We start from the raw sequence: 57,671 nt of genomic DNA, 5'->3' as shown, positions 1-57,671 counted from the left end.
ACTGAGATTTTATTAAAATTAAATCAGGCTGTTGCATTTGAAAATTATCTTCATACAAAATTTGTCGGACAAAAAAGATTTTCTCTTGAAGGTGGTGAAACATTGATTCCTGCATTGGATCAGTTAATTTCAAGATCTTCACAGTTGGGCGTTGATGAGGTTGTTTTAGGAATGGCGCACAGAGGAAGGCTGAATGTTCTTACCAATATTTTCGGAAAGTCTTACAAGCAAATCTTCTCGGAGTTTGAAGGAAAAGAATTTGAAGAAGACGTATTCTCGGGAGATGTAAAATACCATTTAGGTTCATCTAAAAAAATTAAAACAGCTTCAGGAGAGGAAGTTTCCATCAATCTTACCCCGAATCCGTCTCACCTTGAAACGGTTGCTGCTCTTGTAGAAGGAATCTGCCGTGCAAAAGTAGATGATAAGTACAAAGGTGATTATTCTAAAATTTTACCGATCGTAATCCATGGTGACGGCGCTATTGCCGGACAGGGTATTGCTTACGAAGTTGCCCAGATGATGACACTGGAAGGTTACAGAACAGGTGGTACGGTTCATATCGTAGTTAATAATCAGGTTTCCTTCACAACGAATTACATGGATGCAAGATCTTCAACATATTGTACAGATATTGCAAAAGTTACGGAATCTCCTGTAATGCACGTAAATGCTGATGATGCAGAAGCTGTTGTTCATGCCATCCACTTTGCTGCTGATTTCAGAGCGAAATTCGGTAAAGATGTGTACATTGATTTGTTAGGATACAGAAAATACGGACACAACGAAGGGGATGAGCCAAGATTTACGCAGCCGAATCTTTATAAAATCATTTCAAAACATCCGAACCCAAGAGAGATCTATAAAGATAAATTGTTGAAAGACAGCGTAACCTCAAATGATGTTATTGCTAAAATGGAAACGGAATTCAAAGCGCTTTTAGATGAAAATTTCGATGCATCCAAAGAAATAGAAAAAAACGTGATGGATGTATTCATGGCAGATGACTGGACCAATTATCCAATCGCCAAAAGAGGCGCAGTTCAGGATTCTGTTGATACAAAATATGACCTTGAAAAGCTGAAAGAACTGGCCGTTAAAATGTCTACGCTTCCTGCTGATAAAAAGTTCCTAAACAAAATTACAAGACTTTTTGAAAACAGGATTAAAGCAATCGAAGCCGATTCTTTAGACTGGGCTTTAGGAGAATGGCTGGCTTATGCAACCCTTTTAGTGGAAGGCCATAACATAAGAATTTCCGGGGAAGATGTAGAAAGAGGAACCTTCTCACACAGACATGCTGTGGTAAAGACTGAAGATACGGAAGAAGAATATATCCCGCTAAGACACGTTTCAGAAAGCAGATTTGATGTGTATAACTCTCATCTTTCAGAATATGGGGTTTTAGGTTTCGATTACGGTTATGCAATGGCTTCACCTAATACTTTAACCATTTGGGAAGCTCAGTTCGGAGATTTCGTAAACGGTGCCCAGATTATTGTTGATCAGTATCTGGCTGCTGCAGAAGAAAAGTGGAAAATTCAGGATGGTTTGGTAATGCTATTGCCACACGGTTCGGAAGGTCAGGGAGCGGAACACTCTTCTGCAAGACTGGAAAGATTCCTTACCTTATGTGCCAATGAAAATATGGTGGTTGCCAATATCACTTCTCCTGCAAACTATTTCCATTTATTAAGAAGACAGCTGAAATGGTCATTCAGAAAGCCGTTAATCGTAATGAGTCCTAAATCATTGCTAAGACATCCGAAAGTAGTTTCTCCACTTGAAGATTTTGCAAACGGAGGTTTCCAGCCAATTCTTGATGATCCTTCTGCAGATCCTAAAAAAGTTGAAAAATTAGTGCTTTGTTCAGGAAAATTATACTTTGAATTACTAGCTAAAAAAGAAGAGCTGAATGCTGAAAATATTGCATTGGTAAGGTTCGAGCAGTTATACCCTTTACAGAATAACGCTATTGAAGCCATCTTCGAAAAATATTCAAACAGAAAAGAAATTGTTTGGGCTCAGGAAGAACCTGAAAATATGGGAGCATGGTCTTATATCCTGAGAAACTTCAGAGATACAGGAATCCAGGTAATCGCTCCGGTTCCAAGCGGTGCTCCGGCTCCCGGAAGTCACAAAATGTTTGAGAAAAATCAGAATGCAGTGATCAACAGAGTATTCGACAGAAATGATGCTCCGGTAAAAAGACCTGTAACCGCTTAATTTTAATAAAGTGAGAGGTGAGATGTTATAAGTAATATGTACAAGAATAAAGCTAAGATTCTAAAATCTATCATCTATTCTCATAAAGTCAAAAAAATAATAAATAAAAAAATAAAAAATACGATATGTCAGTTTTAGAAATGAAAGTTCCTTCACCGGGCGAATCAATTACAGAAGTTGAAATTGCAACCTGGCTTGTAAAAGATGGTGATTATGTAGAGAAAGATCAACCCATCGCGGAGGTAGATTCAGACAAAGCAACGCTGGAATTGCCTGCTGAAGAAAGCGGTGTAATTACTTTAAAAGCTGAAGAAGGGGATGTGGTACAGGTAGGACAAGTGGTTTGCTTAATCGATATGGATGCTGCAAAACCTTCAGGAAGTGCTGCTCCTGCTGCTGAAGCTCCAAAACAGGAAGAAGCTCCAAAAGCTGCTGAGCCTGCTAAACAGGAAGCACCGGTTCAACAACCTGTTGCTCAACCTGCTGCTGCAACACAAACCTATGCAACGGGCGCTCCGTCTCCTGCAGCTAAAAAAATCCTTGATGAAAAAGGAATGGACGCTGCACAGGTTTCAGGAAGCGGAAGAGATGGAAGAATCACAAAATCAGATGCTGAACTTGCTGCTGTTCCTGCATTGGGAGGAAACCCGGTTACCGCTACAGGTTCAAGATCTACCACTACTACAAAACTTTCAGTTCTTAGAAGAAAAATAGCACAGAGATTAGTTTCTGTGAAGAACGAGACGGCGATGCTAACAACATTCAATGAAGTTGACATGTCCGAAATCTTTAGATTAAGAAAATTATATAAAGAAGAATTTGCTCAGAGACACGGTGTTGGACTTGGTTTCATGTCTTTCTTCACAAAAGCGGTTACAAGAGCATTGCAAATGTACCCGGACGTTAATGCATCCATCGACGGAGATTTCAAAGTAAATTATGATTTCTGCGATATTTCAATTGCCGTTTCAGGTCCTAAAGGATTAATGGTTCCTGTATTGAGAAATGCGGAAAACATGTCTTTTGCCAGTGTTGAGGCGAACATCAAAGATCTTGCTACAAAAGTAAGAGATGGGAAAATTACAGTTGACGAAATGACAGGGGGTACTTTTACCATTACCAATGGTGGTACATTCGGTTCAATGATGTCAACACCGATTATTAATCCTCCGCAATCTGCAATTCTTGGAATGCACAATATCATTCAAAGACCAGTAGCTGTTGACGGGCAGGTGGTTATCCGCCCAATGATGTATGTAGCAATGTCTTACGACCACAGAATTATCGATGGAAAAGAGTCTGTTGGATTCCTGGTTGCGGTAAAAGAAGCCATTGACAATCCGGTAGGAATTTTAATGAACGGGGACGAAAGAAAAGGCCTGGGCTTATAAGTATAAAAACAAATTATAAGATATAAATTTCAATCTCGCCCAAAAAGGGCGAGATTTTTGTATATTTTAAGAAAATACCAAGATGATGTTCTCCAAAATGACCTCCAATATCAAAGTTTCAGTAATACCTGAATATGATAGCAAAAACAGTTATCCATCTGAAAACAGATATGTTTTCAAGTATAACATTACGATCGAAAATGACGGAAGCTTTCCGATAAAGATTTTAAAGCGAAAATGGCTGATTTTCGATGTGGGATTCGGCTATACGGAAATCATCGGAGACGGTGTTATAGGCTTAACACCCGAAATTGCTGTCAGTGAAAATTTTGCCTATTTTTCCAATGTAATGCTTCGTTCCGGAGTCGGAAATATGAGTGGAAAATACCTCGTAAGAAATATGGAAACCCAGGAAAATTTTGAAATTGATATTCCGAAATTTAATTTGCTATCAGAAGTTTTAAGCAATTAAAATTCCCAAATACGGAATTATTCTTTATTCTGGAATTTGCATGTTGCCGATAGAAATTAAAAAATTAAAGTTTTTTTATTTTTAATTTCATAACATCACTTATTTCCTCATTACTGCTTAGAAACAGCTTTTCAAAAGCCAGTAAAGATATTTTTGCACACACCTCTGCATCATCGCCCGCTCTATGATGGTTAAAGCTTAACTGATGATATTCTGCCAAATGTTTCAGTCCGTACCTCGGTAAATAATTCCATGATTTTTTGGCCAGCTGAATGCTGCATAAATAATTCAGCTTTGGAGTAAATATTCCGTAATGATTCAGGCAACCGCGTAATACACCGGCGTCAAAACCTGCGTTGTGTGCAATCATTAAAGTTCCGTACATCATTTCTTCCACTTCATACCAGATTTCATCGAAAGTAGGAGCGTCTTTTACGTCGTCTGCCACAATTCCGTGTACGTCAACATTAAAAGGATTAAAATAAGGGAAACTCGGCGGTTTAATGAGCCATGTCCTGGTTTCGATAATTTTTGAATCCTGTACGATACAAACTCCCAGTTCACATGCAGAATTTCTCTCGTGCGTAGCGGTCTCAAAATCTATTGCACAAAAATCCATAATTTCTAAGTTGTTATTTTAAAAAAGAGTGTGCTTTTGTTCGTGGCAACTTTGGTGATATCACTAATAATATTGCTGTATTTTTGTTTTAAACTATTAATATCAACGCCATCATTATCACTTACCGTAATAATAAATCCCGTAGTCATATTTTTACTTTCCGGTGTATCAATGGTCTCTTTTAAAATGCTTCCGTGCGTAATTTTTTCGGTGAGGTGTTGATTTAAATTTTCTACCGCTTTTTTGTCAGCATTTTTATTGATGGTAATCCGGAACCTTCCACCATTAAGGCCTTCTTTAAGCCTTACCATATAAACAGAATTTCTTTTGAAATTAACTTTACCTTTTTTATCAACTTTATCACGGATATCTTTAAAAGACAAATTCTTCTCGGATGCCGGTTTTTCTTTTTCAGGATCGAGATTATCAACAATATCACGAAATGAAAATATCTTAACATTTACAGGATCTGTATCTTTCAAAATTTCCGTACTTTTTTCTGATATTGTTTTAATGCTGTAACTTTTATCAATAGCAGACCATGCATTTTTCTGCGAAAATGACTGCTGAAAGAAAAGTAAAAATAATAGGACTAATGGAGTTGTTTTCATTTCAAAAAATGTTTAAAAATCAACCATTTGGATTGATAAAATTGATGTTTCTGATTCTTCTTCCGCCTTTTCCATGTTCCGGGAATATAAGTATAAAAAGCAAAATGCGCTCTTCCTACTGCCCAAAAATGAGAGATTCCGTATTTGTAACCAAAATATAAAGCAGCGAATCCGTCAAGACAAAGCCTTGAAAATATTACGGCAATTAACTGTGGAAACGGTAAATTTTTCAAAAGCATTAAAAGGTTATTCCTCATATTAAGGAACGTTTTTTTTGCACTTTGCTTATTCAATGTTCCGCCACCAACGTGAAAAACTTCAGATTTTCCGGTATAAAAAATCTTTTTTCCTGAATTAATTAATCTCCAGCAGAGATCAATTTCTTCCTGATGGGCAAAAAAGCGTTCATCAAAACCGTTTTGTTCCCAAAAATCTTTTGAACGGATAAATAAGCAGCATCCCGAAGCCCAGAAAATTTCAGCTTCATCATTATATTGTCCGTGATCTTCCTCAATGTCATCAAAAACTCTTCCTCTGCAATATGGATATCCCAAATTATCAATCAGTCCACCTGCGGCACCTGCAAATTCAAAATAATTTTTTCTGTCGTATGACAAGATTTTCGGCTGTACCGCTGCTATATCGGGATTTTTTTCCAGCAATTCAATCGCAGGACCTGTCCAGTTTTCAGTCACTTCAACATCAGAATTGAGAAGACAGTATATTTCGTTGTCGACATGCTTCAAACCTTCATTATATCCGCCTGCGAAACCGTAATTTTTATCGTTTTTAATAACTTTTACTTCTGGAAAATGGTTCAGTAAAAAAGCAATAGAATTATCTGTTGAAAGATTGTCGATCACATAAATATCAGATTGAGGAGAGAAACGAACTACGTCCGGAAGAAATTTTTCCAGCCATGATTTTCCGTTCCAGTTTAATATGACAACCGCTAATTTTTTTGACATTCGTTACTAAATTTTTTCAGAATCAAAATTTTTAATAGAATCCTGATATTTCCACTTTCTATGAGACCAGAGATAATTGTCGGGACGTTTATTAATTGTATTTTCCAGTAATTTATGGAATTTTTTTACTACTTCATGTTCAACAAATTTTTCTCCATCCGGATAGATTCTGTGGTAATTGACCTGATAGAACCCGCGTTTCACCTTCTTCATCTCGCAATAAATGAAGGCAAGATCCATTTTCGTTGCCAGTCTGTCGTAGCCTGTAAAAACAGGAGTTCTCTGATTAAGAAATTCCAAGCCATAGGTGATATGGGCAAAATGCGGAGTCTGGTCCGCCACAAACATGTAGGCCGAGCTTCCGTCGTTCCTGGACCGTACAATATTAAGGATTACTTCTTTTGCTTCAAGCGCTTCATTGCCGAATTTATTTCGGACATTTTTCATCTGATTTTCCCAGAAATCACTGTTTACTTTTCTATACACGGGATGGCAGTGGTCCTGCGGAATTATTTTCGCCAAAGCATTAATCCATTCCCAATTGAATACATGCCCTGCCAATAAGATGATGTTTTTCCCTTCTTGTTTTGCTTCATGGAAAACTTCCTGGTTAATATGCTGCATCCTTACTCTTGATTCCGTTTCTGAAATACCAAAAGATTTAATGGTTTCTACCAGATAATCAGAAAAATTACGGTAGAATTTTTTTCTTATTTCTTTTATTTCCTGTTCAGATTTTTCGGGGAAGGAGTTTTTAAGATTTTTAGTAATTACATTTTTCCGATAGCCTACCAAATAATAATTCAGAAAGAACATAATATCTGAAAAAACATATAATATTTTCAGAGGAAGCTTGGAAATCAAGTTTAATATTTTTATCAGAAAATTCATAAAACAGGCAAATTTACGGATAATAAAAATATGGTTGTATTTTTGCATGCAAATACTCATAATTTTTTAATTTTACAATATGAAAAAATTATCACTAATAGGTTTTTTGGGATTAAGTTTTTTTGCCTTTTCTCAAAATATTAAGCCGGCAGACGAAAGAAAAAATGATGAAAAGTCATTGTTGGTAAAGCCAGATCATTCTGAACTGGATGCTAAAAAGAAAGCTGCGGAAGAAAAGGCTAAATTACCAAAGCCATATGATCCGAAAGCTGATGCTGAAAAAGATATTCAGAACCTTATTGCTAAAGCAAAAAAAGAGAAAAAGAATATAATGATCCAGGCTGGCGGAAACTGGTGTATCTGGTGTCTTAGATTCAACCAGTTTGTACAAACAACACCGGAGCTGAAATCAATTGTTGATAAGAACTACGAATACTATCACCTCAATTATTCCCCTGACAACAAAAATGAAAAAGTTTTTGAAGCCTATGGAAATCCCGGCGAAAAATTCGGTTATCCTGTGTTCATTATTCTGGATAAAAACGGCAAAATGATCCATGTTCAGCAGAGTGACGTGTTGGAAGAAGGTAAAGGGTACAGCCTTGAAAAAGTAAAAGAGTTTTTTAAGCAATGGGCTCCAAAGTCATAAACTTAACTCGCGAATTTATTTATTAAGCAAAACAAAAAACCACTTCAATTTGAAGTGGTTTTGTATTATACAAGTCTTGTAGATTAAGCTTCTTCAGATTTTGCTTCTTCTTTTTTAGCAGGAGCAGCTTCTACCGGAGCATCAGATACGATATCGAATTCGAAATTGTATTCTACATTTCTGTGTAGTCTGATGTTAGCCGTTACTTTACCAGTTCTCTTGATTGTATTTCCTGGGATTTTGATGTATTTCTTCTCTACAGAAACTCCTGCTTTTCCAAGAGCTGCAGAAAGATCTGCATTGTTGATAGATCCGAATAATTTATCACCAGAACCTACTTTTGCAGGAATAGTAATAGAAGTTTTTTTCAATTGTTCAACTACAGCGTTTGCAGCAGCGATTAACTTAGCTTCTTCTTCTTTTCTTGCTTCCAAAGTAGCTTCAAGAGCTGCTTTATTTTTAGGAGTTGCTAAAAGTGCGTATCCCTGAGGAATTAAGAAGTTTCTAGCATAACCTGGCTTTACGCTTACAGTGTCGAATTCAAGACCTAAATTTTCTACGTCTTTTTTTAGGATAATGTCCATTGTTGTTGTCCTTTTTTAGATGTTAGAATTTAGAAATCAGATGTTAGACATTTTGTCTCAAACCTTAAATCTATTATCTAAAATCAAGTTAGAATTAATTATTTATTCAGCAACAAAAAGCCAAAAGCTAACGCTAATGGCTAATTGCAATTTTTTTTATTTCAATAAGTCAGCTACGTATGGTAGTAACGCAAGGTGTCTTGCTCTTTTGATTGCAGCAGAAACTTTTCTTTGGTATTTTAAAGAAGTTCCAGTGTATCTTCTTGGTAAGATTTTACCTTGTTCGTTTACGAACTGTAATAAGAAATCAGCATCTTTGTAATCAACGTGCTTAATTCCGTATTTTTTGAATCTACAATATTTCTTTTCAGATTTTGTATTGATATCAAGCGGAGTAAGGAATTTTACTTCAGATTCTCCTCCAGCTGAGGCTTGTTTAGCCATTTCGTCTATTGCCATGTCTTGTCTTTTTAAAAAATAGGGTTAATAATTAAGCTTTAGCTGCTTTTACTTTTGCTCTTCTAGTTACAGCGTAGTCAACAGCATGTTTGTCTAGTTTTGTAGTAAGGTAACGGATTACTCTCTCGTCACGCTTGAATGCTAATTCTAGATCAGCTACTACAGAACCTTCACCTTTAAATTCAATTAAAGTGTAAAATCCGTTCTTTTTCAATTGGATCGGGTAAGCTAATTTTTTTAATCCCCAGTTTTCTTTAGCAACGATTTCGCAGTTCTTTTCTTTGATAAGATCTACATACTTGTTCACTGCTTCCTCCACCTGAGCTTCAGATAGAACGGGAGTTAAAATGAAAACAGTTTCGTAATTGTTCATAATGTTAAAAAATTTGTTAATTATTTCGAGGTGCAAAAGTAGGGAATATATTTGTAATAAACAATAAAGCCGAGGAATTTTGTTAAAATATTGGTAAGGCAAACCATAAGGTTTACCTGGCAAAAATATATTCCTTTGTATAAGGAGCTTTTTCCCGCTCTCTCTACTCGCTTTTCCAATGGTTTCGGCGGCGGCGAAGCCGCAGCCGAAACCATTGGAAAGAGCTCAGACATGCCGTCGATCGGGGCTAGGAAATGACAGCGTTTAAATATTTGCGACAACATTTTTCAAATTTTCAAGACCATCTGGCAGATTTCATTCCGGAAATTTTAGCACTATTATTTAGATTAAAATAAACAATTAATTTTTCTCTTTCCGTATTTCTTCCAAAAAACCAACTTTAATAAGATCATACAGAGAATGCCTGCTGACAAGAATTGAGGCAATGGAAGAAATCATTCCGGCAAGCATCAGATGAAATATTAACGAATGTCTGTCGGTCATTTCCAGAACAATAATGGCTGATGTAAACGGAGCTCTTGTAATCCCTGTTAAAAAGGCGACCATCCCTCCGAGAACCACGACATTAGTTTCATTCGGGCTCAGATCAATAAATCCTGAAATTACGGAGCCAACCGTAGCTCCGGCCGTTAAGGCAGGCGCAAAAATTCCTCCCGCACCGCCGGAAGTAAAAGATAGTGCCGGACCGAACATCCGTAAAACAGGAACATACCAGTCTTCGTGTTTTTCATCGGTATATAGAATACGTTCCATGATTTCTTTTCCGGAACCCAGAATTTCGCGGTTGATAAAGTAGGCGACGGATGCTATAAGCAATGCCGAGATCACAAGAAAGACAACATTTGCTCTGTCGGTTTTCAGTTTTCTCTTTTTCCAGTCCGTAATTTTAAGCATGATTACCGAAAGCTGACTTGCGAGAATTCCGGCAACTCCGGCAACAAGCATGATCGGGAACATGACCATTAATGAAACATCATTAGTCTTCGGATAGCCTAAATATAAATAAGATCCGGCCAGTGTCTGTGCCGTAAGACCTGCAATGATCACCGCTGTAAATAAAGCAGTTTTAAAGTAGTTGATGTGGGTTTTCGAAAGTTCTTCCACCGCAAAAACAATTCCGCCGAGAGGGGTGTTGAAAGCTGCGGCAAGTCCGGCGGCAGCACCTGTCATGATCATATTTTTCTTGGAAATCTTAGGCCACCAATCCGGAAGATATTCGTTCACTTTTCTGAAAACAGAACCTGCAACCTGAATGGTGGGGCCTTCCCGGCCAACTGCACCGCCCCCGATCACCAGAACTACGGATGAAAGTATTTTAAAGACAATGATCTTTAAGCTTAATAAACTTCTTATTTTTTTGTGCTCTTTCGGATTGGCAAGCTCTACCGCGGCCATTACCTGAGGGATTCCGCTGCCTTTTGCATACGGAGCGAATTCTTTCACCAGCCACCACGACAATACAAAACCGATGGGAGCAATAATGAAAATCATCCACAAATGCCAGTTCAGGATATAATTCAGAAGATGTTCTCCCCATGCAAAGATTTTAGCATACATAACAGCTACAAAGCCTGTGATCACGGAACCTATCCAAAATGGTATGGCCTGCAAAAGATTATGCTTTAGCTGTTCGTTGTGAATATTGTCGAAGGACTTTTTTAATGATCTTCGGATTAGGGATAAAATTTTCAGCATTCTCTACATTTGGATGATCAGTATAAAAGTACAGAAATTATATTTGGTTTAAAAATTCTGCAATAATTATACTTTTTTCAACAGAAAGATTTTTAGGAAGTCCGAAACATAAAATATTGTTTTTAATTTCCAGCTTAAAATCTTCATCAGGAAAAGATTTTATTATTTCCTTTCTTTTTGCGTCCAAAAAAGCCATGGCTTTATATTTATCACTTCCTAAAACATAAAAGTTACTGAATGAATTATCTTTAAAGTTGATATTAAAGCTGCTGAACATTCCCGCGATTCTGTCTGCCCACTTCTTTTTATTGATTGAAATATAGCCCAAATTACCTTCTAGTGATTTCATTCCCCAAATTTGTAAAGTTTCTGTCTGAGCAGGTAAACGACGGCCTTGTACTGATTTTTCGATTTTGTTAACAATTAAAAGATAAAAAGAATGCTCTTTATTTTTATCCGTAATAAAGTAGCATATTCTGGGTATGAAAATCGGTATTTCCTTACCGGAATCAAATTCATGAAATGGTGAGTCTTTGATATCAATAACAGCTATATCATAGATCTCGAATAGTTGATCATATACTTGAAAAATCAAGTTTTCTTCTTCTTTTGAAAAATCAAAAAGTTTTTTGACATCAAGTTTTCTAAAATCAATTTCCATTGCAATGAATTTCTTTTAAAGATATAATTTATTCGAGATAGTAAAAAAACCTTCGGAAAAGTCCGAAGGTTTGTATGGTAAAGATGTTTCGATAAGCTCAACAAGACAATTACATCATTTAGAACTTATCATCTTAATTAATTTAATGAATATTAAGTTTAATTATTAATTACCAATTACTCATTACTTATATTTCTGTGTTCAGATCCCAGTTTTCAAGGTAGTCATGAACATGCTTCAGCATCATTCCTCCAAGAGAACCGTCTACCACTCTGTGATCGTAAGAGTGAGACATGAACATTAAGTTTCTGATTGCAATCACGTCTCCGTCAGGCGTTTCAAGAACAGCCGGTTTTTTAACGATTGCCCCGATTGCTAAAATAGCTACCTGCGGCTGAGGGATAATTGGAGTTCCCATAAGGTTTCCGAAACTTCCTACGTTGGAGATAGTATATGTTGCGCCCTGAGTATCTTCAGGTCTTAATTTTTTATTTCTTGCTCTGTACGCCAGATCATTAATTGCTTTTGCCAGTCCTGAAAGAGATAACTGGTCTGCATTTTTAATTACCGGAACAATAAGGTTTCCGTCCGGTAAAGCGGTTGCCATACCAATATTGATATTTTTCTTTTTAATGATGTTTTCACCATTAATAGAAACGTTGATCATCGGGAAATCCTGAATGGCTTTTACCACCGCTCTTACGAAAATCGGCATGAAAGTAAGCTTTTCACCTTCACGTTTTTCAAAGAGGGATTTATTTTTATTTCTCCATTTTACAACGTTGGTTACGTCTGTTTCGATGAAAGAAGTTACGTGTGGAGCAATTTGTTTGGCTTTCACCATGTTTTCGGCAATGATCTTTCTCATTCTGTCCATCGGAATGATTTCGTCACCGGCAGCAGCCGTGATTGTGGAAGCAGGAGCAGATGTCGCCACAGGTTTTGCAGCCGGAGCGGTCTGTTGTGCCGGTGCAGCTTGTGGAACAGGCTGATTGCCTCTGTTTTTAACGTATGCTAAAATATCTTCTTTGGTAATTCTTCCTTCCAGACCACTTCCATTGATGGATTTCAGTTCGGCTTCAGAAATATTTTCCTGTTGTGCAATTGATTTTACAAGTGGGGAAAGATAAAGGTCTCCCGAAAATTCTGTGGAAGCAGATACTTTTAACGGTTCTTCTATCGTTTTTAAAGTTTCGGCATCCGGAGCAGAAGCCTGAGTTTCTGCAGTTGTTTCTTCAGAAGCAGGAGCACTTCCTTCTCCTTCAATTTCTAAAATAGCAATAGCTTCGCCTACTTTTGCAACCTCGTCTTTCTGTTTTAAAATCTTAACGATTTTCCCCGAAACTGGTGTCGGAACGTCTGAATCTACTTTGTCAGTTGCAATCTCCACTACGGAATCATCTTCTTTCACATGATCTCCTTCGTTGAATAACCAGGTGATAATGGTGGCTTCCATCACACCTTCTCCCATGGAAGGAAGCAATAATTTGTACTCTGCCATTTTTAATTTTTAGATTTTGACAAATATATAAAAAAAATCGATTTTTTTATGAAATATTAAATTTTAGAAAAATTCAATGTAAATATTCTCTCCTACATTTAGTCCGAACAAAGACTTGGCGCCGTTTTTCTTGCTTCCTTTGTAGATGGTTAACTCCAAAAGCTGGCTGTCATTGAAAATTGCTGCAGATTGCCCGTGAAATTCTGTCTCTCTTTCCCAATCCGAAACCACCTCCGTATGACTTAAAAATATACGTGAAAGACTTAAATTTCTGAATTTTATCGTGAAATTTTCATATCCTTTTCCTGAACTTTCAAAAAAATCTTTGCTAATATTTGATATTATATTTCCGAAATTATCAATATAGGTAACTTCCCCGATAATCATTTTTTCAGATTCATTGAAAACAGGTTTCGGAAAAAGAAGCTGTTTGGCAGAATCAATCTTTCTACCGATGACTTCCGGCAGTCCGCCATTGGCAAGATGTACTGCTGCAGGAACAAAAACATCAGTTGATGTAAAGTTAACAATATCATCAAATCTGTTATTTAAAGTGATTTCATAAATTGCTTCAGGTTTGATATCAAAAAAAACAAGACTTAAAAGCCCGTTGTCAGCAGCAATAAAATAATGTCCGTCTGATTTATAAAGTATATTTTTTCTCGATTTGTTGTGAAAACTGTCTACAGAAATGATGTGGACCGTGTTTTTCGGAAAGTGTTTGTATGCATTTCTCACGATGTACGATGTCTGTACAAGGTTGAAAGCCTGGATATCATGGGTAATATCAATAATATTAACTTTCTGATTCAGAGAAAGTATACTGCCTTTTACAGCGGCAACTCTGTAATCCAAATTTCCGAAATCTGAAGTAAGTGTAATAATTGACATTGATTGTTTATAGAATAGTAGAAATGCAAATTTATTTAAAATAAAAAGAATGCCCGAATGATTGTGGAAAAGAATTTGATATAAATTTCCGAAAAAAGCTTTACATTTAAAATCTAAAATTAATAAAGATACTGCATGTTTGAATTAACATATGATTTGGAGGATATCGATGCGAAAATCTTCTATGGAGTTAATAACCAATATTTCAATTTAATAAAATCAACATTTCCGAACCTTAAAATCACCGGGAGAGATCACTTTATCTTCGCCATGGGAAATCAGGAAGCGCTTGATATTTTTAAGCAGAAACTGGATGACATAGTAAATTATATTTCAAAAAATAATTCTATAACCCTGAAAGATGTTGAAAATATTCTCAATATAAAAGATGAAAACGAAAAACAGCTTGTTTTCGATCAGGATATCATCGTAAAAGGGGTAAACGGAAAAATCATTAAGGCCAAAACCACCAATCTTAAAAAACTGGTGAAAGAAACCGAAAAAAAAGATATGGTTTTTGCAATCGGACCGGCGGGAACAGGTAAAACGTATACCAGTGTTGCATTGGCTGCAAAAGCGTTGAGAGATAAGACCGTTAAAAGAATTGTTCTTACAAGGCCTGCAGTGGAAGCGGGGGAGAGCCTTGGTTTCCTGCCGGGAGATCTTAAGGAAAAGCTGGATCCGTATTTACAGCCTTTATATGATGCACTCCGGGATATGATTCCTCACGAAAAACTGGAAGGATTTATTGAGAAAAAAGTAATTGAGGTTGCTCCTTTGGCATTTATGAGAGGGAGAACGCTTGACGATGCGTTTGTGATTCTGGATGAAGCTCAGAATACCACGCATTCTCAGATGAAAATGTTTTTAACCAGAATGGGAATGAATGCAAAATTCATCATTACGGGAGATCCAAGCCAGGTTGACCTTCCGCCAAAGCAACAGTCTGGCCTAAAAGAAGCAATGCGTATTCTGAAAGGAGTAAAAGAAATAGGATTTGTGCATCTTACGGAAGAAGATGTGGTAAGGCATCCGGTGGTTAAAAAGATTATTTTAGCCTACAATGATGAAGAAAAAAGACAGAGAAACGACTAAGTAACTGGAAAATTATTTAATCAAAATATTATAATACAGGAAGTTATATTTCCTGTATTTTTTTTGATTTAAAATAAAATTCACAAATGTTGGAATTTTAAAAAAAAAGAGTATTTTTGCCCCGAATTACTTTAAAAACTATTAACGAAATGAAGAAATTTTTACTTCTGACAGCAGTTGCTGTTATCGGGATGAGCGCAAAAGCTCAGGAATTCAGGTTTGGTCCTAAAGCCGGTTTTGCAATGTCTACACTTAAAATTGATCAGAATCAGGATGATTTAGGAAAAAGAAACATGGATCCTAAATACACTTTTTACATTGGTGGTATGGCAGAATATAAGATCAATGATAACTTCGGTTTTCAAGCAGAAGTTTTATACTCACCACTAGGAGGTAAGGAAAAGATTGACGGTGTAAATGTTGGTATTATGTATGTTGGAGAAAAAACAGAGGTTAATCTGGGAACTCTTTTGGTACCTGTTTCAGCAAAATATTTCATAACAGAAGGATTTTCAGTTGCAGCTGGTGCAAACTTCGGAGTTATTTTTAGCGCTAAACAGAAAACAGTAATCGGGTCTGACTTCATGAATGTAGAAGTGGAAGGAGATAGCGGTGAAGTAGACATTAAAGACGATATCAAAAAATTAAATATTGCTCCGTTCGTAGGTGTAGAATACATGTTGGAAAACGGATTATTCTTTGATGCAAGATACAGCCTTGGTGTTTCAAATTTATCTAATGACGGAAGCGGAGGTAAAGTTACCAATAGCTTTGCACAAATAGGTGTAGGTTTCAAATTCGGAGGTAACTAAGAAAAATTATTTACTTAAAAATATAAAGCGGTACAAAATTTGTTCCGCTTTTTTATGGTTTTAACATACCACATTTTTCAGTGAATAATTATTCAAATATTAAATATTTAAACTTATTAAAATGAAAAAACTATTATTACTGGGTGCTTTTGCACTTTTAGGTGGTGTTGCGCAGGCGCAGGAAGGTTTCAGACTTGGGGGACATATTGGTGCTCCGCTTGGTGACGCTGCAGATGCGGCAAGTGTAACAATCGGTATAGACGCAGCGTACATGTGGAATATTACGAAAGGTCTGGATATTGGTGCTACTACAGGATATTCTCATTTTTTCGGGAAAGACAATGTTGATGATTTCGGTTTTATCCCGATTGCAGCTTCCGGAAAATATACCTTTAATAAAATTCCTCTTTTTGTAGGATTGGATCTAGGAGCAGCGATCTCTACAAAGAATTATATCAATAGTGGATTGTATGTAGCACCGAGAGTAGGATATCAAATGAAAAATACAGAATTGTATCTTGGATTCCAGAATATCGGTAGCAAATATAAAGATCCTTACTGGAGGGGGAATGACAGATTCAACTTCGGAGCTATTAACTTCGGAGCGAATTTTTTCCTGAGATAAATTTTTTTTAAATCAATCATATTTAACTCCAATTGAAAAATTGGAGTTTTTTTATTCATATAATTGTGAAAACTTCAACTCCATTCTTTTAATACGATTTATAGCTGTAAAAAGCCAAAAACAAGCAATGATATTAATCACATTAACAAATTTTAATATTAGCGTGTACCACTGTAAATTTGCCGTCAGAAAGTATTAAATTTTTAAAAAAAATGAAAAAAGTATTATTAGCAGGTGCTATTGCACTTTTCGGTTTATCTAATGCTCAGATCGCTAAAGGAACTACATACTTATCAGGACAGGTAGGTTATTCTTCAACTCAGGATAACAATACAGATTCTAAAGTAGAAGATTTCACTATTGTACCTACTGTTGGATATTTCGTTGGAAATAATGTTGCTGTTGGTTTAGGTGTAGGGTATGCAAACACTTCTAACACTACAACAAGTGCGTTGACTAATGTTGAAACTAAACTTTCCACTGATGCGTTTGTAGTAGCTCCATTCGTAAGAAAATACTGGACTGTAGGTGAGAAATTATACATCTTCGGTCAATTGGAAGTTCCAATGGCGTTTGGTAAAGATAAAGCTGAATACAGCGGTACAGCATCTCAGTTCAATACTGAATCTAAATTCACTTCAATCGGAGTAAACGTAAAACCAGGTTTAGATTATTTCTTAAACAAAAACTGGTCTATCGAAGCTACTATCGGAGAATTCGGATACAACAACTTCAAGTACAAAGATCTTGACAAAAGCACTGATAACTTTAACTTCGGATTAAACTTATCTTCAGTTACTTTCGGTGTTAAATATGTTTTTGCTAAATAATAAACAAAACACATATAATCTAAAGTCCTAAGTTTTTTGCTTAGGGCTTTTTCTACATATATTCATTACTAAATTACCATGAAAAAATTACTCTTAGCCGGAACTGTTATGCTTTTCGGTCTTTCTAATGCCCAGATCAAAACGGGGACGCTTTATCTGTCCGGTCAGGCAGGTTTTTCTCAAAATAAAGACAATAATACAGAAAATAAAAGTCAGAATTTCAGTGTCATTCCTACAGTAGGTGTTTTCATTGCCCCTAATTTGGCAATAGGTACGGGAATAGGCTATACTGGCAGCAAAGCAGAAAATACGGATGTCAATAATCTCGGGTTTGGTGTTGAAACCCTGCAGTCGACCATTAAAGCAAATGCTTTTACAGCGAGACCATTCATCAGAAAATACTGGACACTTTCGGATAATTTATATATTTTCGGACAACTTGAAATTCCTGTAGAAATTGGAAAACGTACGGCAAATCTACAATTAAATTATTTTGATATGAATGGATATACCTATTTTCAAAGTATAAATATCGAACAAAAATATACTTCCTTCGGTGTAAATGTGAAACCCGGACTGGATTATTTCATCAATAAAAACTGGACGATTGAAGCTACCATCGGAGAGTTTGGGTATAAAAACATGAAGATTAAAGATCAGGAAAATGGAACTGATACATTCAATTTCGGTTTAAATTTATCTTCGGTTACTTTCGGAGTAAAATATGTTTTTGCTAAATAATAAAATAAAACTAAACATAAACTTTTTAAATTAAAAAATCATGAAAAAACTATTACTTGCAGGTGCAGTTGCACTTTTCGGGCTTTCCAACGCTCAAATGACAAAAGGAGATTGGGTAATCAGCGGAAACACAGGAATGGGTTTCAACAGTATTAACACCAATACTAAGGTAAACGGAACGAAATATGATGAAACTAAAGTCAGCTCTTTTTCAATTACACCTTCTGTTGGATATTTTGTTATCGACGGATTGGCAGTAGGAATTGATTTAGGTTTTGATTCGAATACTACTAAAAATGATGGGAGTAAAGTGACTTTATCTACATTTTCCGTTATGCCGACTGCTACTTACTATTTTAATACAGACAGCAAATTTTTCCCTTTTGTAGGAGCGGGAATCGGATATGCATCTACTAAAACAAAATTCAATATTTCCAATTCTATTGCAGATCCTTTGCTTTGGTCAGGTGATACAACAACGGATGGTCTTGCATGGAAAGCGAAAGCAGGAGTTACCTATATGGCTACCCAATCTTTGGGGATTAATTTAGGTCTTGGCTTTGATCAGTTCTATAATAAAGAAACTTATTCCGGAATTGATTATAAAACAACAAGAAACACTTTCGGAGTGAATGCAGGCTTCTCTTACTTCATTAAAGCTAAAGCTCAGAAATCTGATAAATAAAAAACGTTGTCAAAGATCGAAACTTTGACAGAGTGAAAAAAAATGCGGCTCAATAAATTTGAGCCGCATTTTTATATTTTTATTTAAAATTAAAACCATTCTTTCTGGTTCTGAACGTAAGTTCTGTCAAACTCCTCATCGGATTTCGTAAGATAAATGATCCCTTCTATTAAACCGATAAGTCCGCCAACAGTACCGCAGGTTACAAGACTTAAAATCAGCTGAATGATTCCCGTTTTTGTATATCCCAGGTAAAATTTATGAATAGCCAGACCACCCAAAAGGATAGCAAGAATACCGGCGGCTACTTTTTTTTCAGACCGGTAAGGCTGATTATAATTACCCTGATTGTTTCCGTACACTTCCATAAAAATATTTTTAATTGATTTGATTTAATTTGGCGTGCTTATTTACCGAACATTCCGCCCATTCCAGGCATATTCGGCATTTTGCTCATCATCTGCATCATCTGTTTTCCCTGAGGTCCCTGCATCATCTTCATCATTTTACCCATCTGGTCAAACTGCTTCATCAGTTGGTTTACATCTTCAATTTTTCTTCCGGCACCTTTGGCAATTCTGTTTTTTCTCTGTGTATTGATGATAGAAGGTTTTCTTCTTTCTTCTGGAGTCATGGAGTAGATGATTGCCTCAATATGTTTGAATGCGTCATCGCTGATCTCCACATCTTTGATCGCTTTTCCTACACCCGGAATCATTCCCATCAAATCCTTCATATTCCCCATTTTTTTAATCTGATTGATCTGTTTCAGGAAATCATCAAAACCAAACTCGTTTTTGGCGATTTTTTTATGAAGCTTTTTGGCTTCTTCTTCATCAAACTGTTCCTGTGCTCTTTCTACCAGGGAAACAACGTCTCCCATTCCCAGGATTCTGTCTGCCATTCTTTCCGGATAGAAAAGATCCAGTGCTTCCATTTTCTCACCGGTAGAGATGAATTTAATCGGTTTTTCAACTACGGAACGGATTGTTAAAGCTGCTCCACCACGGGTATCACCGTCCAATTTCGTTAAAACAACCCCGTCAAAATTTAGAGTATCATTGAACGCTTTTGCCGTATTCACCGCATCCTGACCCGTCATGGAATCTACAACGAATAGTGTTTCGTTTGGTTGAATGGTAGAGTGTACGGTTTTGATCTCCTTCATCATCTGCTCGTCAATGGCCAAACGACCAGCGGTATCTACAATCACCACATCGTGACCGTTTGATTTAGCAAAATTAATGGCGTTTTGAGAAATGCTTGAAGGATCCATAGAACCTTCTTCCGTGAAGACAGGAACACCGATCTGTCCGCCTAATACTTTCAGCTGGTCGATCGCAGCCGGACGGTACACGTCACATGCTACCAAAAGAGGTTTCTTATTTCTTTTTGTTTTTAAATAATTGGCCAATTTTCCGGAGAATGTTGTCTTACCAGAACCCTGAAGCCCTGCAATAAGAATCACAGATGGTTTTCCGGAAAGATTGATTCCTTCCTGGGAGCCCCCCATAAGATCTACCAATTCGTCGTGAACGATTTTCGTCATCAGCTGTCCCGGAGTAAGCGATGTAAGAACATCCTGTCCCAGTGCTTTATCCTGAACTCTTTTCGTAAGATCTTTTGCAACTTTATAATTAACATCGGCATCCACCAATGCTCTACGAATTTCTTTTACGGTTTCCGCAACGTTGATTTCCGTGATTTTTCCACGTCCTGAAATATTATGTAGCGCTTTGTCTAATTTATCCTGTAAACTATTAAACATATGTATTGTAAATTATAGGTTTGCAAAAATAAGCAAATTTTTAGTATATATTAATATATAGATAAAGAGATTTGTAATGTATCAAAATTATAATTCTATTTTTGTGGAATGAATTTTATCGATAGTTTAATCATTATCCTGCTGATTTCAATCTTAAACATTAGCGTTTTTATAATTTTTAAAAAATATATGTATAGAAAATCAGACGCGGGAATGAAATTTTTAGCCATCAATATATCAAAAGATATTATCTGGCTCATTGTTTCATTAATTATTATAGAGAAAACAAAAGAAAATTTTCTATTTATAGTGATATGTTTTATAATAGCATCACTCCTTATATATATACCGATAATAAAACTCATTAATAAATCTTAGTTTTTTTGATGATAAAAATCAATTTTTAATATTGGTAAAGTTTAATAAAATCGATATATTTGCACACGATTAAAAAAGAGATATGAATAGAAAGATTTCTTCATTGTTTTTCGCATTTTTATTTGTGTTTGTGAGCGGTTTAGCGATTGCTCAACATACTTCTGAAGGCGAAGAGCCGGCGGAAAAAATAGAGCAGAAAGAAGGTTTTAATGCTACTAAAATGATCATGGAACACATCGGTGATTCAAATGAATGGCATTTATGGACTACAAAAGATGATAACGGTGAAGAGCATCATGTGTCTGTTCCGCTTCCTGTGATTATTAAAGATAATGAAGGATGGCACACTTTTCTTTCAAAGAGTATTGCTCACGGTCATGAGCATGACGGGTATACTTTAGAGGAAGGACAGGTTGTTTCAACTAAAGGTATTCAGAAAGCTACTCTGTTTTCAATAATCAGCGGAAAACAAAAAGCAAATGAAGTGTTCTTTGATCTTTCAATTACAAAGAATGCAGCGTCAATGTTTCTTTCGGTAATTTTCATGACGGTGATCTTCATGGGGATGGCAAGAAACTATAAAAAATCTCAGTTGCCAAAAGGTGCAGGGAAATTATTAGAGCCTGTAATTGTATTCATAAGAGACGAGGTAGCAATACCAAATATAGGATCTGTTAAATACAAAAGATATATGCCTTATTTATTAACCGCATTTTTCTTTATCTGGTTTAATAACTTATTCGGATTGATTCCTTTCTTTCCATTCGGTGCCAACCTTACAGGGAACATCGCAATTACTGCAGTTTTAGCAATCATTACTTTATTGATTACTTTATTCAGTGCTAATAAAGATTATTGGAAGCATATCTTCATGCCGCCGGTTCCAATCTTATTGTACCCAATTATGGTTCCAATTGAGATTATCGGGATCTTTACAAAACCTTTCGCCTTGATGATGCGACTTTTCGCTAACGTTACAGCGGGACACATTATGATCCTGGCGATTATTTCACTAATCTTCATTTTCAGATCTCCGTTCTTAGGATTTGCATCTGTACCATTAGCATTATTTGTTTCTGTATTGGAATTATTGGTAGCGGCACTGCAAGCATATATCTTCACGGTACTGTCCGCTCTATTTATCGGTATCGCAGTAGCAGAGCACGAACATGAGCACGGTCACGAAGAGCACGCTCACTAATTAAAAGAAAAATATTAAAATAATTTTTAACTAATATAATTTATTTATTATGGACATCACAACTGGAGCAGGATTAATTTACGTAGGTATCGGTTTAGCTGTACTTGGAGTAGGTATGGGTATCGGTAAAATCGGTGGTCACGCTATGGATGCTATCGCAAGACAACCTGAGCAAGCTGGAAAGATTCAAGGAGCAATGCTTATTGCTGCTGGTCTTATCGAGGGTGCTGGTCTTATCGCGATTATCTTTGGTGCTTTCATCAAGTAATTATCCTCAAAAACATTTCTTAGCAGCCGAGCGGTTGGCTGGCTGCTAGGAATTTTAAAAAATCCATAATAACGATTAAAAAAAAGAATTTACAGATATGGGAATTATAGAACCTGGAATTGGACTTTTGTTTTGGATGACCCTTACTTTTGTTATCCTATTGTTTCTTCTTGCAAAATTCGCTTGGAAACCGATTGTTAATGCAATCAACGACAGAGAAACTTCTATTGTTGATGCTCTTAATCAAGCTACATTGGCAAGAAAAGAAATGGAAACTTTAAAAGAGGATAACGAAAGAATCATTCGTGAGGCGAAAATCGAAAGAGATGCTATCCTTAAAGAAGCAAGAGAAATTAAAGATAGAATCGTAGGTGAGGCTAAAGATGTTGCTAAAGCTGAAGGAGATAAAATGATCGAAGCGGCTAAACAAACCATCAATGCTGAGAAAAATGCTGCCATGGCAGATATCAAAACTCAGATCGGTACATTATCCATAAATATCGCAGAATCTATCCTTAAGCAAAAGCTTGACAACAGCGAAGCTCAAAACGAATTGGTTCAGAATTATTTAAACAAATCAAACCTTAACTAAGAATGCTTACATCTAAAGTAGCTAAAAGATACGCACAAGGTTTACTTGATTTCACCAACGAATCAGGGCAAACGGCTACTGTATTTTCTGAAATGAAAGATGTAGTAAAGATCATGACTGAATCTGAGGATTTAAGAAAGTTCTTCCTTACCCCTTACATCGATTCTAAAAAGAAAGTAGAAGTAGCAAACGAAATTTTTAAAGGTTTATCGGCATCTTCCAGGAATATCATTACTTTGGTAATCAGACACGGAAGAGAAAATCAGCTGAAAAATATCGCTCAGGAATTCATCAACAAAGTTGAAGATATCAACGGAGTACAGAGAGTCGTACTTACAACAGCAACTCCACTTTCCAAAGAGAATATTGATCAGATTTTGGGTTCTACCAATTTAGTGAACGCCAATTCAAAATTCGACCTTATTGTAAATGTAAAACCTGAAATTTTAGGAGGATACATTTTAAGAGTGGGAGATCAGCAGGTAGATGCTTCAGTAAGATCTAAGCTTAATAAAGTTAAAAAAGATTTTCAATTAAATTAAAGAAAAAACAACCATACAATGGCAGAAATAAATCCGGCAGAAGTATCTGCGATCTTAAAACAGCAATTGGCCAACTTCGATACTCAATCAAACGTTGAGGAAGTAGGTACAGTTTTAACCATCGGTGATGGAATTGCTCGTGTATACGGGTTAGAAAACGTACAATACGGAGAGTTGGTGAAATTTTCTAGTGATGTAGAAGGTATTGTACTGAACCTTGAAGAAGACAACGTAGGTGTTGCGCTACTTGGTGAAAGTAAATTGGTAAAAGAAGGAGATACAGTAAAAAGAACAAACAGAATCTCTTCTATCAAAGTAGGAGAAGGAATGTTAGGAAGAGTAGTGGATACTCTTGGTAACCCTATCGATGGTAAAGGTCCTATTACTGGGGATTTATACGAAATGCCATTGGAAAGAAAAGCTCCCGGAGTTATTTATAGACAGCCGGTAACTGAACCTTTACAGTCAGGTATCGTTGCTATTGACTCTATGATTCCTGTAGGAAGAGGGCAAAGAGAGCTTATCATCGGTGACAGACAGACGGGTAAAACCACTGTTGCGATCGATACGATCATCAACCAAAAAGAATTCTATGATGCAGGGAAGCCTGTATATTGTATATATGTAGCTATCGGACAAAAAGCGTCTACTGTAGCACAAATCGTAAAAACACTTTCTGATAAAGGAGCTTTAGCATATACGGTAATCGTTGCGGCTAACGCATCAGATCCGGTTCCAATGCAGGTATATTCTGCAATGGCAGGTGCTGCGATCGGGGAGTTCTTCAGAGATACGGGTAGACCGGCATTGATCGTTTACGATGATTTATCTAAACAGGCGGTTGCGTACCGTGAGCTTTCTCTACTATTGAGAAGACCACCGGGCCGTGAAGCTTATCCTGGAGACGTTTTCTATCTTCACTCAAGATTATTGGAAAGAGCTGCGAAAGTAATCGCTGATGACAATATCGCAAGCCAGATGAACGATTTACCTGAGTCTTTAAGACCAATCGTAAAAGGGGGAGGTTCATTAACAGCGCTTCCGATTATCGAAACTCAGGCTGGTGACGTTTCTGCGTATATCCCAACCAACGTAATCTCTATTACAGACGGACAGATCTTCCTTGAATCTGATCTATTCAACTCAGGGGTACGTCCTGCGATCAACGTGGGGATCTCTGTATCGAGAGTAGGAGGTAACGCTCAGATTAAATCAATGAAAAAAGTATCTGGTACATTGAAACTTGACCAGGCACAATATAAAGAATTGGAAGCATTCGCTAAATTCGGTTCTGATCTTGATGCTGCTACTTTAGCAGTAATCTCTAAAGGAGAAAGAAACGTAGAAATTCTTAAACAACCGGTAAACTCTCCACTTCCTGTAGACAGCCAGGTAGCGATGATCTACGCAGGAACGGAGAATTTATTAAGAAACGTTCCTATCAGAAAAGTAAAAGAATTCCAGATCGAGTATATCGCATTCCTGAGATCTAAGCACCCTGAAACGATGGCTGCTATCAAAGCTGGAAAAATCGATGACTCAATCACGAGCGTTCTTAAGCAGGCAGCTAATGATTTAGCTTCTAAATATAACTAAAAATTCAATGTTTAAGGTTTAAATTATTATGTTTAAACCTTAAACTTTAGACCTTAAACCTTGAACCAAAATAATGGCAAACTTAAAAGAAATACGAGGCAGAATTACGTCAATTTCATCTACGATGCAGATTACCCGTGCTATGAAAATGGTTTCCGCAGCGAAACTGAAAAAGGCACAGGACGCTATCGTAATGCTGAGACCATATTCTGAAAAACTGCAGGAGCTTATCCAGAATGTAAATTCAAGTTCAGATCCTGATCAGATTTCTGTGTATGCTCAGAAAAGAGAGGTGAAAAAAATACTTTTCATCGCTGTTACTTCAAACAGAGGTCTTGCCGGCGCTTTTAACTCATCTATTGTTAAAGAGCTTAATGCACAGTTTAAGAATAATTCTCAATATGAAATTGAAGTTCTTCCTGTAGGTAAAAAAGCTTTTGATGCTGTAAGAAGAAGTCGTACGGTATATTCCAACGCAAGTTCTGTATACGATAACCTTAATTTCGATACAGTATCTCACGTTACGGAAGCAGTAATGACTAGTTTCAAAGAAGGTAAATTTGATGAAGTATATTTAATTTATAATAAATTCGTCAACGCTGCTACCCAGGAAGTAACAACAGAACAGCTTCTTCCGATTTCTATGCCGGAAAATACAGAACCTCAGGTAGAAACAGATTATATTTTTGAACCTAACAGAACTGAGATTCTGGATAATCTGATTCCTAAATCGATCAAGACTCAGGTTTTCAAAGCAATTCTTGATTCAGTAGCTTCTGAACACGGTGCGAGAATGACGGCCATGCACAAAGCAACAGATAATGCACAGGCTCTGAAAAATGATCTTGTAATTTTCTATAACAAAGCAAGACAGGCTGCAATTACAAACGAAATCCTGGAGATCGTTTCCGGAGCAGAAGCTTTGAAAAACTCTTAAAAGATATTTCATACAAATATTTATTAAAGCATCGTATACCACGATGCTTTTTTTGTTATTTTTATTTTGTATATATTTGTACAATAAATTATATACAATTTCTAAATGGATTCGGACATAGTCAGGCTTTTGCTGGCCTTATTACTTGTTTTACTAAATGGCTTCTTCGTAGCCGCAGAATTTTCAATTGTTAAAGTACGTTACTCACAAATCCAGTTAAAAGCCGCAGAAGGAAACTCTATGGCAAAGCAGGCAGAGCATATCATCAAACATCTTGATGAATACCTCTCCGCAACACAGCTTGGTATTACTTTGGCCTCCCTTGCCCTGGGTTGGGTAGGAGAAAGTGCATTACATCATATTGTTGAAAATATTTTCAGCTCTCTTAATATTGATCTCACCGAAACAACGATTACCTCAATTTCCGTAATCACCAGTTTCGTTCTTATCACAATTATGCATATTGTTTTCGGAGAACTTATTCCTAAATCTATTGCCATCCGGAAATCGGAATCTACCACAATGGCAACGGCTATTCCGTTAAGAGTATTTTACACTGTTTTCAAGCCATTTATCTGGTTGATGAACTTAATGTCCAATACTTTTTTAAGATTGGTAAAAATTCACCCTGCTTCCGAACACGAAATACACTCTACCGAAGAACTTCAGCTTTTGGTAAAGCAGAGTGCGGACAGCGGAGAAATTGAAGAGGAGAATTATGAGATCATCAAGAATGCATTCGATTTTACAGATCATTCTGCCAAGCAGATCATGGTGCCACGGCAAAATATTACTTCTATCGATTTTGAAGAGGATGTGAATGAAATCATCAACAAAATCATGGAGAGTGGATATTCCAGAATTCCGGTTTATGTTGATTCTATTGACAATGTGATTGGTATTCTTTATACCAAAGAAATTATCAGGGAATTTGTTAAAAGAAAAGGTGAACTAAGCCATGATGATCTTAAAGATCTGATGCGTGATGCATTTTTTGTGGTAGGAAGTAAAAAGATTTCAGACCTTCTTAAAATTTTCCAACAAAAAAAACAGCATCTTGCCATTGTGATAGATGAATTCGGAGGTACGGAAGGAATTATCACCCTTGAAGATATTCTGGAAGAACTGGTAGGTGAAATTCAGGATGAAGAAGATGATGAAGAAAAAATTGTTGATAAAATAGGAGAGAATACCTATTGGGTACAGGCTACCCAGCCACTTGACGAAATCAACGAATTCATACCTAAAAAACTTCCTCTTTCGGAAGAAAGCGAATACAATACCCTTGCAGGATTTATTCTTCATGCTTTAGAAGATATCCCGGAAGAAAACCAGGAATTCGATCTCGAAAATTATCATTTTAAAATATTAAAAATGAATAATAAAAGTGTAGAGTTGGTAGAGCTGGTGTACGAAGAACCAAATACTATAAATGATCTGGCTGAAAAAATAGGCGAGGTCTGATTTAACCTTAAATAAAATTGTAATGTTTTTTTTTAACAGCATCAGAGATTACGAAGATCCGAAACGGCAGTATGAAGAGGAGGTGCTTGTACTGGACGATACGGATGAAGTGTATAAACTGGTTTTACATAACGATGATGTTCATACATTTGATTATGTAATTGATTGCCTGATTGAGATTTGCAAACACACTCTGGAACAAGCAGAACAATGTACAATTCTTGTCCATTTTAAAGGCAAATGTACCGTAAAAACGGGTTCTCTGGATCTGCTGAAACCAATGCACGAAAAGTTACTTTCAAGAGAATTAACCAGTGAAATTTTATAAAAGAAGAGCTTCGGCAAATGCCGAAGCTCTTCTTTTATAAAAAATCTATAGATTTTTTGCCAGATCCATAAAAATTTATCAAAAATTTGTAACTTGTCGCCGCTAATTATAAAAATTTAGATGAAATTACAAATTAACTCTTTGCTTGTTGGCTGCCTATTGTCATGTACGGCTTTATACGGTCAGCAGTCATCATTGGAAAATCCTGCAAGAAACTGGATCACTCAAAATTCAAGAAGTATAGGGCTTCAGGATTTCAGCACATTGAAATTAAACTATGTGAGAAAAGGAAATTCTGGAGAAACGCTCCGTTTTCAGCAGATGATGGGGAATGTTCCTGTCTTTCAGTCAGAAATTGTGATGCATTTCAATAAAAATGGCCAGATCAGCTATACAGCTACTGAAAGTTTCAAAAAAAATGTTCAGCAGATAGATATTAACCCTTCTATTTCATCGGTAGATGCGTTGAAAAAAGCGCATATTGCTTCTCATTCAAAAGGAGATATCACTTATGAAGACTCTAAGCTTTTTGTATACCTTACAGAGCAGGGGGAAACAAAGCTGGTGTATCGTGTTCTTACAAGTTCATATGAAAATCCGGGAAGCTGGGAAACGATAATTGATGCAAAAACAGGTGAAGTAATCAGTGTGAAAGACATTGCTTTTCGACATAAGGAAAAAGAAAAGCCTGAAAAAAATAAAAAACAGAAAGAAGTTAAGAAAAATGTTCTGGTAACAGGTTCTGCGTACATCTTTAATCCGGATCCTTTATCTAAAATGCATGTTGCCTACGGCGGACAATATGTAGACGGAAATGATGCTACAAATGCGAGTCTGGACGCGGCTAGAACTTTAGTTACAATTCCTGAATTGGAGCTGACAGCAGGTGTATACAAGCTGAAAGGTACTTATGCAGAGATCAAAGAACTGGAATCACCTAACAAAGGGCTTTTTACCCAAACGAGCAACCAATTTTTATTTAACAGAAATCAGGATGGATTTGAAGCAGCCAACGCCTACTGGCATCTTGACAACAATCTTCGTTATATTAATGTAACATTGGGAATCCCATGTATTCCGGTTATGAACAATGGTGTTCTTGCATTTGACCCGCATGGAGAAGGTGGTGCCGACAATTCACATTATGATCCCAATAGCCAGATTCTGGTATTCGGGGAAGGAGGCGTAGACGATGCTGAAGATGCAGATGTTATTCTGCATGAGCTCGGTCACGGAATTCACGACTGGCTTACCAACGGAAATCTTTCACAGGTTAACGGTTTGAGTGAAGGTTGTGGAGACTATTGGGCGCAATCATACAGCAGAAGCCTTAACCAGTGGCAGCCCACTGATGCAGCTTATCAATGGATGTTCAGCTGGGATGGACACAATCCTTTCTGGGACGGAAGGGTTACAGATTATGCCGCAATTTATCCGGGCGGGTTAACCGGTTCTATCCATACGGATGGGCAAATTTGGGCCTCTGCACTCATGAGAATTTATGATGCTATAGGAAAACAAAAAACAGATCGCGCATTTCTTGAAGGATTAAGCCTTACCACTTCCAATACCAATCAGCAGAATGCTGCAATTGCCGTAAGACAGGCTGCAATTGATATGCTGGGAACATTTGGATTTAATTGTAATGATATTGACCAGATCACCACAGAATTTACAGCTGCAGGATATACACTGCCGGCTTATTCATGTCAGCTAAGCGTAGATGATCTTTCTAAAAAAGAAATCATTGCCATTTATCCGAACCCGGTTTCAGAGGTTTTGAATATTTCCATGAAGATCAGCAAGGAAGAAAAAGTTGAAATCTTCAATATGGAAGGAAGAAAGGTATTAGAAACAACCATAGCCAACGGAAGAAATACGGTCAACGTCTCTCATTTGGCAGTCGGAGACTATATTCTTAGGATAAAAGGTTTGGAATTGTCAACAAAATTCATCAAAAAATAAAAATTTAAATCCGGTGTTATCATACATCGGATTTTTTGTTTTGAATAATTCAGTCGGCATTATTTTATTTGCATTCAACTAAAATAGTATATTTGTAAAAACTATAAAGAAACAAACAGAATGCTTGTAATAGGAATTGCAGGAGGCACCGGATCCGGCAAAACTACGGTTGTTGACAAAATAATACAGCAGCTTGATATTGAAGGAATGAACATCCTTTCCCAGGATAATTATTATCATGATAATCATAATCTTACCTTAGTAGAAAGAGAAGCTTTAAATTATGATCATCCTAAGTCTATTGACTTTGATTTATTGATAAAACATGTAAAAGCTTTAAAGAACAACGAGCCTATTGAGCAGCCGATTTACAGCTTTGTAACCCATTCAAGGACCGGAGACCATGTTACTGTAGAGCCTAAAAACGTATTGGTAGTGGAAGGAATTCTTGTTCTCACAAATAAAGAACTTTTAAAGGAATTTGATCTTAAAGTATTTGTACATGCCGATTCCGATGAAAGATTGATCAGGAGAATACGAAGGGATACCCAGGAAAGGGGAAGAGACCTGAATGAAGTGCTTCACCGTTATCAGACAACTCTGAAACCGATGCATCAGGAATTCATTGAGCCTTCCAAAAACGAAGCGGATCTTATTATCCCTAATATGAGGCAAAATTCCGTAGCCATTGATTTTTTAACGACTGTGATCAAAAATTCTCTGAGAAAACATTAAGACAATGAAAGGAAGCAAACTTATCAAAGACATTCAGCCGAAATCGGAAACATTTAAATTCATTCAGAAATATCTGCTGAATAAATATACCATTACGATCTGCCTGTTTTTGGTCTGGATGATTTTTTTCGATAAAACCTCATTTCTGGTAATCAATGAGCTGAATGGCGAGATCAGTAAATACGAAGAACAGCTTCAATATTATAAAACCGAGTACGAAAAAAATGATGCATTTTATAAAAAGCTGATGAATAATAAATCTGAAAAAGAAAAGTACGCCAGAGAAAATTATTTCATGAAAAAACCGAATGAGGAAATTTTTATTCTCGTAGTAGACAGTACCAACATAGCGAAAAAATAATTTTAAAGTCAATAAGTGAAATTGTCAATTTGCTTTGCTGTCAGGTTAAAAGTTCGCTTGTAAAGCAAATTCACTGTTGATCATTCACAATAATCCAATTCATTATCCATGTCAAACACAGCTTGGGAAAACTTAGTTAAGAAACAACTTAAGACCGAAGATATCTATTCTGTTCTTACTAAAGAGAATTTAGAAGGAATTACTGTAAAACCTTTCTATGATGAAATTCCGCAGCCATTGATCAATCTTCCGAAAGTTGAAGAAAATACCCATCTTGTGGCCAGGTATCATGAAAGCCTTGAAGAAGATGTGTATGCATTTCTTTTGGATCATAATATAGAAAATCTTGTACAGAAGACTATTTTTATTGATAATATTGATCTTGCAGGACACATCAGTCCTAAAGAAGATGATCAATACTTTTCTTTAATTGATGTTTTTGATGAAAAAGAAACATTGATCAATGATCAGTTGGTTAAAGAATTACTGGCAAAACAATTTAAAAGAAATATATGCATTGATATATCTCTTCATCAGAATGCAGGAGCGTCCATTTATCAGCAACTGGGAATTGCGTTGGCAAAAACCAAGGAACTGATAGAAATTTATGGTCAGGAAATTTTACATAAACTGATTTTCAGAATTGCAATAGGAGCAAACTATTTCTTTGAAATGGCTAAATTAAGAGCTTTCAAGCTTGCTTTTAATCAACTTTCTAAAGAATATAATGTTGATGAAATTCCGTACATTTTCGCAGAAACATCCTTGAGAAATAAAGCGGTTGCGGATAATGAGAATAATCTGATCCGTTCTACCCTGGAGCTTGCTTCGGCAATGATCGGTGGAGCAGATGCTGTTTTCAGCAACAATTATTTGGTGGACAGATCAACAGAAAACTCAGAAGAAATTTCCTTTAAACAACAAATTGTTCTTGCTTATGAAAGTATCATTAACGTTTTCGAAGATGCCTCTAACGGAAGTTATTTTATAGAAGATATTACACGTCAGATCGCAGAAAAGTCCTGGAATTATTTTGTTGAAATCGAGGAAGCCGGCGGTTACCTTGAACTTATAAAACAAGGAATTATCCAGAAACAGATTTATGATCATGCTCTGGAAGAACAGAAATGGGTGGAAGATGGAAAAATAAAGCTGATCGGCGTTAATTTATACCCAAAATTGGATGTTAAAAAATCTGCCGAAGACCTTTATCATGAGAGCGAAATCAAACCTGTAAGATGGGCTCAAATGTTTGAATAATGAAAGAAAAACTTATTGATTTATTTGAGTACACTTTTCACTTTAATAGCGAAATGATCAGAGTTATTGGTGAAAATATTGAGAAAGTTGATGAAAAGACAATAAGTCTCATTAATCATATTTTAAATGCTCAGCAAATCTGGAATTCAAGAATTTTAGGAGAAAAGACATTTGAAGTATGGCAGATTAATCCTTTTGAAATGCTGGAGGAAATAAATCAATACAATTTTGAGAAAAGTATTGAAATCATCAATAATTTTAATCTGGATCAAAAAATTAATTACCAGAATTCCAAAGGTACAAATTTTGAAAATACCGTTTTTGAAATGCTTTTTCAGGCCATTAATCATTCTACTTATCACCGTGGACAAATCAATTCCTTACTCAAACAAAACGGAATAGATCCAATCTTAACGGATTATATTTTTTATAAAAGATGAATTAGTGCAGCTTAACTGTTAAATCTTAGTTTTTTTGACGACCACAAATTTCTCAGATTCGCACAGATTATAGTATAAAACACATTTGATAATGAAAGAAAACGAAATTAGTTTTTATATCAGAAAATGTATTTTTTCTGTGTATAATGAATTGGGGCCGGGTTTGCTGGAAAAAGTTTATGAGAATGTTTTAGTTCAGGAACTTCAAAACAACGGTTTAACCGTAAAATCACAGGTCCCCATGAAAATAAAATATAAGAATACATTTCTAGATTCGGGTTTTATTGCTGATATTATTGTTGAAAATAAAGTAATAATTGAAGTAAAAGCCATAACAGAAATTAAAAATATTCATCATCAGCAGTTATTGACTTATCTAAAGCTCACTGATCTTAAATTAGGTATTTTAGTGAATTTTTATACAGATTATATAGCAAAAAGCATATTCAGGAAAATAAACGGAAATTTAGATTACTAAAATATATTACAAATCTGTGCAAATCTGAGAAATCTGTGGTTAAAATATTAGATCAGAACATACAGGACTATATCAACGCAAATCTCAATACAGATTTACACACTTTGTTATTGAAAAAATCACCATTTCCGGGAGTTTCTATGCACGAGATTGTACAGCAGATCAAAGGAAAACAGGTAGCACAGAAAAAGTTTCCTTTTTTGTTAAAAGAAGGTATTATTTTTCCGCCACAGCTTAACGTAGAACAATCTTCGTCGGAAAAGACAGCTCAATATAAATCCAGACTTTTGGAGGGTGAAAAATTTATTGATCTGACTACAGGATTTGGGATTGATGCTTATCATTTATCTGAAAATTTTAAGGAAATCACATTAATAGAGCAAAACCCGGATCTTCTTGAAATTGTACGCAATAACTGGAATATTTTAGGAAAAAAAGCAACTTTTGTTAATCAGAAACTTGAAGATTTTCTCAAGGAAAATAAAGAGGTATTTGATGTGATTTATCTTGATCCGGCGCGCAGAGACAGCAATAAAAATAAAGTTTTCCTGCTGGAAGATCTTTCGCCCGATATTCTGGCTATTCAGCAAAGACTATTGTCTTCTGCTCAAAAGGTTGTCATTAAACTTTCTCCGTTAATAGATTTGAAATATCTGGTGTCTGTTTTACCAAATATTTTCAGGATCGACGTTATTGCGGTTAAAAATGATGTAAAAGAAATTGTTGTTTTCTTATCCGGTCAAAAAAATGATACAATTTCCTGCCATTGTGTAAATCTCGAAAGTGATGATCCTGTTTTTGAATTTACAGTTGGAGATGAAGAAAATGCTCATGCAGAGTATGGGGAGCCCGAAAAATATATCTATATCCCTAATAATGCCATTTTAAAAGCAGGTATTTTTAACCTTATTTCTTGTAAAAACGGCCTGAAAAAGCTTCATCCAAATACTCATATTTATACTTCTGATTCGCAGATAAATGATTTTCCCGGAAGAGTATTTGAAATGGAAATTGTTGATGCCAAAAAGATCCAAAAGAAAAGCCAGTATAATATTATTTCAAAAAATTATCCTCTAAAACCGGAAGAGATTAAAAAAAAATACAGCCTAAAAGATGGAGGTGAAAAGTATCTTATTTTTACGCAATCCAAAAAAGGCAAAATAATTTTAAAATCAGTCTAAAAATGTTGCTGTAAAATACAAGATTTCTTAATTTTGGGCAATTAAAAAAATAAGCATGCAATCGCTGACGGCTGAAATAAGATACATGGCTATAGTAATGCGATTTCATATATCTTTAAAAAATAAATTTTCCATATGAAAAAATTAGTTATATGTTTAGCCCTTGCTACTGTTGCGGTAAGCTGTAAAAAGATCCAGGCAGGAGGTAACAAAAAAGTTATCAAACTTGAGGAAGGCGTGGAAAGATACTCTGATGACGAACAGACAAGTGGCGAGCAGGATAATCTTTCTGAATACAGAGGAGATGCACACGACGGACATGAAGCTCCTGCAAAAACAGATACTGCAGGTGCTCCGAAGCATAAAGAAGAAGATAATAAGCATTCTGACGCTACTCCGATACCGGAAGGTTCTCAGACGCCAAAAGCTGAACACTAATTTATTAGTAAAAATAAAAAATGTCCCGCGCATATGCGCGGGACATTTTTTTGCATTGTTGTTTTTACTTTGCGGCGGCGAAGCCGCCGCAAAGTAAAAACATTCCTAAAATTTCTTAGGCTTTGAAAGCAATTATTTAGTGAATTAATAATTTTTATATAAGATTTAAGGATGCTGGTCTGCATAAACCACCTGTATACCTGAGGAAAATTATGTGTTTTTGTTTGTTCCGGCGGGGCAAATTTTTTACTTTTAACAAAATAATAATTTACAATGCAAGAGACATTAAATTACATCAACGAAAACAAGCAACGTTTCGTAGATGAATTGTTTGAATTACTGAGAATTCCTTCTATTTCTGCAGATCCTGCGTATAAAGATGACGTTTTGAAATGTGCAGATGTCGTGGCAGAACATCTTAAAAATGCTGGTGCTGATCATGTGGAAGTTTGTCAGACCAAAGGATATCCTATTGTTTTCGGGGAAAAAATGTTAGATAAAAATCTGCCGACCGTTTTAGTATATGGACATTACGATGTACAGCCGGCTGATCCTTTGGAACTTTGGAAAAAACCTCCTTTTGAACCTTATATTGAAAAAACGGAACTTCACCCTGAGGGAGCAATATTTGCAAGAGGTTCTGCGGATGATAAAGGACAGTTTTTCATGCACCTCAAGGCATTTGAAGCCATGATGAAAACCAATACACTTCCCTGTAATGTTAAATTTATTCTGGAAGGGGAAGAAGAAGTAGGTTCGGTAAGTCTCGGAGATTTTGTAAACGAAAACAAAGAAAAACTTTCCTGTGATTGTATTTTAATTTCCGATACTCATATTTACAGCAATGAACAGCCAACAGTTACAACAGGTTTACGGGGTTTAAGCTATGTGGAAGTAGAAGTGGAGGGGCCTAATAGAGATCTGCATTCGGGATTATACGGCGGCGCAGTTCCAAATCCTATCCACGTGCTCTCAAGAATGATTGCCAGACTTATTGATGAAGACGGGCATATCACTATTGACGGTTTTTATGACAACGTAGAAACAGTTTCAGATGCCGACAGAAATGATATGAACAAATTGAAAGACAATCCTGAAGAATTTAAAAAATCAATCGGACTGAACGGTGTGGAAGGTGAAAAAGGGTATACTACACTGGAACGGACATCTATTCGTCCAACATTAGACTGCAACGGAATCTGGGGCGGCTATACAGGCGAAGGTGCCAAAACGGTAATTCCATCAAAAGCTTTTGCTAAAATTTCGATGCGTCTTGTCCCTTATCAGACTCCCGAAGAAATTACCGAAAAATTTACAAATTATTTTAAAAAAATAGCTCCGGAAAATGTAAAGGTAAAAGTTACGCCGCATCACGGAGGAATGCCGTATGTCTTACCAACTGATACAAAAGAATTTATGGCTGCAAAACACGCTATGGAAACTGCTTTCGGAAAAGAAGTTCTTCCTTACAGAGGCGGTGGGAGTATTCCTATTACCGCCATGTTTGAGCAGGTGTTGGGAGCGAAGTCGGTATTAATGGGATTCGGATTGGATTCTGATGCAATTCACTCACCAAATGAACATTACGGATTATTCAATTTCTATAAAGGAATCGAGAGTATACCGCTGTTTTTTGAGAATTATTCCAAATAATAAATATTAATCCTTAAGGTACTATTCTTAAGGATTTTTTATTTTTATAAATAAAATTTGTTTGGAATCACAGGAAAATTTATATTTACAGTAATAATTTTAAATAAGTATTATGAAAAAAGTTTTATTAGTTTTACTTGGTGGGATGACCCATTTGGTAAATGCTCAGTTAACCTGCGCCACAGCCACTACGGTAACAGCAGGTACTTATACAGCACCTACAATAACTGGTACATATGTAGGGACTTGTGCTCCCAATGGAGACCCAGCAACCCCTAAAGCGTTGTGGTATAAATATACTGCGACGGCTAATGGAGAAGTTACAGTTTCTTCAGACTTAGCAGCAAATCCTGCAAGTACTGATACTAGGGTTTCAATTTTATCGGGTACCTGTGCAGCACTTGCCTGCTATGGCGGAAATGATGATGTAAGTGCTACAAATTACAAATCATCGGTTACTTTTCCGGTTGCTTCAGGAACAACTTATTATATTCAATGGGATAATAGATGGAGCACAGCAGGATTTTCTTGGTCTTTGACGTTTAATGCTTCAAGTTGTATAAGACCAAATGAATTTAGTGTAACTTCACCTACGGCGATCACTTTAAATTCAGCCACATTAGGTTGGGGCGCAGCGATAGGCAATCCTAGTTCATATGATGTTCAGCATGGTCTTTCCGGCTTTACTTTAGGAGCTGGTACAACTGTTAATTCAACAACAAACAGTGCGCAGTTAAATAGTTTACCATCAAGTCAAAATCTAAGTTATTATATCAGAAGTAATTGTGGTGCGACTCAGAGCGCTTGGGTAGGTCCTTTTTCATTATTTTTAGCGAAGACCACTCCATATTCTAACAGCTTTGATGCTCCTAATTTATCTGATGGATTCTCAGGTAGTGGCTGGTCTCGTTCTGAAGATGATCCAACTGATCCGACTGCTGAGGTTTTAGCACATACAGCGGATGGTTTCTTCTATACAACGACATCAACTACAGCTAGTAATTCACAACTTTATTCTAGAGCTTTAAGTCTTCAGGCTGGTAATGCAAATAACTTTAATTTTTATACAAGATTATATGCATTAACTACTGCTGGTGGTACTGTGCCTATGACATTAAAACTGTATTATAACACAACAAGAAGCTTAACCGGTGCGACACAAATTGGTACAGCGATAACTGTTAATGGTTTAACCTATGTACAGAGATCTGCAAGTTTTACAGTTCCTACCACCGGAATTTATTACCTGATATTTAGCAATGAAACTGCTGCAACTGCTGCAACTACAGCAACAGCATTATTGCTTGATACATTTAGTTTAACATCTGTTTTGGGAACCAAAGAAACTACTCACAACAATATTTTCTTATCAATTTCTCCAAACCCAACATCTGACATCCTAAACATCAAAACCGATTCAAAAATCAATGCAGTTTCTGTGGTTGATATGACTGGAAGAAAAATTGAAGTTAAAATGAACGGTTCGCAGGTTGATGTGAGATCTCTTTCTACAGGAACGTATTTAATTACTGTAGAGACTAAAGAAGGAACTTCTACTCAGAAATTCATTAAAAAATAAAATACTGACAAATATTAGTACTTATAAAACGCTCCAAACGGGGCGTTTTTCTTATTTTTAAGAACTAAATCAAAAAATATGATAAAAGATAAAGTAGCCTATATTACAGGCGGAACCAAAGGAATAGGATTCGGAATTGCAAAAGTTTTACTTGAAAATGGGGTCTCTGTCGCATTTTCAGGGAGAAAAAGAGATGATGTTGAGAAAGCCGAACAGGAATTAAAAAAGTATTCTGAAAATGTTCTGGGAATCGTTTCTGATGTAAGAAGCCTTGAAAGCGAAGAGGAGGCCGTGAAATATGCGGTTGAAAAGTTCGGGAAGCTGGATTTTGTTATTGCCAATGCAGGACTTGGTGTTTTCAAGCCTGTAGATCAATTGTCAGCAGAAGAATGGAATGATATGATTGAAACGAATTTAACAGGAGTTTTTTATACATTAAAAGCGTCTGTAGAAGAACTTAAAAAGACGGAAGGCTATTATATCACCATTTCAAGTCTGGCAGGAGCTAACTTTTTCGAAAACGGAGCAGGTTACAATGCTTCAAAGTTTGGAGTAGTAGGATTTACACAGGCCGCAATGATCGACCTCAGAAAATACAATATCAAATCTACCGTCATCATGCCGGGTTCTGTGGCAACCCATTTCAACGGTAATATTCCTTCTGAAAAAGATGCATGGAAGATTCAGCCGGAAGATATGGGCAGCCTTGTTCTTGATATTTTAAATATGAATTCAAGGGTTTTACCAAGTAAGATCGAATTTAGGGCAACAAAACCAGCAAATTAAATACATCTAATGCGCTGAATAATAAATTAATAAGTATTATGCATGCATAATATATTTTTTAATTATATTAGCGATTGAAACTTTAAGGCTTCAGGGCAATAAAAAATTAAAACAACATATGAAAATATTAGTTTGCATAAGTAGTGTTCCTGATACTACTTCTAAAATTAACTTTACGGCGGATAAGTCCGCATTCGACAAAAACGGAATTCAGTGGGTGATCAATCCGCTTGATGAATTTGCATTAACAAAAGCAATTAAATTACAGGAATCTCAGGGTGCAACAGTAACCGTAATAAACGTAGGTGATGCCACTACCGAGCCTGTTATAAGAAAGGCACTGGCTATCGGTGCAAATGATGCGGTAAGGGTAAATCTTGATCCTAAAGATAGTTTTTCAACCGCTAAAGAAATCGCTGCTGTAGCTCAGAATGGCGGTTATGACCTGATCCTTTGCGGTAAAGAATCTATCGACTATAACGGTGGTTCTGTTCCGGGAATGGTTGCTCAATTATTAAATCAGCCTTTTGTAAATGCTTCCGTAGGACTTGATGTGAATGGAAGTGAAGCAACTGCAGTAAGAGAAATTGAAGGAGGTAAAGAAACTATTTCTGTAAAGCTGCCGGCAGTAATCGCAGGTCAGAAAGGATTGGTAGATGAAAAAGATCTGATTATCCCGAATATGAGAGGAATTATGTCTGCAAGAACAAAACCTTTGCAGGTGGTAGAATCTTCTTCGTCAGAAGTAAAAGTTCAGGGTGTTTCTTTTGACAGCGTTCCGCCAAGAGCTGCCGTAAAAATGGTGTCTCCGGACAATCTTGACGAGCTGGTAAGATTACTTCACGAAGAAGCGAAAGTAATTTAATAAGAATCAAGTAAAAGTAAAAAGATTTCAAGACAATTGATATTGAATAAAATATTTGTCAAATAACAATAATTTGGTAACCTTGAATCTTGAACATTAATCCTTAAACAAATTTAAAATGGCAGTATTCGTATACGCAGAAAATATAAACGGAGTTTACAAAAAAGCAGCCTTTGAAGCAGTTTCTTATGCCAAAGCTGTTGCAGACCAGGCTGGAGATACCGTGACGGCGATCTCTGTAAATCCAACAGATTCTTCAGATTTGTTATATAAATATGGAGCATCCAATGTAATCAACATCAAAGACGAAGGTCTTAAAAATTTCTCGGCAAAAGCTTATGCTCAGGCAGTAAGTGAAGTGGCAGGCGGCAATATTATCGTTTTCCCTCATACTACTGATGCATCATCTATCGCTCCAATGCTGGCTGTAATGAACGGTCATTCCTTAATTACCAACGTATTGGCGGCTCCGGAAAGTCTTTCACCGCTTCAGGTAAAAAGAAGAGCTTTCTCAGGAAAAGGCTTTATGCATGCAAAAGCTGAATCGGCGGGTGTTATCATCACCGTTTCACAAAATGCTTTCGGGGTTAAAGAAAGCCCGGTTTCAGGAACAGAAGAGGTAAAAAACCTTTCTGTTGCCAATGAAGACACGAAAGTGATCTCTCACGAGCAGAGCTCTGGAAAACTGGATCTTAAAGAAGCTGAAGTGGTAGTTTCTGCAGGAAGAGGGATGAAAGGCCCGGAAAATTGGGGAATGATCGAAGATCTGGCAAACGTTTTAGGAGCTGCTACAGCATGCTCTAAGCCGGTTTCTGATATCGGATGGAGACCTCACACAGAACACGTTGGACAGACCGGTAAGGCGATTTCCCCGAATTTATACATTGCGGTAGGTATCTCGGGAGCAATTCAGCACCTGGCAGGAGTAAACTCTTCAAAAACAATCGTAGTAATCAATAGCGATGCAGAAGCACCATTCTTCAAGTCAGCTGATTACGGTGTTGTGGGAGATGCTTTCCAGATTATCCCTGCATTAACAGAGAAAATCAAAGCAATAAAAGGATAAGAGAAGTCAATTGTGGAGAGTCAATTCGTTAGGCTTGTTAATTTAAATTAAAAATTTACCTGCAAAACGAAATTGAGTTATGAAAATAAAATTCACAATTCACCAATCATTATAATCACCTGTAAAAGCCCCTTTCGGGCTTTTATTTTTGTCTAAAAAGTAAAAAAAACTTTCAAAAATTAATCTATATTTGTACTTATGGATTATAAACAGCTAATTATTCGCGGAATATCGTACAGCCAGACCCAATCAGGGGCGTACGCATTATTATTGGAACATGAAGAAACACATATAAAATTACCTGTTGTTATAGGAAATTTCGAGGCACAATCCATTTCTCTGGGGTTAGAGAAAGATATACATCCGCCTCGCCCTCTTACGCACGATTTATTTACAAAATTTATAGTTTCTGCCAATTATGAACTCGTTTCCGTTATCATTTATCAGATTGTGGACGGCGTTTTCTTCTCTAATATTAATTTTAAAAATAAAACAACGGAAGAAGAACTTATTCTTGATGCAAGAACTTCTGATGCCGTGGCGATGGCCGTAAGATTTGATGCTCCTATTTTTACCACACAGCAGGTTCTCAATGAAGCAGGAATACTTCTGGAGCTGGAAGATGTGTCCAAAGAAGAGGAGACCTTCTCGGAAACGGTGAATACGGAAGATAGCCTGAGATCAGTTTCTATGGAGGAGCTGCAGAAATTGCTGGATGAAGCGGTGAAGGAAGAAGATTATGATACTGCTCTGGAAATCCAGGAAGAAATTAAAAGGAGGAAAAAGAAAATCGATTAAAAGATATTTATATAAAAGATGAATTTAAAATTACGACTTACCATCCTCAGTTTTCTTCAGTTCTTCGTTTGGGGAGCCTGGCTGATTACAATGGCCAATTTCTGGTTTGGGACAAAACACTGGGATGGGGCACAGTTTGGAGCCGTTTTCGGAACTATGGGGATCGCTTCCATATTTATGCCTACCATAACCGGTATTATTGCCGATCGGTGGGTGAATGCAGAACGCATATTTGCAGCTTTGCATATTCTTTACGGAATTGTTCTTTTCTTTTTACCGCATTCGGCAGACCCCGATTCGTTTTTCTATGTCATGCTTTTAGCCATGTGTTTTTACATGCCTACGATTGCATTAGCTAATTCTATTTCATATACGGTTCTTAAAAACAGTGATCTGGATGTGGTGAAAGATTTTCCGCCAATCCGTGTGTGGGGAACAATAGGTTTTATCGTGGCCATGTGGATAACCAATCTTACAGGAAATAAAGCTACGGAAGGACAATTTTATATTGCAGGGGGAGTTGCGGTATTTCTTGGAATTTATGCATTAACACTTCCTAAATGTCCGCCTCAGAAATTAATTGATAAAAACGCACCGCTAGCGGAACAGCTGGGACTGAATGCTTTTAAATTATTCAAAGATTATAAAACGGCCCTGTTCTTCTTATTCTCCATGTTATTGGGAGCGGCATTACAGCTTACCAACGCTTATGGTGATGTTTTCTTAAGTGAGTTTGAACATTTTCCAAAATATGCAGATTCATTCGTTGTAAAACGTTCAACCATTATTATGTCGATATCTCAGGTGTCTGAAACATTGTTTATTTTAGCAATTCCATTTTTCTTGAAAAAATTCGGAATTAAAAAGGTAATGCTTATGTCAATGATCGCTTGGGTGTTAAGATTTGCATTCTTTGCATATGGCGTTCCTGAAGGGTTTGGCTTAAGCCTCATTGTTCTTTCCTGTATTGTTTACGGAATGGCATTCGATTTCTTCAATATTTCAGGATCACTTTTCGTGGAAACGACCACAGATAAAAAAATCCGTTCTTCAGCACAGGGACTGTTTATGATGATGACCAATGGTTTTGGGGCGGTGTTCGGAAGTTATGCTGCTGGATGGGCAATCGACAAATTTTTCACTCACAAATTTACCACAGCGTCTTCTTTATCCGCTTACCTGGAAACTTCTCCGGATAATCCTACATTTTTAGAAATTTTAAAGAAAAGTTTTAACGCTATGGTGAATCCGGACGGAACACTTTCATCAGTGGTAATGGTAAAAGACTGGCATAACATCTGGCTTTCATTTGCTGCCTATGCATTAATTCTTGCGGTTTTATTCGCGGTATTATTTAAGCATAAACACAATCCGGAAGAAATTTCCCAGGTTAAACATTAATTATATATTGATAACGAATATATTAGATTGCACTTTTCTTATAAAGTGCAATTTTTTTTTATTTTTCAGGCAACTATTCCGGATATCTTCCGTCTTATAGATAGAAACAGATACATGAAGCATTTAGAAAAGAATTTCCAACAGGCAAAAAAACATGACCGGAAAGGCCAAAAGGTCCTCTACGAAATGTTTTCGGCAAAAATGCTCGCCATTGCAAATTCATATGTCAACAATATCCATGATGCGGAAGACATTGTGATGAATTCTTTTTTTGTCTGCTTTTCAAAGATTGAAGAATGTAAGGAATGGAAAAGTTTTCCGTTCTGGCTGAGAAAAATAGTGGTAAATAATTCCATCAATTTTATCAGGAAAAGGAAAAATATATTATACTCAGATGTGGAGATTAGTGAAATTGAGTATCGCGATGATGAATGGAACGAAGAAGTGCAGGATATTAATGTTGATGAAATTTTCTCTAAAATGCCGGATGGCTACAGGATTATTTTTAACCTCTATGTCTTTGAAGAAAGAAAACATCATGAAATAGCAGAAATTCTTAATATTTCTGAAGGGACTAGCAAAAGTCAGCTCAGTAAATCCAAAAAATGGATCACAGATTTTTTAAAACAGAAAAAGGATGAAAAACAATATGCTAAATAAATTAAAATCCCGCTACGAAGAGCTTGAAATAAAGCCTTCCCCCGATCTTTGGAGCAGATTGGACGATAAGTTAGAGAGTAAGCCGGAAAGAGTTTTAAAAGAATCTTTTCAATGGTGGAAATATGCAGCGGTATTGTTACTTTTCGTTTCCATAGGTGTTGTTTTTTATTTTAATGCTGAGAAAAGTACTTTTGATAATAATGAAATAGATTACATTGTAAAAAAAGGTTTGGAAAAAACGGTAAATCCTATCAATCCCGAATTACAAAACCAGGGAAATTTTGATAAATCGGAAGCACCTATTAAAGACAAAACAACTGATGTTAAAATCGCCCGGTATCAGAAAAAGAAAGCGGACTTATCTTTAGAGAAAAATACAACAGAGAAAAAGTTTAAAACCGTAATTCCTGAAGTCGAACTACAACATTTAGCCGCTGAAAACGTAAAAATAGATATTGCACCTGCCAAAATAGAAAACCACACACCGGTAATTGCACAGAATAAATTGGCCAAACCAACATATATCAATTCAAACGAGCTGTTATTGGGAAGAGAATTTGATAAAGCCCGGGAAACTTCCCAGAAAAATGATATCAAACTTGGGATTTTTAATTTTGAAAAGCCCAAACCTAAAGTGGAAAATGTAACCGTTCTTGGAGTGACTGTTTACGTAGATCCCAAATAAAATAAAAATCTTTTTACAAATACATACTGGCCAGAAAATGACCAGCACTAAAATAGTGTTTTAAATAATAATTATTTATATGAAAACAAAAATTGCCTTAATGACGGCTCTTATGTCATTTTCATACGCGTTTTCGCAGGAAAATCCGCCCGTTAATAATTCCATGACAGATTATTCCAGAAAAATAGACAGCATTGTCATTTCTGAGAAAATAAAAATGAATAAGGAGCTTGACGATATTGATAAGGACTTTAAGAAAAATAAAATCGGAGCTGATGAAAAACAGAGGCTTAAAGCGGATATAGCTTCAAAATATGAACAATCCATTAATGAAAAAATAGACGCCCGGAAAACAGAATTTGAAGAGGCAACCCGCGAAATGGTGAAGGATGCTGTATTAAAACCCATTGATTCTCTGGCAAAAGATAAAAACCAAATTGTTGTAGGACTTGGAGGTTTGAAAATACGCATGGATGAGGATAAAAAGAATCCTGCGGACTACCTCCGTACCTGGGAATACGCTGTTTCAATTGTTGGAACAAGCTATACCACCAAAGACAAGCCTTTTGCTTTTTTAAACAGCAGTTCGGAATTTAAGAATACGATTTTCAATTCTGCTGTGTATGTAGCCCGCTATGAAAATCAGCTCGGAGGTTACAGAAGTCCCGTTTTCTATCGTATCGGACTGGGATACCGCTGGGATCAGTCAAAGGCTAAATATGGAAAAACTTTTACTCAGGAAAATAAAATCTTAGATATCAAAGATTTTACTAAAGGAAATCTGAAAGATACGCATATCAACAACCATTATCTTTTTATTCCTGTTGATTTGAGATTTGTGCTTAATCCTAAATACGTGGATTATAACGGAACAAAATATCTTGATAATAAAGCCAGTCAGTTTACTGTAGTTGCAGGAGTGTATGGTGGAGTAAGAGTTTCCAGCAATATTTACAATCGTTATTCCAATGATTACAGCAGAAGAATTGTAGAAAGGGAAAGCATTAATCACGGAGTTAACGATCTGATTTTCGGAGCGAAATTGGGAATAGGATATGCCGGATTTAATATTTATGTTCAGAAAGATTTTACGCCTGCATTTAATAATAATACAACCCTCAGTCACAAATATGGACTTCAGATTGGTCTGGAAATAATGAATGTGAATTTCTGATTATATAATGATTCTAATTTTATATTACATAATAGTTAAATTTTTATTAATTGTATTATCATTCATGAATGATAGTTAGGTAAAATTTACTTTTAAAACACACTTATTGTAAGTGTGTTTTTTTTTGTATTTTGGCACTTTAAGATTTATGAAAAATATTCAGTTATTAGGGTTAATATTGGTGGTAGCGGGAAGTTTTCTGCCGCTTGTTCACGTTCCCGTGATCGGAAACTGGAACTACTGGGAGCTCGATTATTTACTTGCTATTGCATGCTGGGTTCTTGCTGCAGGGACCTTGTTCGGTATTGTTAATAACAGTATTAAAATCTCGAGAATTTTTGCTGTTCTTCTGATTTTGTTATTCATATTTACCCTTTTTGCCGTGAAGTTTCAGGCTTTACAGTATTTCAGCTTTATGCCTTTTAAATCTTGGCAGGATAAGCTCGCAGGTATTGTAAAACTCAGATGGGGATGGATTGTTGAATTTCTGGGAGCCATTATAATTATTGTGGCCGGCAGAAAATAATGATTGATTTTTAGAATAATATCAATCTATATAAACACAGATATAAATCTTAAAATAACGAATTCCTGAAGTATATTTAGAATAAAAATAGAATTATAAAAATGAAAGAAGTATTCATTGTTTCCGCAGTAAGAACTCCAATGGGGAGCTTTCTGGGAAGTTTATCAGCTGTTCCTGCTACAAAGCTTGGAGCTGTTGCCGTAAAAGGAGCATTAGACAAAATTAATCTTGATCCGAAACAGGTTCAGGAAATCTATATGGGGAATGTTTTACAGGCTGGAGAAGGTCAGGCACCTGCGCGTCAGGTTGCTTTGGGAGCTGGTCTTTCAAACGAAACGCCTTCCACTACGGTAAATAAAGTTTGTGCTTCAGGGATGAAGGCTGTAACGATGGCTGCACAGGCGATAAAAGCGGGTGATGCTGATGTGATCGTTGCTGGAGGTATGGAAAATATGTCTTCGGTTCCACACTATTACAACGCAAGAAATGCCACTAAATTAGGTGACGTAAAAATGCAGGACGGAATGGTTCTGGACGGGCTTACAGATGTGTACAATAAAGTTCACATGGGTGTTTGTGCAGAAAAGTGCGCAACAGACTACAGCATTTCCAGAGAAGAACAGGATAATTTTGCCATCGAATCTTATAAAAGAGCTGCAAAAGCATGGAGCGAAGGAAAATTTGCCGATGAGGTAGTACCGGTAGAAATTCCGCAGAGAAAAGGAGAACCTGTAATATTTGCTGAAGATGAAGAATACAAATCTGTAAGCTTCGACAGGATTCCAACGCTTCCTACCGTATTCAAAAAAGAAGAGGGAACGGTAACAGCAGCAAATGCTTCTACTTTAAATGACGGGGCTTCTGCTTTGATCCTCGTTTCTAAAGAGAAAATGGAAGAATTGGGACTTAAGCCATTGGCAAAAATCATTTCTTATGCAGATGCGGCTCAGGCTCCGGAAGATTTCACTACTGCACCTTCAAAAGCATTACCGATTGCGCTTAAAAAAGCAGGATTGGAACTTACAGATATCGATTTCTTCGAGTTCAACGAAGCTTTCTCTGTAGTAGGCCTTGCCAACAATAAAATTCTGGGATTAGATGCTTCTAAAGTGAATGTAAATGGTGGAGCAGTAGCTATTGGTCACCCGCTTGGAAGTTCAGGTTCAAGAATTATTGTTACGCTGATCAATGTTTTGAAACAAAATAACGGCAAATATGGTGCAGCTGCCATCTGTAATGGTGGAGGCGGTGCTTCTGCCATCGTTATCGAAAATTTACAATAAATAGTTGTTAGATAAAAATCAGAATCCGGAAGTGTTTGCTTTCGGATTTTTTTATGAGGAGTTTTTAAGTTTGTTGAATTATCTTTTTAGGAGCTTTTTCCTGCTCTCACTACTCGCTTTTTCCGGTTTTAGTTTTTGCGGCGGCGGAGCCGCCGCAAAAACTAAAACCGGAAAAGAGCTCAGACATGCCGTTCGATCAGGGCTAAGTTTGGACAGTATTCAATCTTTGACCATATTCAAGAGTACTAGATTTGGTATTACTTCACTAAACGAAGTGTCATTGTTATCTTTAAAACATTCAAAATAATTAAGATCTTCTTTATTTATCCTTGCGATAAAAATACTTTTCACAGTGACAATAAAGAAGTATGAAAACAATTTAATTTTAAGCCAACAATAAAATTTCTCCCAAACAAAATAAAAACTTACGAATATTCGATCCTTTTCCTATTTTTGTGCTACTAATATTATTTGAAATGTCTGAAATTGAGAACCACGAAACTCAAAACATAAAGAATAACCCGAAGATTATGAAAGCCTGGGCAGTCTATGACTGGGCCAATTCAGTATACTCTCTCGTTATTACTTCTACCATTTTCCCCATTTATTATTCCATTCTTACTACAGCGTACGAAAAGAAAGAATATGTGGAAGAAACAAAGTCCTGGATTGATGTTCCGGTAAGACACATGATTACCATTTTTGGAAAAGAATACCAGCCGGATGCCGTGTACGGATATTCGTTAACGATTTCTTTCTTTATCGTGGTATTGTTGTCTCCGTTTCTCTCATCATTAGCAGATACTATCGGGAATAAAAAATCCTTTCTGCAGTTTTTCTGTTATCTGGGGGCCACTTCTTGTATGGGATTGGCCATGTTTACCGGTATGCACAATGTCTTCCTTGGGCTTCTGTTCAGCATTACGGCAAGTGTCGGATTTTGGGGCAGTCTTGTATTTTATAATTCGTTCCTTCCGGATATCGCTACAAGGGACAAACAGGATGCACTTTCCGCAAAAGGGTATGTTTACGGCTATATCGGTTCGGTTGTCTTGGTAATTATTTGTCTATTATTAATACAGGTTGTGGCCAAGGGAGACCCTGCAAAACAACTTTTGTTCACAAGGGTAAGCTTCCTGCTAACAGGCGCCTGGTGGTTTGGTTTTTCACAATATACCTTTAAGCATCTGCCTCAGTTCGGTGATGTTAAAGAAAAGCTTCCGAAAGATCTTGTATTATTAAATTATAAAAACATTTTTAAAAAACACGAAGAACAGGGCGGTTTTTTTGAAGTATTGAAAGATAACCTGTGCTTCTATAAAGATATTGCCAAAGAAAGTTTCAATGAATTATTTAAAGTAGGAAAGGAGCTGTTTAAACACAGAAATCTTAAATTTTTCCTCTCCAGTTTCTTTTTCTACAGTGTAGGGATGCAGACTATTTTCCTGATGGCGACCCTGTTCGGGAAAAGTGAAATAAATCTTCCTCAGGATAAGCTTATAGGAACCCTTCTTATTATCCAGATTGAAGCCATCATAGGTGCAGTTATATTCTCAAGATTATCAAGAAAAATCGGAAATAAAAATGTAATATCCATCGCCGTAGTATTGTGGATTGTGGCCTGTATCTGGGCATACTTCCTTAATAAGGAAAATCCTACGGTTGAATACCAGTTCTATGGTGTTGCAGCGGTTGTCGGGCTTGTAATGGGAGGTCTTCAGGCAATGTCAAGATCCACTTATTCCAAGCTTTTGCCGGAAAATTCAATGGAAAATACTACATTTTTCAGCTTTTATGATGTACTGGAAAAAATTGCCATTATTGTAGGAACTTTTGTTTTTGCATTATTTATTGATAAGTACGATGCTCTACGGTCTATCTTTGCTAAAATTGATGTTATGCTTCCATCTGCCTCCGGGATGAGGTTTGCAGCATTTTCAATGGCAATCTTCTTCTTTGTAGGATTAATTCTTATAAGGTTTTTGAAACTCAGTACTCCTAAAAACGATTAAGACAAATAAATAAAAAAGACGCTGTTGTAAGCGTCTTTTTTTATGCATGGAAATTTGTGTTAATTAAGGGATTATTATATAATACATATCATATTAACATTAATTTTGTGTTTTTTTTCGTTTATTTGCAAATTGTTAAATCTATTAAAAATAATGATAAAAAAGCTACTCACGATCTGTATTTTACAATGTGCGGTATTGGGTTTTTCTCAGAGTCTTCGCCCCGTTGCAGCGAAAATTTCAGAATACCGGTTTCAAAAGAAAACTTTTGAAAAATATGATCTTTTTACCTTAAATAACAATTCGGAAAAACTTACTGAATATAAAAGGGCAGCTACAGATATTTCTGTTCTGAATGTAGATAGCAGACAACTTAAAAAGCTTGTTCACGACAAACCGGAATTCCTGGAAGTATCTTTTCCCTTCGATGGAAAACAAATCACCATGGAACTTTACAAAAATGAAATTTTCACTAAAGACTTCAAGGTCACTACCAGCAAAGGGGAAATAGTAGATTATACTCCCGGAGTTTATTATCAGGGAATTGTAAAGGGAGATAACCAGTCTGTGGTTGCATTCAGCTTTTTTGATGCCGATATTGTGGGGGTTGCCTCTACTCCTGAATTGGGAAATATTGTTGTGGGAAAAGCAAAAAATTCTTCAGACTTTGTAAGTTATTCAGATTCAAAGCTTACGGGAATCAATCCGTTCGTATGCGGCGTAGATGAATTGGCGGAAAATCAAAATCAGAAAATATCCTTTGATCCGAATGCACAAAAAAATGCAGGAAAGGTTATGACGCAAAACTGCGTAAGGATATATTATGAGATATGTTATACCCCTTATGTAAACAATGGTTCTAATGTTACCACTACAACAAACTGGCTTACTGCCATTCATAACAATATTGCCACACTTTACAACAACGACGATATAAAAATTGCACTGAATGAAGTTTTTGTCTGGACTACAGCAGACCCTTATACAGGTAATCCGAACGCTAATCTCGCAAGTTTCAGGGCAAACAGACAATCTTTCAACGGTGATCTTGCGCATTTGGTAAATCAGCCTTCTACAACAAGTGTAGCATACGTAAATTCACTTTGTACAACAAGCAGACACGCATATTCAGGAGCCGCTCAAACGTATAGCAACGTTCCTGTTTATTCATGGACAATCGAAGCAATGACTCATGAAATGGGCCATAGTTTAGGTTCTCCTCATACCCATGCCTGTGCATGGAACGGAAATTCCACGGCAATTGACGGATGCGGAACAGTAGCCGGATATCCTGAAGGAACATGCCCTACAGGCCCGATTCCGGCGCCAAGTGTTAAGGGTACCATTATGAGTTACTGTCATTTGGTTTCGGGAGTGGGAATTAATTTTGCCAACGGATTCGGTCCTCAGCCTGGTGCACTGATCAGGAGTACGGTAGACTCGAAATCATGTTTGGGAATGGATTGTACAACGGCCTGCAGCACTACAATCTCAGGATTGTCCGTTTCAAATATTACACAGACTTCAGCAAGTGCAACTTTTAATGATGCTACATCGGCTTCATGGAAATACAGACTTACAAAATTTGACGGAACTGCTGTTGCCAGCGGAAATAGTACAACCCAGTCCTTAAGTTTTTCAAATCTTCAGCCTGCAACCTATTATTTGTTATCCGTAGGAACAGACTGTTCCGCTGCATACCAGAGAACGCAATTATTTATGACCGATGGCAACTGGTGTAATGGAGCGATTTTCACAGATACGGGCGGAACGACTGCAAATTATGGTGACAACCAAACTGTTGTAAAAACATTTTATCCGTCTTCCGGAGCACTTTCTATGACTTTTACAGAATTCGCACTGGAACAAGATTATGATTTTATGTATATTTACAACGGACCTTCTACAAGTTCACCATTGTTTGCCAATGGAAATGCCTTAACGGGAACAACTTTACCGGGAACATTTACTTCTACACATCCTTCCGGAGCTATTACGGTAAGATTTGTTTCTGATGTTGAAGTGAATGATATCGGCTGGAAAGCAAATTTCTCATGTTCAGTGCTGGCTGTTGAAGATGTCAATACCAAAGACAACAGCGTAAGTATTTACCCTAATCCTGCAAGAAATATCATAACCATTTCTTCTAAAGAAGCTTTAAAATCATTTAAAATTTTCGACGAAGCCGGACGACTGGTAAAATCAGAATCTTCATTAAAAGGAAGCAGGATGGATGTCAATATTTCCTCAATGCAGACCGGAAATTATGTGATAACCGTTGAAACGGAAAAACAAAAAGTCACTAAAAAATTAATAAAACAATAATTTAAATATTTTACAATATAAGCCTGATTATTCAGGCTTTTTTTATTAACTTTAATAAAAAACTAAGATGATTTTTGATATTTTAAAATTAATTGTAATAATGAATGTTAAAAACTATCAATATTCGGCTTAAGTTTTGCTTATATTCAGGAGAATAATTTTACATTTGCAAAAAATTTATTAAATTAAATGACAAACCCATTATTTTACGCAAAAATTCTTTTGTTCGGAGAATATGGAATCATAGAAGATTCCCAAGGTTTGACATTACCTTATAGCTTCTATAAAGGTACCCTCAAGTTCTCATCATTAGATTCCGAATTCGAAAAAAAGTCTAATGAACATTTAAAAAAATATGCCGAATATCTTGAAGATCTGAACCTTCCCGAAACTTTTGAGCTTAATGTTTTAAGATTTAAAGAAGAAATTTCTTCAGGATTATTTTTTGACAGTAATATTCCTCAGGGATATGGTGTAGGAAGTTCCGGCGCATTGGTAGCCGCTATTTTTGAACGCTATTCCATATCAAAGCATGAACCTGAAAATATTTCCAAAGATGAATTAAAAAGTCTTCGCCATGTTTTTGGATTAATGGAAAGCTATTTTCACGGCAAAAGTTCTGGAATTGATCCTTTGATTTGTTATATGAACCTTCCGATCCTGATCGAAAGCAAAGAAAGTGTTGACAAAGTGGCAATTCCTGCAAGTGAAGCCGGAAAAGGCGCTATTTTTCTGATCGACTCCGGTATGACCGGCGAGACAGGACCAATGGTTCAGATTTTCTTTGAAAAAATGAAAACAGAAGGTTTCAGGAAAACACTTAAAGAAGAATTTATACGTTATAATAACGCCTGTATTGATGCTTTTCTGAAAAAAGACATGAATCCTTTTTTCAGAAATCTGAAAAAACTTTCTCATTGGGCATATGAACATTTCAGACCCATGATTCCTGAAAGTTTATTTAATGTGTGGAAAAAAGGCCTTGATTCTAATGCATATTATTTAAAGCTCTGCGGAAGCGGTGGCGGTGGTTATATTTTAGGTTTTACCAAAGATTACGAAAAAGCGGAAAAAATGCTTGACGGCTTTAATAAAGAAGTGATTTACAGATTCTAAACAGTTGGAAATGAATTCTGAAAAAGAAAATTTCCAGGAAAAAAAATACGTCAAAAAATCTATTATTTACAGATTTTCACAATTTGTGGGCTTTCTTTTGGGAGCTCGCTTTTTTGTTGCGGCACTCCTTACTTTAGCCCTTTATGTTTCTACTTTTTTTCTCTTTAACCAGGATGAAAGTTTCAGAAAATTCGTCTTTGATTTTAAAGTTCACGGTATTATTTTCTGTACCGTACTTACAATTCTGGCAGGAGGCATTATCAACCAGTTTTATGATTTTGAAAAGGATCATCTTGTAAAGCCTTTCAGAACAAGAATTCAGAGTTTTATCAAGCAGAAATATTTTTTGTATGCATATCTTATTTTAAGTTTGATTTCCCTTGGGGTTGCATGGATGATCTCCCACAATGTATTTATTTTTTTTATTGTTTATCAGTTTTTTATGTGGTTTTACAGCCATAAACTGAGCCGGATTTTAATTCTCAATAACCTTACTTTTGTAAGTCTTACGCTGTATCCTTTTTTCGGCATGATGGTTTATTATCAGACTTTTTCAAAGAAAGTTCTTTTAATGGCTGTGTTTCTTTTCCTGATTTTATTATGTATTGACATTGTGAAAGATACATTGACAAAAAGAGTAGATGAAACATTCGGCTACACCACGATCCCTACTTATTTTGATATTAAAACTGTAAATGGAATTATTGTCTCTTTGCTTATCGTAACGATAGCAGTTTCTATGAAGCTGATTCTGAAAACGGGAATTGCCGGATTTATGGCTTATTATTTCGCAGTGGGATTATTTGTTTTTATTCTATGTATTTATCTTATTATCAATAGTTCAAGACAGAATAAATTTTTCACCATTAATATTTTAAGATTCTGGGTTTTTGCCGGAATTATAGCAATGCTGCTTAGCGGACTGGAAGGTAAATTGTAGAAAAATTTCTTTAAAAAACCTTTCCTTATCCTTACCTTTGTGGAACTATAAATCTATATAAGTAATGCCCATTTTCAACGATACTAAAATCGCATTTGCGGATAAATCTGATGCACAGTTAAGAAAAGCGTATTGGATGTTCAAGATGATTGAGCAGCCTTCACTCACAAAAGTAGGAACTTCTCTGCTTAATTTTACCGTACATAATAATTTCCCTTTCGTTACCGGAATTGTCAAAAATACTTTATTTGAACAGTTTTGCGGTGGTGAAACCCGTGAAGAGAGTATGAAAGTGGTAAAACAGCTTTTCAAAAGAGGAGTAGGCAGTATTTTCGATTATTCTATTGAGGGTAAAGAAGATGAAGAAACTTTTGATGCCGTTTGCAAAGAGATTAAAGACATCGTAAGATTTTCTGTGGGAAACCCGGCAATTCCTTTTATTGTCTTTAAGCCTACCGCTTTTGGAAGAATTGATTTATATGAATCGGTTGGAAAAAATAATGAACTTACTTCAAGCCAGAAAGAAGAATGGGAAAGAGTGGTGAAAAGATTTGATGAAGTGTGTAAACTGTGTCACGAAAATGATAAGAAAGTAATGGTAGATGCAGAAGAAACATGGATGCAGGATGCTGCCGACAAGCTTTGTGAAGACATGATGGAAAAATATAACCAGGAAAAACCTATTGTATGGAATACCATTCAGATGTACCGTACCGGAAGGCTTGAATATATGGAGGAGCATGTAGAGAGAGCAAGGGAGAAAGGCTATTTTATCGGTTATAAGATTGTTCGTGGCGCCTATATGGAAAAGGAAAGAGCAAGAGCTGCAGAAAAAGGATATCCGGATCCGATCCAGCCAACAAAAGAGTCATCAGATAAAAATTATAATGCCGGAATTGATTTTGTAATGAATCACCTTGATAAAGTTTCAGCTTTCTTTGGAACCCATAATGAAATCTCTTCAGAACTAGTAATGGATAAAATGAAAGCAAAAAACCTTGAAAACGGGAATAACCATGTCCATTTCGGACAGCTTTACGGAATGAGTGATAACATTACTTTCTATCTTTCAGATAAAGGCTATAATGTTGCGAAATATCTTCCATACGGACCGGTGAAAGATGTTGTACCATATCTTACGAGAAGAGCACAGGAGAATACTTCTGTTGCCGGACAAACCGGAAGGGAACTCGGTCTTATCAAAAAAGAACTGGAAAGAAGAAAGAACAGCAGATAATTATTCAGATAAAATATAGAAGCCTTACAATTTGTAAGGCTTTTTTTATAATCAGTATTTTCATTTTAAGGCTCAAAACTTTCAAATTTTCCATTTTCATAAAAGATAACAATACGCTTTATCGCAACACCTTTATTATTAGCTGATTGAATGGTATTTATTGGAATATAATTTTCTAATCGCTGAGAATCGGTTATTTTTTCTCTTCCTTGACTTTGGCTCGGTATAAAGGATTCTGCAGGCGTTTGTTTCGGAGCCTCCATTTCATTTTCTTCAGCACCAAAATCTTCATCGTCATTCATCATCGTAAAAAGATCCGGGAGAGAAGTCGGCTTAGATTTTTCTTCTTCACTATTATCTGAACTTTCAACTTCAGTTTTGGTAATTTCCGGTAATTCAGATTTCAGCATCTGCCCTTCACCCGTTACGAGCCAGTCCCAGAGGATTTCAGGAAAGCGGGATTTTATTTTGATGATAAATTCTAAAGAAGGTTTATTCCGGCCTGAAGTAACATGCGAAATAGAAGAACGTTGTACATCGATTTCATCTGCGAACTCAGAGGGAGTTAACCCGGAATATTCAATAACCTTAGAAATTCTTTCATTTAAGCTCATAAAATTGGTTTATCAATCTTTTTACAAATGTAAAAATAAAATTTACAATTGACAAATACAAAAGTAAATTAGTAACGAGATTTTTAATATACAGATGTAAATAATTAATATACTGATTAATAGAATCTTATATTTATATTTATTAAATGCAAGCATTTTTATTTAACATATTTTCCACAAGTGATCAAATAAATTTCTTTACTTAAAGTAATACATGAAGTAAATGCAATAATGTTAATTTTTATATTAGATATGACTAATTATCTTAGTATTCATGCGTTGTAGGAAGCTTTTCGCGGATTAAAATACCTGAAAATAGAGTAGGGCTTTACATGTATCTGATTAAATGGCAAAAAGGTTTATTATAGCTCAAATTTCAGTAACCATATTTCTATTATATACTATTATCAGGGAAATCATCAGCTGTATCTGAAATAGCATATTTAATAGGATTTTAATATTTGGTTTATTATGTTACATTATTAAATTCAACCATAAATCTTGCTTTTCAAACAAATTAAAGATCTAAATTATCAACAATTTACATTTGTATACCAAGTTAATTTAATCTTTTTCCACATCAAAACTTGTTTAAGGGAATTACAAGCAAATGTAGATAAGGATACCATTTTCCACTTCAAGTAATATTCAATTTTAAATTTAATTAAAATTCATAAAATACTGAATATTAAAATTTTAAATATTTATAATTGAATTATTGTTAATCCACAATTTTATCCACAGACAAAATGGCAATTTTTACTGTTTGATGATATTACAAATGTTAATTTTATTTATCAACGAAATTTTGTTAATTTTGACTCTTGTAAATTATTACACAATGAATTTTGAAAAGCTGTATCAGCAAAATCCCAATTTCCCCAATCGCTATATTTTCCCTGAAAAATTATTTTTTTTCCTACAGACCAATCTTAGCGATTATATTAATGAGATAGGAAAGTCTTATCTGGGTAAACCGGTTTATCAGCTGACAATCGGAAACGGTGATATCAATATTATTGCATGGTCCCAGATGCACGGAAATGAATCGAATGCTACTCATGCTATGCTTGATCTGTTTACAACTTTAGATAAAGCTCCCGATTTGAAAGCCGAGTTGTTCAGCAAAATAAAACTGGATTTTATATTTATGCTTAATCCTGACGGATCCGAAAGATGGACCAGGCTTAATGCTTCCGATATTGACCTGAACAGGGATTTTCATAATGAAGCCAGCAAGGAAATCAAATTATTGAAAGAGGCTGTTGCAAAGAAGAAATATGATTATGCACTAAACCTTCATGAGCAGAGAACGATTTTTACTACAGACGGAATTCATCCTGCTACTCTTTCATTTCTGGCCCCGTCGGAAAATGTTGAACGAACTATAACGGAAAACAGAAAAAAATGTATGGCTGTTATAGCATCGGTTTATGGAAAGCTGAAAGAACTGATCCCAAACCAGATCGGAAGATATTCTGATGAGTTTTATCCTGCATCTACGGGAGATAATTTCATCAAAGCCGGAATGCCAACCATTCTTTTTGAAGGCGGACATTTTATAGACGATTATACAAGAGCAGAAACCCGGAAATATTATACCATTGCACTTTATTATGCATTAAGTGCAATGACCGAACTGAATTCCGGGACGGAAGGATGGGAAGCTTATCTGGAAATTCCTGAAAATAAAGAAACGCATTATGACATTATTTACCGTAATGTAAAGCTGAACACGGATCATGAATGTGTTTTGGATATTGCTGTTCAGTATCGGGAACTGAAAGAAGAAGGCAGGGATGAAATTTCTTTCATACCATTTGTTATGGAAGTAGGTGATGTTAAAAAACGTAAAGGATGGAAAGAAATAGACTGTACAAACAAAAAGTTTATTTGTCCGACCAAATATCCCAAACTTGATGCGGAAGTAAATTTTTTCATTGAAGATTAAAAATAATCAGCGGAACCTTTGGTTCCGCTGATTATTTTATGTTGTTATTGGAGAATAAACTAATTGATAGATATCGTGATTAATTAACCACCTTAATTCCGTTCGCTACAAATCTGATTTCTTCCTTCGGTGTTTTGATGGCGTCTATTTCAGCTTGTGGTTTTTTAGCATCTTCTGCATAATGTTTTTGCTCGTCTACAGAAGTTACTTTTCTTTCGGCAGAACCTTCAAGCACTACATTTTTTCCTTTTAATGCAGTGGGTACAAA

The 57,671-nt window shown here is 36.1% G+C and carries 59 protein-coding genes (2 of these 59 running past the window's edge); 44 read left to right on the top strand and 15 right to left on the bottom strand.

Annotated elements, in window-relative coordinates; translation table 11 throughout:
• From M0D58_RS03710 to apaG, 3 genes are all read left to right on the top strand, one after another.
• Nucleotides 1-2,226, top strand: the 3' portion of a protein-coding gene (locus M0D58_RS03710; RefSeq protein WP_248393659.1) for a 2-oxoglutarate dehydrogenase E1 component. 591 nt of this gene lie to the left of the window's left edge; the window shows 2,226 of its 2,817 coding nt (coding positions 592-2,817); the start codon falls outside the window, past its left edge; the stop codon is at nt 2,224-2,226.
• Nucleotides 2,227-2,351: 125 nt separating this feature from the next.
• Nucleotides 2,352-3,617 carry a 2-oxoglutarate dehydrogenase complex dihydrolipoyllysine-residue succinyltransferase gene (gene odhB / locus M0D58_RS03705; protein WP_248393658.1) on the top strand — a complete coding sequence of 422 codons (1,266 nt, stop codon included), beginning with the start codon at nt 2,352-2,354 and terminating at the stop codon, nt 3,615-3,617.
• Between the two features lie 82 nt (nt 3,618-3,699).
• Nucleotides 3,700-4,089, top strand: a complete 390-nt coding sequence (gene apaG, locus M0D58_RS03700) for a Co2+/Mg2+ efflux protein ApaG (RefSeq protein ID WP_248393657.1) — start codon at nt 3,700-3,702, stop codon at nt 4,087-4,089.
• A gap of 64 nt (nt 4,090-4,153) precedes the next feature.
• Here apaG and M0D58_RS03695 read toward each other — a convergent pair whose 3' ends face one another.
• From M0D58_RS03695 to M0D58_RS03680, 4 genes are read right to left on the bottom strand one after another with little or no spacing between them, the layout of a single operon-like run.
• Nucleotides 4,154-4,708 carry a 3'-5' exonuclease gene (locus tag M0D58_RS03695; protein WP_248393656.1) on the bottom strand — a complete coding sequence of 185 codons (555 nt, stop codon included), beginning with the start codon at nt 4,706-4,708 and terminating at the stop codon, nt 4,154-4,156.
• 5 nt (nt 4,709-4,713) lie between these two features.
• Nucleotides 4,714-5,319 carry a hypothetical protein gene (locus M0D58_RS03690; protein WP_248393655.1) on the bottom strand — a complete coding sequence of 202 codons (606 nt, stop codon included), beginning with the start codon at nt 5,317-5,319 and terminating at the stop codon, nt 4,714-4,716.
• Nucleotides 5,316-6,287 (bottom strand): glycosyltransferase family 2 protein, encoded by a 972-nt coding sequence (locus M0D58_RS03685; RefSeq protein WP_248393654.1) that lies wholly within the window; start codon nt 6,285-6,287, stop codon nt 5,316-5,318. The genes M0D58_RS03690 and M0D58_RS03685 overlap by 4 nt, the downstream gene beginning before the upstream one ends.
• 6 nt (nt 6,288-6,293) lie before the next feature.
• The gene (locus M0D58_RS03680) at nt 6,294-7,178 is read right to left on the bottom strand and encodes a lysophospholipid acyltransferase family protein (protein WP_248393653.1); all 885 of its coding nucleotides are present in this window, start codon (nt 7,176-7,178) and stop codon (nt 6,294-6,296) included.
• A gap of 79 nt (nt 7,179-7,257) precedes the next feature.
• Here M0D58_RS03680 and M0D58_RS03675 point away from each other — a divergent pair, with 79 nt between their 5' ends.
• On the top strand, nt 7,258-7,827 hold the full coding sequence (locus tag M0D58_RS03675) for a thioredoxin family protein (protein ID WP_248393652.1): 570 nt from the start codon (nt 7,258-7,260) through the stop codon (nt 7,825-7,827).
• Nucleotides 7,828-7,910: 83 nt separating this feature from the next.
• Here M0D58_RS03675 and rplI read toward each other — a convergent pair whose 3' ends face one another.
• From rplI to M0D58_RS03640, 7 genes are all read right to left on the bottom strand, one after another.
• Complete coding sequence (rplI, locus tag M0D58_RS03670) at nt 7,911-8,411, bottom strand: 50S ribosomal protein L9 (protein WP_169230733.1); 501 nt, start codon at nt 8,409-8,411, stop codon at nt 7,911-7,913.
• A gap of 156 nt (nt 8,412-8,567) precedes the next feature.
• Nucleotides 8,568-8,870, bottom strand: a complete 303-nt coding sequence (gene rpsR, locus M0D58_RS03665; RefSeq protein ID WP_002979091.1) for a 30S ribosomal protein S18 — start codon at nt 8,868-8,870, stop codon at nt 8,568-8,570.
• Nucleotides 8,871-8,901: 31 nt separating this feature from the next.
• Nucleotides 8,902-9,243 carry a 30S ribosomal protein S6 gene (gene rpsF / locus M0D58_RS03660; RefSeq protein ID WP_066434819.1) on the bottom strand — a complete coding sequence of 114 codons (342 nt, stop codon included), beginning with the start codon at nt 9,241-9,243 and terminating at the stop codon, nt 8,902-8,904.
• 360 nt (nt 9,244-9,603) lie between these two features.
• Nucleotides 9,604-10,959 (bottom strand): chloride channel protein, encoded by a 1,356-nt coding sequence (locus tag M0D58_RS03655; protein ID WP_248393651.1) that lies wholly within the window; start codon nt 10,957-10,959, stop codon nt 9,604-9,606.
• Between the two features lie 37 nt (nt 10,960-10,996).
• On the bottom strand, nt 10,997-11,620 hold the full coding sequence (locus M0D58_RS03650) for a hypothetical protein (RefSeq protein WP_248393650.1): 624 nt from the start codon (nt 11,618-11,620) through the stop codon (nt 10,997-10,999).
• A gap of 187 nt (nt 11,621-11,807) precedes the next feature.
• Nucleotides 11,808-13,121, bottom strand: a complete 1,314-nt coding sequence (locus M0D58_RS03645) for a dihydrolipoamide acetyltransferase family protein (RefSeq protein ID WP_248393649.1) — start codon at nt 13,119-13,121, stop codon at nt 11,808-11,810.
• A gap of 63 nt (nt 13,122-13,184) precedes the next feature.
• Nucleotides 13,185-14,012, bottom strand: coding sequence for an SAM hydrolase/SAM-dependent halogenase family protein (locus tag M0D58_RS03640; protein ID WP_248393648.1), 828 nt, complete (start codon nt 14,010-14,012; stop codon nt 13,185-13,187).
• Nucleotides 14,013-14,147: 135 nt separating this feature from the next.
• On the opposite strand from M0D58_RS03640, the gene M0D58_RS03635 reads away from it, so the two are divergent.
• The 6 genes from M0D58_RS03635 to M0D58_RS03610 all read left to right on the top strand — a co-directional run bounded on the left by M0D58_RS03635 (nt 14,148) and on the right by M0D58_RS03610 (nt 18,800).
• The gene (locus M0D58_RS03635) at nt 14,148-15,107 is read left to right on the top strand and encodes a PhoH family protein (protein WP_248393647.1); all 960 of its coding nucleotides are present in this window, start codon (nt 14,148-14,150) and stop codon (nt 15,105-15,107) included.
• 149 nt (nt 15,108-15,256) lie between these two features.
• Complete coding sequence (locus tag M0D58_RS03630; protein ID WP_248393646.1) at nt 15,257-15,919, top strand: porin family protein; 663 nt, start codon at nt 15,257-15,259, stop codon at nt 15,917-15,919.
• A 121-nt stretch (nt 15,920-16,040) separates the two neighbouring features.
• Nucleotides 16,041-16,544, top strand: a complete 504-nt coding sequence (locus M0D58_RS03625; RefSeq protein WP_248393645.1) for a hypothetical protein — start codon at nt 16,041-16,043, stop codon at nt 16,542-16,544.
• 212 nt (nt 16,545-16,756) lie between these two features.
• Nucleotides 16,757-17,374, top strand: coding sequence for an outer membrane beta-barrel protein (locus M0D58_RS03620; protein WP_248393644.1), 618 nt, complete (start codon nt 16,757-16,759; stop codon nt 17,372-17,374).
• Between the two features lie 78 nt (nt 17,375-17,452).
• Nucleotides 17,453-18,115: an outer membrane protein gene (locus tag M0D58_RS03615; protein WP_248393643.1), complete on the top strand. Its 663-nt coding sequence runs from the start codon at nt 17,453-17,455 to the stop codon at nt 18,113-18,115.
• 40 nt (nt 18,116-18,155) lie between these two features.
• Nucleotides 18,156-18,800, top strand: a complete 645-nt coding sequence (locus tag M0D58_RS03610; RefSeq protein WP_248393642.1) for an OmpW family outer membrane protein — start codon at nt 18,156-18,158, stop codon at nt 18,798-18,800.
• Nucleotides 18,801-18,889: 89 nt separating this feature from the next.
• On the opposite strand, the gene M0D58_RS03605 is transcribed toward M0D58_RS03610, so the two are convergent.
• A complete protein-coding gene (locus M0D58_RS03605) occupies nt 18,890-19,168 on the bottom strand; it encodes a TM2 domain-containing protein (RefSeq protein WP_248393641.1) in 279 nt (92 codons plus the stop codon).
• 38 nt (nt 19,169-19,206) lie between these two features.
• Nucleotides 19,207-20,568 (bottom strand): signal recognition particle protein, encoded by a 1,362-nt coding sequence (ffh, locus tag M0D58_RS03600; RefSeq protein ID WP_169230723.1) that lies wholly within the window; start codon nt 20,566-20,568, stop codon nt 19,207-19,209.
• 460 nt (nt 20,569-21,028) lie between these two features.
• Here ffh and atpB point away from each other — a divergent pair, with 460 nt between their 5' ends.
• From atpB to M0D58_RS03435, 33 genes are all read left to right on the top strand, one after another.
• Entirely contained in the window at nt 21,029-22,147 is a 1,119-nt protein-coding gene (gene atpB, locus M0D58_RS03595; RefSeq protein WP_248393640.1) for a F0F1 ATP synthase subunit A, read from the top strand.
• Nucleotides 22,148-22,196: 49 nt separating this feature from the next.
• Nucleotides 22,197-22,415 carry an ATP synthase F0 subunit C gene (locus M0D58_RS03590; protein WP_055858794.1) on the top strand — a complete coding sequence of 73 codons (219 nt, stop codon included), beginning with the start codon at nt 22,197-22,199 and terminating at the stop codon, nt 22,413-22,415.
• Between the two features lie 97 nt (nt 22,416-22,512).
• Nucleotides 22,513-23,007, top strand: coding sequence for a F0F1 ATP synthase subunit B (locus M0D58_RS03585; RefSeq protein ID WP_248393639.1), 495 nt, complete (start codon nt 22,513-22,515; stop codon nt 23,005-23,007).
• A 2-nt stretch (nt 23,008-23,009) separates the two neighbouring features.
• Nucleotides 23,010-23,549, top strand: a complete 540-nt coding sequence (gene atpH / locus M0D58_RS03580) for an ATP synthase F1 subunit delta (RefSeq protein ID WP_248393638.1) — start codon at nt 23,010-23,012, stop codon at nt 23,547-23,549.
• Between the two features lie 18 nt (nt 23,550-23,567).
• Entirely contained in the window at nt 23,568-25,145 is a 1,578-nt protein-coding gene (atpA, locus tag M0D58_RS03575) for a F0F1 ATP synthase subunit alpha (RefSeq protein WP_248393637.1), read from the top strand.
• A 73-nt stretch (nt 25,146-25,218) separates the two neighbouring features.
• Complete coding sequence (gene atpG, locus M0D58_RS03570) at nt 25,219-26,082, top strand: ATP synthase F1 subunit gamma (protein WP_248393636.1); 864 nt, start codon at nt 25,219-25,221, stop codon at nt 26,080-26,082.
• A gap of 105 nt (nt 26,083-26,187) precedes the next feature.
• Nucleotides 26,188-27,546 carry a hemolysin family protein gene (locus tag M0D58_RS03565; protein ID WP_248393635.1) on the top strand — a complete coding sequence of 453 codons (1,359 nt, stop codon included), beginning with the start codon at nt 26,188-26,190 and terminating at the stop codon, nt 27,544-27,546.
• A gap of 22 nt (nt 27,547-27,568) precedes the next feature.
• Entirely contained in the window at nt 27,569-27,874 is a 306-nt protein-coding gene (locus tag M0D58_RS03560; RefSeq protein WP_248393634.1) for an ATP-dependent Clp protease adaptor ClpS, read from the top strand.
• A 120-nt stretch (nt 27,875-27,994) separates the two neighbouring features.
• Complete coding sequence (locus M0D58_RS03555) at nt 27,995-29,839, top strand: T9SS type A sorting domain-containing protein (RefSeq protein WP_248393633.1); 1,845 nt, start codon at nt 27,995-27,997, stop codon at nt 29,837-29,839.
• 120 nt (nt 29,840-29,959) lie between these two features.
• Complete coding sequence (gene udk / locus M0D58_RS03550) at nt 29,960-30,574, top strand: uridine kinase (protein ID WP_090000790.1); 615 nt, start codon at nt 29,960-29,962, stop codon at nt 30,572-30,574.
• A gap of 4 nt (nt 30,575-30,578) precedes the next feature.
• Entirely contained in the window at nt 30,579-30,935 is a 357-nt protein-coding gene (locus tag M0D58_RS03545) for an FtsB family cell division protein (RefSeq protein WP_248393632.1), read from the top strand.
• A 108-nt stretch (nt 30,936-31,043) separates the two neighbouring features.
• Nucleotides 31,044-32,195, top strand: coding sequence for a methylmalonyl-CoA mutase family protein (locus M0D58_RS03540; protein ID WP_248393631.1), 1,152 nt, complete (start codon nt 31,044-31,046; stop codon nt 32,193-32,195).
• Nucleotides 32,195-32,635: a DinB family protein gene (locus M0D58_RS03535; RefSeq protein WP_248393630.1), complete on the top strand. Its 441-nt coding sequence runs from the start codon at nt 32,195-32,197 to the stop codon at nt 32,633-32,635. The genes M0D58_RS03540 and M0D58_RS03535 overlap by 1 nt, the downstream gene beginning before the upstream one ends.
• A 91-nt stretch (nt 32,636-32,726) precedes the next feature.
• A complete protein-coding gene (locus tag M0D58_RS03530; protein WP_248393629.1) occupies nt 32,727-33,113 on the top strand; it encodes a GxxExxY protein in 387 nt (128 codons plus the stop codon).
• A 35-nt stretch (nt 33,114-33,148) separates the two neighbouring features.
• Complete coding sequence (locus tag M0D58_RS03525) at nt 33,149-34,294, top strand: class I SAM-dependent methyltransferase (RefSeq protein WP_248393628.1); 1,146 nt, start codon at nt 33,149-33,151, stop codon at nt 34,292-34,294.
• Between the two features lie 135 nt (nt 34,295-34,429).
• Nucleotides 34,430-34,732, top strand: a complete 303-nt coding sequence (locus tag M0D58_RS03520; protein WP_248393627.1) for a hypothetical protein — start codon at nt 34,430-34,432, stop codon at nt 34,730-34,732.
• A 273-nt stretch (nt 34,733-35,005) separates the two neighbouring features.
• Nucleotides 35,006-36,385, top strand: a complete 1,380-nt coding sequence (locus tag M0D58_RS03515; RefSeq protein WP_248393626.1) for a dipeptidase — start codon at nt 35,006-35,008, stop codon at nt 36,383-36,385.
• 112 nt (nt 36,386-36,497) lie between these two features.
• Nucleotides 36,498-37,964 carry a T9SS type A sorting domain-containing protein gene (locus tag M0D58_RS03510; protein WP_248393625.1) on the top strand — a complete coding sequence of 489 codons (1,467 nt, stop codon included), beginning with the start codon at nt 36,498-36,500 and terminating at the stop codon, nt 37,962-37,964.
• Between the two features lie 78 nt (nt 37,965-38,042).
• On the top strand, nt 38,043-38,750 hold the full coding sequence (locus tag M0D58_RS03505) for an SDR family oxidoreductase (protein ID WP_248393624.1): 708 nt from the start codon (nt 38,043-38,045) through the stop codon (nt 38,748-38,750).
• Between the two features lie 118 nt (nt 38,751-38,868).
• Nucleotides 38,869-39,615, top strand: a complete 747-nt coding sequence (locus tag M0D58_RS03500; RefSeq protein WP_248393623.1) for an electron transfer flavoprotein subunit beta/FixA family protein — start codon at nt 38,869-38,871, stop codon at nt 39,613-39,615.
• Between the two features lie 118 nt (nt 39,616-39,733).
• Nucleotides 39,734-40,681 (top strand): electron transfer flavoprotein subunit alpha/FixB family protein, encoded by a 948-nt coding sequence (locus M0D58_RS03495; protein ID WP_248393622.1) that lies wholly within the window; start codon nt 39,734-39,736, stop codon nt 40,679-40,681.
• Nucleotides 40,682-40,879: 198 nt separating this feature from the next.
• On the top strand, nt 40,880-41,479 hold the full coding sequence (locus tag M0D58_RS03490) for a bifunctional nuclease family protein (RefSeq protein ID WP_072882407.1): 600 nt from the start codon (nt 40,880-40,882) through the stop codon (nt 41,477-41,479).
• Between the two features lie 18 nt (nt 41,480-41,497).
• Nucleotides 41,498-42,880 (top strand): nucleoside permease, encoded by a 1,383-nt coding sequence (locus tag M0D58_RS03485; RefSeq protein WP_248393621.1) that lies wholly within the window; start codon nt 41,498-41,500, stop codon nt 42,878-42,880.
• A gap of 114 nt (nt 42,881-42,994) precedes the next feature.
• Nucleotides 42,995-43,540, top strand: coding sequence for an RNA polymerase sigma factor (locus tag M0D58_RS03480; protein ID WP_248393620.1), 546 nt, complete (start codon nt 42,995-42,997; stop codon nt 43,538-43,540).
• A complete protein-coding gene (locus M0D58_RS03475; protein ID WP_248393619.1) occupies nt 43,518-44,225 on the top strand; it encodes a hypothetical protein in 708 nt (235 codons plus the stop codon). Before M0D58_RS03480 ends, M0D58_RS03475 begins: the two co-directional genes overlap by 23 nt.
• A gap of 79 nt (nt 44,226-44,304) precedes the next feature.
• The gene (locus M0D58_RS03470) at nt 44,305-45,399 is read left to right on the top strand and encodes a hypothetical protein (RefSeq protein WP_248393618.1); all 1,095 of its coding nucleotides are present in this window, start codon (nt 44,305-44,307) and stop codon (nt 45,397-45,399) included.
• A gap of 148 nt (nt 45,400-45,547) precedes the next feature.
• Nucleotides 45,548-45,925 carry a hypothetical protein gene (locus tag M0D58_RS03465; protein ID WP_248393617.1) on the top strand — a complete coding sequence of 126 codons (378 nt, stop codon included), beginning with the start codon at nt 45,548-45,550 and terminating at the stop codon, nt 45,923-45,925.
• A gap of 101 nt (nt 45,926-46,026) precedes the next feature.
• A complete protein-coding gene (locus M0D58_RS03460) occupies nt 46,027-47,208 on the top strand; it encodes an acetyl-CoA C-acyltransferase (protein ID WP_248393616.1) in 1,182 nt (393 codons plus the stop codon).
• Nucleotides 47,209-47,684: 476 nt separating this feature from the next.
• On the top strand, nt 47,685-49,220 hold the full coding sequence (locus M0D58_RS03455) for an MFS transporter (protein WP_248393615.1): 1,536 nt from the start codon (nt 47,685-47,687) through the stop codon (nt 49,218-49,220).
• Between the two features lie 153 nt (nt 49,221-49,373).
• Entirely contained in the window at nt 49,374-51,545 is a 2,172-nt protein-coding gene (locus M0D58_RS03450) for a M12 family metallo-peptidase (protein ID WP_248393614.1), read from the top strand.
• A 189-nt stretch (nt 51,546-51,734) separates the two neighbouring features.
• A complete protein-coding gene (locus M0D58_RS03445) occupies nt 51,735-52,661 on the top strand; it encodes a mevalonate kinase family protein (RefSeq protein ID WP_248393613.1) in 927 nt (308 codons plus the stop codon).
• Between the two features lie 10 nt (nt 52,662-52,671).
• Nucleotides 52,672-53,601, top strand: a complete 930-nt coding sequence (locus M0D58_RS03440) for a UbiA family prenyltransferase (RefSeq protein WP_248393612.1) — start codon at nt 52,672-52,674, stop codon at nt 53,599-53,601.
• 64 nt (nt 53,602-53,665) lie between these two features.
• Complete coding sequence (locus M0D58_RS03435) at nt 53,666-54,838, top strand: proline dehydrogenase family protein (RefSeq protein WP_248393611.1); 1,173 nt, start codon at nt 53,666-53,668, stop codon at nt 54,836-54,838.
• 65 nt (nt 54,839-54,903) lie between these two features.
• On the opposite strand, the gene M0D58_RS03430 is transcribed toward M0D58_RS03435, so the two are convergent.
• Nucleotides 54,904-55,452, bottom strand: coding sequence for a helix-turn-helix transcriptional regulator (locus M0D58_RS03430; protein WP_248393610.1), 549 nt, complete (start codon nt 55,450-55,452; stop codon nt 54,904-54,906).
• A gap of 841 nt (nt 55,453-56,293) precedes the next feature.
• Here M0D58_RS03430 and M0D58_RS03425 point away from each other — a divergent pair.
• Complete coding sequence (locus M0D58_RS03425; RefSeq protein WP_248393609.1) at nt 56,294-57,403, top strand: M14 family zinc carboxypeptidase; 1,110 nt, start codon at nt 56,294-56,296, stop codon at nt 57,401-57,403.
• Between the two features lie 79 nt (nt 57,404-57,482).
• Here the strand turns inward: M0D58_RS03425 and M0D58_RS03420 are convergent, their stop codons facing one another.
• Nucleotides 57,483-57,671 carry the 3' end of a DUF4920 domain-containing protein gene (locus M0D58_RS03420; protein ID WP_248393608.1) on the bottom strand. It continues 321 nt past the right edge of the window, so the window shows 189 of its 510 coding nt (coding positions 322-510); its start codon lies beyond the right edge, outside the window — the gene reads right to left on this strand; it ends in the stop codon at nt 57,483-57,485.

It is taken from the genome of Chryseobacterium nepalense (genome assembly GCF_023195755.1).
Classification (GTDB): Bacteria; Bacteroidota; Bacteroidia; order Flavobacteriales; family Weeksellaceae; genus Chryseobacterium; species Chryseobacterium nepalense.
Note: the sequence above shows the minus strand (reverse complement) of the source record. Positions and strands in the feature narration are given on the sequence as shown.

What these genes read in the sequence shown, in the direction of transcription:
- M0D58_RS03565 (WP_248393635.1), top strand. Translation starts at nt 26,188, where the DNA reads ATGGATTCGGACATAGTCAGGCTTTTGCTGGCCTTATTACTTGTTTTA.
- udk (WP_090000790.1), top strand. Translation starts at nt 29,960, where the DNA reads ATGCTTGTAATAGGAATTGCAGGAGGCACCGGATCCGGCAAAACTACG.
- M0D58_RS03500 (WP_248393623.1), top strand. Translation starts at nt 38,869, where the DNA reads ATGAAAATATTAGTTTGCATAAGTAGTGTTCCTGATACTACTTCTAAA.
- rplI (WP_169230733.1), bottom strand. Translation starts at nt 8,411, where the DNA reads ATGGACATTATCCTAAAAAAAGACGTAGAAAATTTAGGTCTTGAATTC.
- M0D58_RS03675 (WP_248393652.1), top strand. Translation starts at nt 7,258, where the DNA reads ATGAAAAAATTATCACTAATAGGTTTTTTGGGATTAAGTTTTTTTGCC.
- M0D58_RS03435 (WP_248393611.1), top strand. Translation starts at nt 53,666, where the DNA reads ATGCCCATTTTCAACGATACTAAAATCGCATTTGCGGATAAATCTGAT.
- atpH (WP_248393638.1), top strand. Translation starts at nt 23,010, where the DNA reads ATGCTTACATCTAAAGTAGCTAAAAGATACGCACAAGGTTTACTTGAT.
- M0D58_RS03450 (WP_248393614.1), top strand. Translation starts at nt 49,374, where the DNA reads ATGATAAAAAAGCTACTCACGATCTGTATTTTACAATGTGCGGTATTG.
- M0D58_RS03620 (WP_248393644.1), top strand. Translation starts at nt 16,757, where the DNA reads ATGAAAAAAGTATTATTAGCAGGTGCTATTGCACTTTTCGGTTTATCT.
- M0D58_RS03650 (WP_248393650.1), bottom strand. Translation starts at nt 11,620, where the DNA reads ATGGAAATTGATTTTAGAAAACTTGATGTCAAAAAACTTTTTGATTTT.
- M0D58_RS03425 (WP_248393609.1), top strand. Translation starts at nt 56,294, where the DNA reads ATGAATTTTGAAAAGCTGTATCAGCAAAATCCCAATTTCCCCAATCGC.
- atpA (WP_248393637.1), top strand. Translation starts at nt 23,568, where the DNA reads ATGGCAGAAATAAATCCGGCAGAAGTATCTGCGATCTTAAAACAGCAA.
- M0D58_RS03460 (WP_248393616.1), top strand. Translation starts at nt 46,027, where the DNA reads ATGAAAGAAGTATTCATTGTTTCCGCAGTAAGAACTCCAATGGGGAGC.
- M0D58_RS03695 (WP_248393656.1), bottom strand. Translation starts at nt 4,708, where the DNA reads ATGGATTTTTGTGCAATAGATTTTGAGACCGCTACGCACGAGAGAAAT.
- M0D58_RS03495 (WP_248393622.1), top strand. Translation starts at nt 39,734, where the DNA reads ATGGCAGTATTCGTATACGCAGAAAATATAAACGGAGTTTACAAAAAA.
- rpsF (WP_066434819.1), bottom strand. Translation starts at nt 9,243, where the DNA reads ATGAACAATTACGAAACTGTTTTCATTTTAACTCCCGTTCTATCTGAA.
- rpsR (WP_002979091.1), bottom strand. Translation starts at nt 8,870, where the DNA reads ATGGCAATAGACGAAATGGCTAAACAAGCCTCAGCTGGAGGAGAATCT.
- M0D58_RS03455 (WP_248393615.1), top strand. Translation starts at nt 47,685, where the DNA reads ATGTCTGAAATTGAGAACCACGAAACTCAAAACATAAAGAATAACCCG.
- M0D58_RS03560 (WP_248393634.1), top strand. Translation starts at nt 27,569, where the DNA reads ATGTTTTTTTTTAACAGCATCAGAGATTACGAAGATCCGAAACGGCAG.
- M0D58_RS03510 (WP_248393625.1), top strand. Translation starts at nt 36,498, where the DNA reads ATGAAAAAAGTTTTATTAGTTTTACTTGGTGGGATGACCCATTTGGTA.
- ffh (WP_169230723.1), bottom strand. Translation starts at nt 20,568, where the DNA reads ATGTTTAATAGTTTACAGGATAAATTAGACAAAGCGCTACATAATATT.
- M0D58_RS03585 (WP_248393639.1), top strand. Translation starts at nt 22,513, where the DNA reads ATGGGAATTATAGAACCTGGAATTGGACTTTTGTTTTGGATGACCCTT.
- atpG (WP_248393636.1), top strand. Translation starts at nt 25,219, where the DNA reads ATGGCAAACTTAAAAGAAATACGAGGCAGAATTACGTCAATTTCATCT.
- M0D58_RS03545 (WP_248393632.1), top strand. Translation starts at nt 30,579, where the DNA reads ATGAAAGGAAGCAAACTTATCAAAGACATTCAGCCGAAATCGGAAACA.
- M0D58_RS03655 (WP_248393651.1), bottom strand. Translation starts at nt 10,959, where the DNA reads ATGCTGAAAATTTTATCCCTAATCCGAAGATCATTAAAAAAGTCCTTC.
- M0D58_RS03605 (WP_248393641.1), bottom strand. Translation starts at nt 19,168, where the DNA reads ATGGAAGTGTACGGAAACAATCAGGGTAATTATAATCAGCCTTACCGG.
- M0D58_RS03640 (WP_248393648.1), bottom strand. Translation starts at nt 14,012, where the DNA reads ATGTCAATTATTACACTTACTTCAGATTTCGGAAATTTGGATTACAGA.
- M0D58_RS03625 (WP_248393645.1), top strand. Translation starts at nt 16,041, where the DNA reads ATGAAAAAACTATTATTACTGGGTGCTTTTGCACTTTTAGGTGGTGTT.
- M0D58_RS03555 (WP_248393633.1), top strand. Translation starts at nt 27,995, where the DNA reads ATGAAATTACAAATTAACTCTTTGCTTGTTGGCTGCCTATTGTCATGT.
- M0D58_RS03470 (WP_248393618.1), top strand. Translation starts at nt 44,305, where the DNA reads ATGAAAACAAAAATTGCCTTAATGACGGCTCTTATGTCATTTTCATAC.
- M0D58_RS03485 (WP_248393621.1), top strand. Translation starts at nt 41,498, where the DNA reads ATGAATTTAAAATTACGACTTACCATCCTCAGTTTTCTTCAGTTCTTC.
- M0D58_RS03680 (WP_248393653.1), bottom strand. Translation starts at nt 7,178, where the DNA reads ATGAATTTTCTGATAAAAATATTAAACTTGATTTCCAAGCTTCCTCTG.
- M0D58_RS03590 (WP_055858794.1), top strand. Translation starts at nt 22,197, where the DNA reads ATGGACATCACAACTGGAGCAGGATTAATTTACGTAGGTATCGGTTTA.
- apaG (WP_248393657.1), top strand. Translation starts at nt 3,700, where the DNA reads ATGATGTTCTCCAAAATGACCTCCAATATCAAAGTTTCAGTAATACCT.
- M0D58_RS03635 (WP_248393647.1), top strand. Translation starts at nt 14,148, where the DNA reads ATGTTTGAATTAACATATGATTTGGAGGATATCGATGCGAAAATCTTC.
- odhB (WP_248393658.1), top strand. Translation starts at nt 2,352, where the DNA reads ATGTCAGTTTTAGAAATGAAAGTTCCTTCACCGGGCGAATCAATTACA.
- M0D58_RS03445 (WP_248393613.1), top strand. Translation starts at nt 51,735, where the DNA reads ATGACAAACCCATTATTTTACGCAAAAATTCTTTTGTTCGGAGAATAT.
- M0D58_RS03615 (WP_248393643.1), top strand. Translation starts at nt 17,453, where the DNA reads ATGAAAAAATTACTCTTAGCCGGAACTGTTATGCTTTTCGGTCTTTCT.
- M0D58_RS03520 (WP_248393627.1), top strand. Translation starts at nt 34,430, where the DNA reads ATGAAAAAATTAGTTATATGTTTAGCCCTTGCTACTGTTGCGGTAAGC.
- M0D58_RS03480 (WP_248393620.1), top strand. Translation starts at nt 42,995, where the DNA reads ATGAAGCATTTAGAAAAGAATTTCCAACAGGCAAAAAAACATGACCGG.
- M0D58_RS03430 (WP_248393610.1), bottom strand. Translation starts at nt 55,452, where the DNA reads ATGAGCTTAAATGAAAGAATTTCTAAGGTTATTGAATATTCCGGGTTA.
- M0D58_RS03645 (WP_248393649.1), bottom strand. Translation starts at nt 13,121, where the DNA reads ATGGCAGAGTACAAATTATTGCTTCCTTCCATGGGAGAAGGTGTGATG.
- M0D58_RS03490 (WP_072882407.1), top strand. Translation starts at nt 40,880, where the DNA reads ATGGATTATAAACAGCTAATTATTCGCGGAATATCGTACAGCCAGACC.
- M0D58_RS03685 (WP_248393654.1), bottom strand. Translation starts at nt 6,287, where the DNA reads ATGTCAAAAAAATTAGCGGTTGTCATATTAAACTGGAACGGAAAATCA.
- M0D58_RS03475 (WP_248393619.1), top strand. Translation starts at nt 43,518, where the DNA reads ATGAAAAACAATATGCTAAATAAATTAAAATCCCGCTACGAAGAGCTT.
- M0D58_RS03540 (WP_248393631.1), top strand. Translation starts at nt 31,044, where the DNA reads ATGTCAAACACAGCTTGGGAAAACTTAGTTAAGAAACAACTTAAGACC.
- M0D58_RS03610 (WP_248393642.1), top strand. Translation starts at nt 18,156, where the DNA reads ATGAAAAAACTATTACTTGCAGGTGCAGTTGCACTTTTCGGGCTTTCC.
- M0D58_RS03505 (WP_248393624.1), top strand. Translation starts at nt 38,043, where the DNA reads ATGATAAAAGATAAAGTAGCCTATATTACAGGCGGAACCAAAGGAATA.
- M0D58_RS03515 (WP_248393626.1), top strand. Translation starts at nt 35,006, where the DNA reads ATGCAAGAGACATTAAATTACATCAACGAAAACAAGCAACGTTTCGTA.
- M0D58_RS03530 (WP_248393629.1), top strand. Translation starts at nt 32,727, where the DNA reads ATGAAAGAAAACGAAATTAGTTTTTATATCAGAAAATGTATTTTTTCT.
- atpB (WP_248393640.1), top strand. Translation starts at nt 21,029, where the DNA reads ATGAATAGAAAGATTTCTTCATTGTTTTTCGCATTTTTATTTGTGTTT.
- M0D58_RS03630 (WP_248393646.1), top strand. Translation starts at nt 15,257, where the DNA reads ATGAAGAAATTTTTACTTCTGACAGCAGTTGCTGTTATCGGGATGAGC.
- M0D58_RS03535 (WP_248393630.1), top strand. Translation starts at nt 32,195, where the DNA reads ATGAAAGAAAAACTTATTGATTTATTTGAGTACACTTTTCACTTTAAT.
- M0D58_RS03690 (WP_248393655.1), bottom strand. Translation starts at nt 5,319, where the DNA reads ATGAAAACAACTCCATTAGTCCTATTATTTTTACTTTTCTTTCAGCAG.
- M0D58_RS03440 (WP_248393612.1), top strand. Translation starts at nt 52,672, where the DNA reads ATGAATTCTGAAAAAGAAAATTTCCAGGAAAAAAAATACGTCAAAAAA.
- M0D58_RS03465 (WP_248393617.1), top strand. Translation starts at nt 45,548, where the DNA reads ATGAAAAATATTCAGTTATTAGGGTTAATATTGGTGGTAGCGGGAAGT.